The 57,444-nt window shown below is 52.8% G+C and carries 56 protein-coding genes and 1 CRISPR repeat array; of the genes, 32 read left to right on the forward strand and 24 right to left on the reverse strand.

The features are described from left to right. Positions 1-267 precede the first annotated feature (267 nt). The 6 genes from MV421_RS01665 to MV421_RS01690 all read right to left on the reverse strand — a co-directional run bounded on the left by MV421_RS01665 (position 268) and on the right by MV421_RS01690 (position 12,037). Entirely contained in the window at positions 268-429 is a 162-nt protein-coding gene (locus MV421_RS01665; protein ID WP_297517739.1) for a hypothetical protein, read from the reverse strand. A 282-nt stretch (positions 430-711) separates the two neighbouring features. Next, positions 712-2,037, reverse strand: a complete 1,326-nt coding sequence (cdr, locus tag MV421_RS01670; protein ID WP_297420930.1) for a CoA-disulfide reductase — start codon at positions 2,035-2,037, stop codon at positions 712-714. Positions 2,038-2,128: 91 nt separating this feature from the next. Next, on the reverse strand, positions 2,129-3,295 hold the full coding sequence (locus MV421_RS01675) for a 60S ribosomal export protein NMD3 (protein ID WP_297420933.1): 1,167 nt from the start codon (positions 3,293-3,295) through the stop codon (positions 2,129-2,131). A 55-nt stretch (positions 3,296-3,350) separates the two neighbouring features. After that, complete coding sequence (locus MV421_RS01680; RefSeq protein ID WP_297420935.1) at positions 3,351-3,650, reverse strand: DUF424 domain-containing protein; 300 nt, start codon at positions 3,648-3,650, stop codon at positions 3,351-3,353. Between the two features lie 74 nt (positions 3,651-3,724). Continuing rightward, positions 3,725-8,224 (reverse strand): S8 family serine peptidase, encoded by a 4,500-nt coding sequence (locus MV421_RS01685; protein ID WP_297503479.1) that lies wholly within the window; start codon positions 8,222-8,224, stop codon positions 3,725-3,727. Positions 8,225-8,482: 258 nt separating this feature from the next. Further along, positions 8,483-12,037 (reverse strand): C1 family peptidase, encoded by a 3,555-nt coding sequence (locus MV421_RS01690; protein ID WP_297517742.1) that lies wholly within the window; start codon positions 12,035-12,037, stop codon positions 8,483-8,485. Between the two features lie 292 nt (positions 12,038-12,329). Between MV421_RS01690 and MV421_RS01695 the strand changes: the two genes are divergently transcribed. From MV421_RS01695 to hpkA, 8 genes are all read left to right on the forward strand, one after another. Next, on the forward strand, positions 12,330-13,004 hold the full coding sequence (locus MV421_RS01695; protein ID WP_297421122.1) for a hypothetical protein: 675 nt from the start codon (positions 12,330-12,332) through the stop codon (positions 13,002-13,004). After that, positions 13,001-13,999 (forward strand): hypothetical protein, encoded by a 999-nt coding sequence (locus MV421_RS01700; protein WP_297421062.1) that lies wholly within the window; start codon positions 13,001-13,003, stop codon positions 13,997-13,999. Before MV421_RS01695 ends, MV421_RS01700 begins: the two co-directional genes overlap by 4 nt. Further along, the gene (locus tag MV421_RS01705; RefSeq protein WP_297421064.1) at positions 13,986-15,098 is read left to right on the forward strand and encodes a hypothetical protein; all 1,113 of its coding nucleotides are present in this window, start codon (positions 13,986-13,988) and stop codon (positions 15,096-15,098) included. The genes MV421_RS01700 and MV421_RS01705 overlap by 14 nt, the downstream gene beginning before the upstream one ends. After that, positions 15,083-16,498, forward strand: a complete 1,416-nt coding sequence (locus tag MV421_RS01710) for a glycosyltransferase family 39 protein (RefSeq protein WP_297421066.1) — start codon at positions 15,083-15,085, stop codon at positions 16,496-16,498. The genes MV421_RS01705 and MV421_RS01710 overlap by 16 nt, the downstream gene beginning before the upstream one ends. 125 nt (positions 16,499-16,623) lie before the next feature. After that, positions 16,624-19,047 carry a phosphoenolpyruvate synthase gene (ppsA, locus tag MV421_RS01715; protein ID WP_297503475.1) on the forward strand — a complete coding sequence of 808 codons (2,424 nt, stop codon included), beginning with the start codon at positions 16,624-16,626 and terminating at the stop codon, positions 19,045-19,047. A 112-nt stretch (positions 19,048-19,159) separates the two neighbouring features. After that, complete coding sequence (locus MV421_RS01720; protein WP_297421070.1) at positions 19,160-20,575, forward strand: MATE family efflux transporter; 1,416 nt, start codon at positions 19,160-19,162, stop codon at positions 20,573-20,575. Between the two features lie 39 nt (positions 20,576-20,614). After that, positions 20,615-22,036 carry an MATE family efflux transporter gene (locus MV421_RS01725; protein ID WP_297503485.1) on the forward strand — a complete coding sequence of 474 codons (1,422 nt, stop codon included), beginning with the start codon at positions 20,615-20,617 and terminating at the stop codon, positions 22,034-22,036. 275 nt (positions 22,037-22,311) lie between these two features. Continuing rightward, the gene (hpkA, locus tag MV421_RS01730) at positions 22,312-22,515 is read left to right on the forward strand and encodes an archaeal histone HpkA (RefSeq protein WP_297421072.1); all 204 of its coding nucleotides are present in this window, start codon (positions 22,312-22,314) and stop codon (positions 22,513-22,515) included. 74 nt (positions 22,516-22,589) lie between these two features. Here the strand turns inward: hpkA and MV421_RS01735 are convergent, their stop codons facing one another. The 3 genes from MV421_RS01735 to MV421_RS01745 are packed head-to-tail and all read right to left on the reverse strand — an operon-like array spanning position 22,590 to position 24,350. Then, positions 22,590-23,084, reverse strand: coding sequence for a YfcE family phosphodiesterase (locus MV421_RS01735; RefSeq protein ID WP_297421074.1), 495 nt, complete (start codon positions 23,082-23,084; stop codon positions 22,590-22,592). A gap of 9 nt (positions 23,085-23,093) precedes the next feature. Further along, on the reverse strand, positions 23,094-24,005 hold the full coding sequence (locus MV421_RS01740) for a transcription initiation factor IIB (protein WP_297421077.1): 912 nt from the start codon (positions 24,003-24,005) through the stop codon (positions 23,094-23,096). A 6-nt stretch (positions 24,006-24,011) separates the two neighbouring features. Then, a complete protein-coding gene (locus tag MV421_RS01745) occupies positions 24,012-24,350 on the reverse strand; it encodes a Gar1/Naf1 family protein (RefSeq protein WP_297421079.1) in 339 nt (112 codons plus the stop codon). 108 nt (positions 24,351-24,458) lie between these two features. Between MV421_RS01745 and MV421_RS01750 the strand changes: the two genes are divergently transcribed. The 3 genes from MV421_RS01750 (at position 24,459) to MV421_RS01760 (ending at position 26,280) form a co-directional block, all read left to right on the forward strand. Next, entirely contained in the window at positions 24,459-25,316 is an 858-nt protein-coding gene (locus tag MV421_RS01750; RefSeq protein ID WP_367184480.1) for a PfkB family carbohydrate kinase, read from the forward strand. Positions 25,317-25,397: 81 nt separating this feature from the next. Next, a complete protein-coding gene (locus tag MV421_RS01755; protein ID WP_297421083.1) occupies positions 25,398-25,919 on the forward strand; it encodes an NUDIX hydrolase in 522 nt (173 codons plus the stop codon). 4 nt (positions 25,920-25,923) lie between these two features. Continuing rightward, positions 25,924-26,280 carry an Mth938-like domain-containing protein gene (locus tag MV421_RS01760; protein ID WP_297421085.1) on the forward strand — a complete coding sequence of 119 codons (357 nt, stop codon included), beginning with the start codon at positions 25,924-25,926 and terminating at the stop codon, positions 26,278-26,280. On the opposite strand, the gene MV421_RS01765 is transcribed toward MV421_RS01760, so the two are convergent. The 3 genes from MV421_RS01765 to MV421_RS01775 form a co-directional block, all read right to left on the reverse strand. After that, positions 26,270-27,727: a hypothetical protein gene (locus MV421_RS01765; RefSeq protein WP_297421086.1), complete on the reverse strand. Its 1,458-nt coding sequence runs from the start codon at positions 27,725-27,727 to the stop codon at positions 26,270-26,272. The two genes, MV421_RS01760 and MV421_RS01765, sit on opposite strands and share 11 nt — an antisense overlap. A 12-nt stretch (positions 27,728-27,739) precedes the next feature. Further along, complete coding sequence (locus tag MV421_RS01770) at positions 27,740-28,501, reverse strand: ABC transporter ATP-binding protein (RefSeq protein ID WP_297421126.1); 762 nt, start codon at positions 28,499-28,501, stop codon at positions 27,740-27,742. 174 nt (positions 28,502-28,675) lie between these two features. Next, positions 28,676-29,353, reverse strand: a complete 678-nt coding sequence (locus MV421_RS01775) for a TIGR00289 family protein (RefSeq protein WP_297503473.1) — start codon at positions 29,351-29,353, stop codon at positions 28,676-28,678. 410 nt (positions 29,354-29,763) lie between these two features. Here MV421_RS01775 and MV421_RS01780 point away from each other — a divergent pair, with 410 nt between their 5' ends. The 15 genes from MV421_RS01780 to MV421_RS01845 all read left to right on the forward strand — a co-directional run bounded on the left by MV421_RS01780 (position 29,764) and on the right by MV421_RS01845 (position 39,902). After that, positions 29,764-30,912, forward strand: a complete 1,149-nt coding sequence (locus MV421_RS01780; protein WP_297421090.1) for an inositol-3-phosphate synthase — start codon at positions 29,764-29,766, stop codon at positions 30,910-30,912. 68 nt (positions 30,913-30,980) lie between these two features. After that, positions 30,981-31,580, forward strand: a complete 600-nt coding sequence (locus tag MV421_RS01785) for a DUF4443 domain-containing protein (protein ID WP_297421092.1) — start codon at positions 30,981-30,983, stop codon at positions 31,578-31,580. Positions 31,581-31,584: 4 nt separating this feature from the next. After that, complete coding sequence (pyrF, locus tag MV421_RS01790; RefSeq protein WP_297421094.1) at positions 31,585-32,217, forward strand: orotidine-5'-phosphate decarboxylase; 633 nt, start codon at positions 31,585-31,587, stop codon at positions 32,215-32,217. Continuing rightward, the gene (locus MV421_RS01795; RefSeq protein ID WP_297421096.1) at positions 32,217-32,735 is read left to right on the forward strand and encodes an RNA-binding protein; all 519 of its coding nucleotides are present in this window, start codon (positions 32,217-32,219) and stop codon (positions 32,733-32,735) included. Before pyrF ends, MV421_RS01795 begins: the two co-directional genes overlap by 1 nt. 1 nt (position 32,736) lies before the next feature. Then, positions 32,737-33,201, forward strand: a complete 465-nt coding sequence (locus tag MV421_RS01800; protein WP_297421098.1) for an FAD synthase — start codon at positions 32,737-32,739, stop codon at positions 33,199-33,201. 62 nt (positions 33,202-33,263) lie between these two features. Further along, positions 33,264-33,941 (forward strand): UMP kinase, encoded by a 678-nt coding sequence (gene pyrH / locus MV421_RS01805; protein WP_297421128.1) that lies wholly within the window; start codon positions 33,264-33,266, stop codon positions 33,939-33,941. 288 nt (positions 33,942-34,229) lie between these two features. Then, entirely contained in the window at positions 34,230-34,421 is a 192-nt protein-coding gene (locus tag MV421_RS10970) for a pentapeptide repeat-containing protein (protein ID WP_366938886.1), read from the forward strand. A gap of 255 nt (positions 34,422-34,676) precedes the next feature. Beyond that, positions 34,677-35,021 carry a pentapeptide repeat-containing protein gene (locus tag MV421_RS01810; RefSeq protein ID WP_297421100.1) on the forward strand — a complete coding sequence of 115 codons (345 nt, stop codon included), beginning with the start codon at positions 34,677-34,679 and terminating at the stop codon, positions 35,019-35,021. Positions 35,022-35,595: 574 nt separating this feature from the next. Beyond that, entirely contained in the window at positions 35,596-35,766 is a 171-nt protein-coding gene (locus MV421_RS01815; RefSeq protein ID WP_297421130.1) for a potassium channel family protein, read from the forward strand. A gap of 40 nt (positions 35,767-35,806) precedes the next feature. Further along, positions 35,807-36,010 carry a hypothetical protein gene (locus tag MV421_RS01820; RefSeq protein ID WP_297421102.1) on the forward strand — a complete coding sequence of 68 codons (204 nt, stop codon included), beginning with the start codon at positions 35,807-35,809 and terminating at the stop codon, positions 36,008-36,010. A gap of 95 nt (positions 36,011-36,105) precedes the next feature. Then, complete coding sequence (locus MV421_RS01825; protein WP_297421132.1) at positions 36,106-37,425, forward strand: FAD-dependent oxidoreductase; 1,320 nt, start codon at positions 36,106-36,108, stop codon at positions 37,423-37,425. A gap of 171 nt (positions 37,426-37,596) precedes the next feature. Next, a complete protein-coding gene (locus tag MV421_RS01830; RefSeq protein WP_297421104.1) occupies positions 37,597-38,454 on the forward strand; it encodes a hypothetical protein in 858 nt (285 codons plus the stop codon). A 105-nt stretch (positions 38,455-38,559) separates the two neighbouring features. Then, positions 38,560-38,907 carry an ATPase domain-containing protein gene (locus tag MV421_RS01835; protein ID WP_297421134.1) on the forward strand — a complete coding sequence of 116 codons (348 nt, stop codon included), beginning with the start codon at positions 38,560-38,562 and terminating at the stop codon, positions 38,905-38,907. A gap of 32 nt (positions 38,908-38,939) precedes the next feature. After that, a complete protein-coding gene (locus MV421_RS01840) occupies positions 38,940-39,290 on the forward strand; it encodes an ATPase domain-containing protein (protein ID WP_297421136.1) in 351 nt (116 codons plus the stop codon). A gap of 12 nt (positions 39,291-39,302) precedes the next feature. Further along, positions 39,303-39,902, forward strand: coding sequence for a hypothetical protein (locus MV421_RS01845; protein WP_297421105.1), 600 nt, complete (start codon positions 39,303-39,305; stop codon positions 39,900-39,902). A gap of 49 nt (positions 39,903-39,951) precedes the next feature. Here MV421_RS01845 and MV421_RS01850 read toward each other — a convergent pair whose 3' ends face one another. The 7 genes from MV421_RS01850 to MV421_RS01880 all read right to left on the reverse strand — a co-directional run bounded on the left by MV421_RS01850 (position 39,952) and on the right by MV421_RS01880 (position 47,571). Then, positions 39,952-41,190 (reverse strand): MFS transporter, encoded by a 1,239-nt coding sequence (locus tag MV421_RS01850; RefSeq protein ID WP_297421107.1) that lies wholly within the window; start codon positions 41,188-41,190, stop codon positions 39,952-39,954. Positions 41,191-41,321: 131 nt separating this feature from the next. Then, positions 41,322-42,665, reverse strand: a complete 1,344-nt coding sequence (locus tag MV421_RS01855; RefSeq protein ID WP_297421109.1) for an FAD-dependent oxidoreductase — start codon at positions 42,663-42,665, stop codon at positions 41,322-41,324. 47 nt (positions 42,666-42,712) lie between these two features. Further along, a complete protein-coding gene (locus tag MV421_RS01860) occupies positions 42,713-43,870 on the reverse strand; it encodes an FAD-binding oxidoreductase (RefSeq protein ID WP_297421111.1) in 1,158 nt (385 codons plus the stop codon). After that, entirely contained in the window at positions 43,860-44,159 is a 300-nt protein-coding gene (locus MV421_RS01865; RefSeq protein WP_297421137.1) for a (2Fe-2S)-binding protein, read from the reverse strand. Before MV421_RS01865 ends, MV421_RS01860 begins: the two co-directional genes overlap by 11 nt. Next, on the reverse strand, positions 44,152-44,673 hold the full coding sequence (locus tag MV421_RS01870) for a 4Fe-4S dicluster domain-containing protein (protein ID WP_297421113.1): 522 nt from the start codon (positions 44,671-44,673) through the stop codon (positions 44,152-44,154). The genes MV421_RS01865 and MV421_RS01870 overlap by 8 nt, the downstream gene beginning before the upstream one ends. Positions 44,674-44,773: 100 nt before the next feature. Then, a complete protein-coding gene (locus MV421_RS01875; RefSeq protein WP_297421140.1) occupies positions 44,774-46,237 on the reverse strand; it encodes an FAD-dependent oxidoreductase in 1,464 nt (487 codons plus the stop codon). Positions 46,238-46,404: 167 nt separating this feature from the next. Beyond that, positions 46,405-47,571: a GTP-binding protein gene (locus MV421_RS01880; RefSeq protein WP_297421115.1), complete on the reverse strand. Its 1,167-nt coding sequence runs from the start codon at positions 47,569-47,571 to the stop codon at positions 46,405-46,407. Between the two features lie 126 nt (positions 47,572-47,697). On the opposite strand from MV421_RS01880, the gene MV421_RS01885 reads away from it, so the two are divergent. The 4 genes from MV421_RS01885 to MV421_RS01900 all read left to right on the forward strand — a co-directional run bounded on the left by MV421_RS01885 (position 47,698) and on the right by MV421_RS01900 (position 50,658). Next, entirely contained in the window at positions 47,698-48,150 is a 453-nt protein-coding gene (locus MV421_RS01885; RefSeq protein WP_297421142.1) for an Lrp/AsnC family transcriptional regulator, read from the forward strand. A gap of 72 nt (positions 48,151-48,222) precedes the next feature. Beyond that, positions 48,223-48,723 carry a deglycase PfpI gene (gene pfpI / locus MV421_RS01890; RefSeq protein ID WP_297421117.1) on the forward strand — a complete coding sequence of 167 codons (501 nt, stop codon included), beginning with the start codon at positions 48,223-48,225 and terminating at the stop codon, positions 48,721-48,723. Positions 48,724-48,852: 129 nt separating this feature from the next. Continuing rightward, the gene (locus tag MV421_RS01895) at positions 48,853-49,581 is read left to right on the forward strand and encodes a hypothetical protein (RefSeq protein ID WP_297421118.1); all 729 of its coding nucleotides are present in this window, start codon (positions 48,853-48,855) and stop codon (positions 49,579-49,581) included. A 150-nt stretch (positions 49,582-49,731) separates the two neighbouring features. Then, positions 49,732-50,658 (forward strand): triphosphoribosyl-dephospho-CoA synthase, encoded by a 927-nt coding sequence (locus tag MV421_RS01900; protein ID WP_297421120.1) that lies wholly within the window; start codon positions 49,732-49,734, stop codon positions 50,656-50,658. Here the strand turns inward: MV421_RS01900 and MV421_RS01905 are convergent. From MV421_RS01905 to MV421_RS01915, 3 genes are all read right to left on the reverse strand, one after another. Next, the gene (locus MV421_RS01905) at positions 50,642-50,923 is read right to left on the reverse strand and encodes a family 4A encapsulin nanocompartment shell protein (RefSeq protein ID WP_297421144.1); all 282 of its coding nucleotides are present in this window, start codon (positions 50,921-50,923) and stop codon (positions 50,642-50,644) included. The two genes, MV421_RS01900 and MV421_RS01905, sit on opposite strands and share 17 nt — an antisense overlap. A 94-nt stretch (positions 50,924-51,017) precedes the next feature. Further along, positions 51,018-51,643: a CRISPR direct-repeat array (repeat unit 30 nt; unit sequence CTTTCAATTCTCCTAGAGTCTTATTGCAAC). A 464-nt stretch (positions 51,644-52,107) separates the two neighbouring features. Next, positions 52,108-52,749, reverse strand: coding sequence for a neutral amino acid NAAT transporter SnatA (gene snatA / locus MV421_RS01910; RefSeq protein WP_297418851.1), 642 nt, complete (start codon positions 52,747-52,749; stop codon positions 52,108-52,110). A 38-nt stretch (positions 52,750-52,787) separates the two neighbouring features. After that, positions 52,788-53,198 (reverse strand): OsmC family protein, encoded by a 411-nt coding sequence (locus tag MV421_RS01915; protein WP_297418860.1) that lies wholly within the window; start codon positions 53,196-53,198, stop codon positions 52,788-52,790. A 67-nt stretch (positions 53,199-53,265) separates the two neighbouring features. Here MV421_RS01915 and MV421_RS01920 point away from each other — a divergent pair, with 67 nt between their 5' ends. After that, positions 53,266-54,108 (forward strand): radical SAM protein, encoded by an 843-nt coding sequence (locus tag MV421_RS01920; RefSeq protein ID WP_297418849.1) that lies wholly within the window; start codon positions 53,266-53,268, stop codon positions 54,106-54,108. On the opposite strand, the gene MV421_RS01925 is transcribed toward MV421_RS01920, so the two are convergent. After that, complete coding sequence (locus MV421_RS01925; protein WP_297503467.1) at positions 54,035-54,910, reverse strand: gamma-glutamyl-gamma-aminobutyrate hydrolase family protein; 876 nt, start codon at positions 54,908-54,910, stop codon at positions 54,035-54,037. The genes MV421_RS01920 and MV421_RS01925 overlap by 74 nt on opposite strands. Positions 54,911-54,969: 59 nt before the next feature. Continuing rightward, on the reverse strand, positions 54,970-56,226 hold the full coding sequence (locus MV421_RS01930; RefSeq protein ID WP_297418857.1) for a PLP-dependent aminotransferase family protein: 1,257 nt from the start codon (positions 56,224-56,226) through the stop codon (positions 54,970-54,972). Between the two features lie 237 nt (positions 56,227-56,463). On the opposite strand from MV421_RS01930, the gene MV421_RS01935 reads away from it, so the two are divergent. Further along, entirely contained in the window at positions 56,464-57,432 is a 969-nt protein-coding gene (locus MV421_RS01935) for a ribose 1,5-bisphosphate isomerase (RefSeq protein WP_297418854.1), read from the forward strand. Positions 57,433-57,444: the final 12 nt, after the last annotated feature.

Here is a 57,444-nt window from a genome sequence, read left to right on the forward strand (position 1 = left end):
ATAAGGGATTTAAATCTAAAATCCACACCTGTAGGGCGTCAAAGGGGAGAAACCCCAAAAACGCAGTAATAAGGAATTCTCTCAGTTTAGTATTCCAAATGGCCTCTGACCTCCTTTCCGCCGTGAATGGCGAGGGTTCGAGTTAACCCCTCGCTAAGGGCGGTTCGGTTTACGGGCACTCATCCACCTACTCCCGTCACCAGTTTCGGTTCAGCCCGAAGGCACGGTCTCGTGCCCATTACCCCTACCAGCCAAAGCCGGATGGGGTTATTGCTTTAGCGGCCACTCAATGAGTTTCAAACCGCTCAAGGCGGTTTTTGAGAGGACGCCTACCGGCGTCTTCCTCCCAATGGCGGGAGGACGCGATGAAACCCCTCGTCTCATCGGGTTGTCCTTGAGTGGCCTCTCCGAGGCCTTATCACACTCCAAAGTTTAAAAGGGTTTTGACTGCTTAAAGACCGAATCCTAGATTACTACATCCCCAACCCTAAAGGACGAGGCTTTCGAGAAGAAAAAAAGGTAAGGAGCACCGTCCACATAAACATGCCAAAGAGCGCCTCAACGGACGTTATACTCGTCCGATTCCAACTGGATAATGATCGCGGAGGGCCAGACAAGGATCGGTCTCTTCTAACCCGTTCCGTACTTGCAGATGACCTCCTCCCCGTCCCAAAGGGCGAGGCTTGTCAAAAGAAAAAGGTAAAAAGAAACTCAGAACTTCAGAACCCTCATCAGAACTATAAGTGGATCCCAAACCAGGGCGAATGGTGGTGCGTACGCTAAATCAGTGAAGAAGGCATCCTTAGTGGTGAAGCCCGCTGTCAGCATTGCCGCGGCAGTGTCTATCCTCGACAGTATCTCGGCGCCGACCGCCTGAACTCCGAGCAGTCTGTTCGTCTCGTTGTCCACAACCCCCTTTAGCCATATCGACCGCGAACCGGGGTAGTAGTGCGGCCTCGTTCCTGCCTTTATGAAAGCCGTCCTGACGTCATAGCCCTCCCTCATGGCCTCTGTCTCCGTGAGACCGGTCTTTCCAATCTCGACGTCGAAGAACTTCGTGACGCTCGTTCCAAGGACACCGGGGAAGTGGATTTCCTTTCCTGCTATGTTGCTACCTGCAACGTAGCCCATCTTGTTTCCGGGTGGTGCTAGAGGTATCCAGACTCGTCTTCCGGTCAGGAGGTGCTTGGTTTCTGCAACGTCTCCCGCGGCATAAACGTTCTCAATGCTGGTCTCCATCCGCTCATTCGTCCATATCGCACCAGTCTCGCCTATCCTAACGCCTATCTCCCTTGCCAGCCCCACGTTCGGTCTTATGCCTGTTGCGACGATTACGAGGTCGGCCTTGTACTCACCGGCGTCGGTTATCACCTTCTCAACCCTTTCCTTACCCTCAATGCGGAGCGTTATCTCCTCGGTTCTCAGGTTGAGCCTCTTCCCCATCTCCTCCTCAAGAACGTCCGTTACTTCCCTGTCGAAGGCATTCTCCATGACCCTCTCGTTCCTCTCTATGAGGGTGACGTTCTTCCCCTGGGCCGCAAACGCTTCTGCCATCTCGACGCCTATGTAGCCGGCGCCTATGATGACGACGTTCTCCACGGGGCTCTTCTCAAGGTATCCTCTTATGGCAACCGCGTCCGGTGGAAGGTCTGCTGTGAAAACACCTGGAAGATCCATGCCCTCTATGGGTGGCACCCTTGGCGATGCTCCGTTCGCGAAGACCAGGTAGTCCCACTCGTAGGTCTTCTCTCCATCAGGCTCCCTGACGCGGACCTTCCCTTGCTCGACTTCGATAACCTCGGACTTCATGTGCAGGTCTATGCCGCGCTTCTTGATGAAGACCTCCGGAGGGTAGTGCATGAGCTTCTCCGTGGGCGAGATGCCCTCGACGACGTAGGGAACGCCACATGGGGCATGGCTTACCCATTCAGTAGCCTCGAAGACCTTGACGTCCCACTCTGGCTTGAGTCTTTTAATCCTAGATGCAGCGCTCATTCCTGCCGCGCCACCGCCTATGATAACCACCGTCTTCTTCATTCTCCATCACCGGAGAGCGTTCTAAGCCTCTGGTTAAAAAGGTTGATGGGCAGGAACGGTCATCGAAGTGGTTGGGAAAGGAGAAGAGAATTCATCCCTCCTTTGAGAGGAAGTACTTCCTCCCCCTGACCTCGACCATTTGATAAACCTCCCCCTCCCTGAGGGGCCTTTTTGGCTTCTCAAGCTCGTAGGTCTCGTAGGTCTTCATGTCCATCATCTGAACCTCTCCAAGGGTGATGCTCGTCACCATCGCCTCGCTCCTCTCGTGCTCAACCGTATCGAGTTCCTCCTGCTTAACCGTCTTCCAATTGAGATGCTTGCCCTCCCCCGTGCTCAGGTTCCTCAGCGAGAGGCCCCTTCCGTCCACCTTCTCGACCGCATAGACTTTGCCCTTCTTATCGGCCACTATATCGCCCCTCCGGAACTTCGGGATTCTGATGCTCACGCTCGTCCTGTAAGTTTCCCTGCTAGTCTGCCTGTCAATGCCCACCAGCTCGTAGGCCTCGCTTACCATCCCCCCAAACTTCTCCTTTATAGCCTGGGCGAGCTTTCTCGCGGAGGACGTTGACCCCATGTAAAAGTCCACCCCCTCCTCCTTTTCAATCGTGTCCTGGATGAAGCCCATCCGGTCCCTGCGCATTATCTCGTCAACCTTTTCCTCTACGAGCTTTCCAATGGCCTTCCTCTCCTCTTCCGTCAGGGGCCTTCCATCGGCGCGGACCTGGAGGACGGCCTCGAAGTAGCCCCCAAGGAACTTAGAACAGCGCGGGCAGACGGTCTGGCGGACGTAGACGGTGACGTGCTTCCGCTCGTCGTGAAGCTCGCGCTGAAGTTCGTGCGTTTTCGCCTTAACGCGGACCTCGTAGGTTACTATCGCGGGGAAGTACTCGATATGCCAGTCTATCGGCTGGAATGCAATAACGGCCCTCCCAACCGGAAGATCATCAATATTCTCCAGTTCTTCCATTGAAGCGACCTCATATTCTCTGATCTTCCCGCTCAGTGAGTCCTCAAGAGTCTCGAGAAGCGCGTTGTCAGCAACTTCAAATATCAACTCCTCAAGTTCATAGCTCTTTGGGTCAACCCATACTCCCCTCTTCTTGTAGCTCCCACAGTTCTGGCAGAGCTCGGTGTTTATCTCGTCTCCAATTAGAAGGACAGGGTTCTCCTTGCGGTAGCACACTTGGCAGAGTCCCTCGATTAGAGGACCACCTTCATCCTCGCTTATTCCACATCTGTAGCAGAACCTCTCGCCCATGTTCCCACCGGTGGTAAAAACGGGGCCGTGCTTAAAAACGTTGAAGTTATTGGAGTCAAAAGAACAGCCGGGCCATCTGAGCGTGTGGAATCCCATCCACGTAGAGCACTCGATTCCTATCAATGTAGCCAAGCTCAACGGCTTTCGAGACACAGTGCTCTCCCGTAAGGTTGGCTATGGTTGCATCTGCCAAGAGACTTTCCAATGCATCCTCCTCCACGAGTTCACCTTTGTAAAATCGTTCTTTGACCTCGAGCTTGATTTCACCCTCCCTGAATGTCTTCCCAAGCAGTTCCTCGTCGCATGCCGCCAAAAGAACCTCACCCTGAGTGCGATAGACTTTAACATATATCACAACTTCCACCTGCAGGAGAAACGCGTGGTGCCTTAAAAGCTTGTGCCTGCAAAACAAAAGGATGAAGGGAGGCATCAGCCCTCCTTCTGCATGTCCTCGATTGCCCCCTGAAGGAGCCTCACCGCCTTCAGTTCGTGGACGTAGGCCTGCCTAAGTGGCATTATAAGGCTCGGGTCGCCGAGGTGTATGATTATGTTACCGCCTGCAAGGTCTAGTGCTTTCTGGTAATACTGGGCCGCTGTCTCGTTAAGACTCTTAGCCTGCTCAAGGATAGTATCGTTGACGCCGAGCTTGAAGGCCTCACTGTAAAGCTTCTCAAACTGCTGGCTGTACATGTTGTAATAGCGGTAGCCAATGTAGTTAAGGGTGGACAGCGGGATCTGTGGGATAGCGAAGTCTACCTTTATGCTAACCGGTGAAGCGAACTTGACCGTGACAAACAGGTAAACTGCGTAGGTTTTCTTGACTGTGTACCAGGATATCAAGTGATCCCTGGGTACGACCACAACACTGTTCACCTTGGAGTCCTCTGGGAGGATAATCATCATGGTGGCGTTTGTTCCGTGGGTGCCGTTAACGGTTAAGCTCACCTGACCCCACTTGATGGAGCTGCTGACTACCTCAGCGTTGCCCTTTACAATGTTGATGCTCATCTGCTTGGTTGATGTAATTGGCTGGTGGAAAGGTTCGGCGACTTTCTTGACGAAGGTACCCTCATAGTCCTTGTAGTAGGGTGTCACGACCTTTACGTGGAACTCGACTTCACTATTGGTCGGGGTGTAGTAGAACTGAAGTTCCCCGTTCTCAGCTACGTACTGCCTGCCGTTTATGTAAACGGTTGCCTCACCGTGGATTGGCATCATTGTTGCCGCGTCGAGTATCTTAAGGGTCATGAGGCTGGCTTTTCCCATGACAAGTGAACCCATAAGGGCAACGTAGGTCTCCGGCAGTCCAGCCTGCATTATGACCGGAGAGTACGAGAGGGCTATTCCAGTATCCGCATCGTTGAGGCCCACAACTCCAAGGTAGGTTCCGTCGTCAGGGAGATTTACATTGTAGTCGATGCTCGCGGAGGAGCCTAATGGGAGGGTGAAATTAGATGTTTCAGGGGTTATCTGCCCGTTGTCGCTGAGAATCTGGTGGTAGTAAATGTAGCTCATGTTGGCAACCGGAACGTAGTATCCATGCACAACAGTCAGGTAATACCCTGGGGCCGGCATGAACTTCTCAAAGCTTTCGTAGGAAGTTGGACCAATCTGGTTAGTGTAAATGCGAGTCGCGTTCCTTCCCAATACCCCGCTGTTCAGGTCTGCCATGAGTGCATTCCAAGTGGAGTAATACAACACGTAGAGGTCAAGGTCTGCACTTTTGTTCTCCGGCGCGGTTATGCCAGTTCTGAGATAATAAACCTTCCGGCCGCTCGTTGCGTTTATGATGTCCACAATCTTCCACTGGCCCTGGTTGATTGTTTCAAGGAATCCTATAGCCCTATCAAGTCTGCCGAGACCGTAGCCGAAGGGTGTAACGTTTACACTGCTCATTGTGTTGGTATAGGTGGCGCTGACCGTGTAGTTTCCTGGTCCGTTGACATCTTTGTAAATCCGCTCCGGTGTAACAGTAACGCCCTCAAGCTGGACGTCAATGCTATAGTGGGACAGCTCATAGCCGGTTCTGGCGTAGCTGCTGACACTAGAGTAGGCGGTTACCTCCCAAGTTCCCGGCTGCGGGTTGGGGATCTCCCAAGTGTAGTTAAGGTATGGGGTTCCAGCACCGACGAAGTAGTACCCGGGGACCCCAATGTACTTGACAATACCACGCGGGGTAGCTATAACCGGCCTAACCCTGCCCATGGGGACACCGTTCTCATCAACGGGAACGCTCATGGTTATCTTGAGGAGTTTGGTTCCAGCAGGGACGTCGACGTAGTAGTGCTTGGCCTGACCCGATAACTCAGTATCGCTTAAGTGTCCGGTCGGGGCGTCGTTCTTGTTTATTGGAACGGTCACTATAACTGGAACGGCGCCGTCGATGTAACTGGTGCTCGGATCATCGATGTAGACGTAGCCAACGTAAGTTCCAGGTTTCTGAAGCTTTGAGTAGTCAATTGTAACGTAGACGAGACCCGTGGTGGTGTAAAATCCTGACTCACCCATACCGATGGCAGCATGAACGGCCTTCTTGTTGACCATGAGCCAGGGTTCACTTGTGAATATCCTGTAGGTACCACTTACGAGGTTCAAGTCACCGGAGGCCCTGTTGTAATCCATCCCGTAGATGTATATCGGGACGGCAACGGGTCTCTCGTTCCTGAGGTAAACACCCCTATAGAGGTACGGAAGGTTGTGTGCAAGTTGGAACCAGCCGTCGAAGAGTATGTTTGCAACGAGAGGAAGCTCTTTCTCGCCTAGAGCGTTCTGGTAGGGTGCAAAGGTCGTCCCTGCATAGATGTAGGTGGTCTTCTCCTTGCTGAGCTTGATAAGCTCCTGTATTGCCTTGTCAACATTGATGAGACCGTAGCCTTGGTCTATCGGGAGGGCACCGCTCATCGGATTGGCGGATAGTTCAAGTGCCCTCTTTATCATGAAGGGATCATAGGTCAGGTTGTGAGCCTTGGCATAGCTGATGAGAAGTGCCGCGGCACCGCTGACGTGCGGGGTGGCCATCGAGGTTCCGTCCCAGAAGTCCGATGCCCAAGTTCCGTAATAGCCAAGAGACCATATCGGCAGGCTTGAGAACACGAACTCACCTGGGGCCATGACGTCAGGCTTGACCATGCCGTCAAGGCGTGGCCCTCTGCTGGAGAAGCTGGCCGGACCGGTGTAGACGTCTTTAAGACCATAGAAGAAGCTCCAGCTGGTTCCGTTTCTTAGGGCACCAACGGTTATAACGAAGTCAGCATCGCCAGGTGAACCTACTGTGGTGGTGCTGGGACCTGAGTTGCCGGCGGCTACCACGAAGGTGACGCCAAACCGCTCGGTGAGCAGGTCGGCGTAGTAGTTCTCGGGGGACTCAAGGCCGTCATTGTATCCGCTCCAGAGACCGCCGAGGCTCATGCTTATGACGTTTGCCCCTTTTAGAGTGGCGTCGATCATTCCATAGATTATCCACGAGTCCTGTCCATAGCCAATACTCGAGAGTGACTTAAACTCCATAAGTTGCGCACCGGGAGCAACACCCTCAAGGCCTGCGAAGTAGGTTCCAGGCAGGCCGTAACCGGCTATAGTTCCTGAGACATGGGTGCCGTGCTGGCCGCCGTCCCATCCGAAAACAGCGGTGTTCCCATTGAGACCGCAGAAGACGACGCTGTTGTAGATGGTGCCATTGGCAAGCTCAGTGGGTGAAGCTGAGCCTTCCATGAAGGTCACATAGTACGGGTTGTTAACTGAACCCGGTCCGAGGAGGAGGTAAGCACCAGTCCTGTCAAAGGATCTAGCCTGCTTAGCTCTACTCAGATTAACATCGTAGGTATAGTTCCCTCCGTTTGGAACGGTCATCATTTTCATAAGGAGAGTGCCGTTAAGTTCAACTGGAGTCCCGTTTTGGAAAATTATCGCAACCTGCGTGTTGGCGGGGGTCAGGTTGAGCTGGAGGGGAACCGGGTAGAAGTAGGTGTCGTTGTTTGGATCAACGAGAACCAGATAAACCTCATCGTAGTTGTGGTCGAAGTTTATGTCAAAGTATCTCTCAGGAAGGAACCCGAAGCGGTAAGTTCCATTGGTGACGTTGACGTCTCCAAAATCGATAGTAACATTAACCTCATTAAGGGTCGTGTACTCACTCGGTCTCATGACTAAGGTGGCGTAGGGACCCCAGTCTATCGTGACGTTGTTGAGAACGATGTCTACGGTGCCATTGACGACTTTACTTGAGTTAAATGTATACTTAAGGTACGCGTTGCCCTCACCTGTCTCATCAAGCCAGTAGATGATCTTTCTCCTCCCGTCAGGGGTCTGCTGGAGGTAGGGCTGGGCGACGTCGGCACCGGTGTCTATGACGGCAACAACGGCACCTGCACCGGTCACGTTGTACTCTTCCCTGGCCTGTGGGGCATCGATTGAGTACATATCCCAGTCAAAGGGATTATACCCGCCCGCTCCCGTTGAGGTGAGGGTATTTATCGGCGCCTTGGGATAGGCCTCGGGCTTCATAGGCTTCGGGAGTTTTATTGTCCTGTCTTCCCAGACGTAGGCGAGGCCTTTCATGGACTTGAGAAGAGGGAGCTTATCAACGGGGAGCGTGGCTACTATGAAATCGTACTTGGGTTTGCTTATCGGGGCGATCCTAGCTCCAAGGTTCTTCAACTCTTTAATAACCAGAGCACTGTAACCCCTCTGGGGAGCCATTATTAAGCGGACTTCCTTCTTATTTGATGCCGTTAGTGTCCCGTGGAGTATACCCAAATACTTTGCAACGTTAGGATTCAGTTCCTGGAGCGTCAGAGGGCCATTGGGGGTTGATACCACGCGGGCCTGTGAGTTAGAAGTAGACGTTGCTGCGGTGTATGGCATAAACACCGGGACTACTGACAGCAACATTACAGCCGCTACAAAAAGGCTCAAAACCTTTCGATTCATTCAAACACCTCCTGTAGTAATGGGCAACACTACTGTAAATCTTGCATTAATATAAATATTTCGCTCATGTAAGGAGAATAAAAGGCCTCAATAACTATAAAACATCCTCTATGACTTATTCGTCGCATGCCGCCAAAAGAACCTCACCTTGGATGCGGTGGATTTTAACGTATATCCCCCACCGGGGAGAAAAACGCGCTGAGCCTTAAAAGCTTGCTCATTATAAAATAAAGAAAATTAGAAGAGATTTAGAGGGCATCAGCCCTCCTTCTGCATGTCCTCGATTGCCTTCTGGAGGAGCTGTACTGCATACATTTCATTGAGATATGCTTTTCTGAGAGGCACTATAAGGCTCGGGTCACTGAGGTGTATGATTATGTTACCACCGGTGAGGTCGAGTGCCTTCTGATAATACTGGGCCGCGGTCTCGTTAAGACTCTTAGCCTGCTGAAGTATCGTGTCGTTAACACCAAGCTTGACGGCCTCACTGTAAAGATTCTCAAACCGCTGGCTGTACATGTTGTAATAGCGGTAGCCAATAAAGTTAAGGGTGTTTATGGTTATCATGGGCTTAACCGGAACCTCCGTGTATCCATCCGCCTCGATTGTCGGGTCCTCCTTGAGGACAACGAAGACGATGCCGCTCTGGACGTAGTAGTAGCCAAGTGGGTTGTTCTCATCGGTTGTAAGCTGCACCTTCTGGCCGTTCTTCCAGACATAGATGTCGGTTATGTTGATGTTCCTGAGGGCAACCACTGCAACACCGTGCTCGCCGATCTTAACATCCGCCTTTATGGTAACTGAGTAGAGATCCTTACTGCCTTCGCTCTTGACCTTCCGGGTGCTAACCACGGCGTTAGTGAGGGTGGCATTCCACGATGCCGCGAGGCTTACGTTGTTGTTTCCGCTGATAACGTTCTGAACGGCGGTTGCATTAACGACAATCGAGGGCACGTTGTTGACGAGCGGAACCTGAACCTCAACGTTCCCGGTGGAGGTTGAAACGTTGGCGACTACTGTGGAGCCGTTGGCGGTAACTTTGGCAGAGCCACCTATTACTCCAACGGTAACGTTCTGGGTTTCGGTGTTAACCTCCGTGATCTTTGCTCTAGTGTGGACGACAAAGTGGACCTCTGCCATGCCCGTGTTGTTGGCAGTATCATCGGCTGTAACCGTAAGGGTATATGTACCGCTTGCAAGGCTGAGTGGGGCCTCATAGAGACCGGTTGTGTTGTTGTAATCCAAGGAGATAGTCTTTCCATCGACGGTTGCGGTAACGTTGGTTATGTTGAGAACATCTACGACTTTCACGGAGAGTTCAAGTGTGCTGGTGTTGTAGACAGTCGGCTCGGGGCTCTTTATGTAGACCATCGGCTCCTTTATGGTCACAACTCTCTGGGGCAGTGCAACTTCCTTGCCGTTTGGATAGACAACGACCACAGTGTAGTTGTAGGTTCCTGCCGGTAGCTGGAGGGCCTGGTCAATTCCCGTGCCGTAGTAGTAGAAGCCTCCCTCTTCGGGTGTCAACTGGTATTCCTTGCCACCAATGAGCACATAAGCGCCCTCAAGTGGCACTATGCTGGCAACGTCGACTTTGAAACTTCCAAAGTTAACGGACGAATTGCTTGGGAGCGAAAGCGGACCGTAGTTGGCTATCGGAACGGTGGCGGTAACAACAGTTTGACCCCCATCGGGGATGGTGACCTTGCTGGTGTTGGCCGCTATCGGGTACTTGCCCCAAGGTGTCTGAAGGAGTATGGTGAAGTTGTACACATAGCCGGTTATATTGTCCTTGAGAAGGTCATGTGGGGCAACAAAGAACGTGGCGTAGTATGGAGTTACGTTGGGATGGGTGGATATGTAGTAAGTTACGTTCCAAATGGCGTTGCTTATATCAAAGGCCATTGGGCTGTTCGGGAACGGGTGGTCCTGCGGAAGGTCTGCGGCGGTTGTCTTGTTGGTTATGTCGCTCCACAGGTAGTCGCTCCAGAAGTCGAGGAAGTTGTGCTCCCATGTGTCATTGCTTACCATTACTCCAACTGGGATACCGGCTGGGATGAACTGAGTGTTACCATACACCCCATCGACAACCTCTCCCCTAACCGGGTGTTTTATGCCAACTACTGCCATAAGGTCCGGTGTGTAGTTGGCTGCCTTTGGCACGTAGACAAAGGCTGAGCTTCCACCCCAAGATACCGGCCACTCTATCTGGTACTGAACCGGGAAGATTCCATCGACTGTGGTGTTGAAGTACTCACCGGCACTGCGAACGGCTTGGTACGAGAAGTACCAGTATCCGTTGTATCCCCAGTCCGTACCCCACGAGTTCACCATGAGGAGGGCTCCCTGTCCGTCTGGGGTCTGGGCAGTGTCATCGTACCCAACTATTGTGACGGCGTGTCCGCCCTGCCAGTTTTGGTAGTAGTTGTTAAAGTTCAGGTAAGGTGCCCTTCCTTGGAGGTATTCACCGATGGGCACGTAGTGTATCATCCACTCAAAGTTTGCAAGGGTGAACAGTGCATCAAAGCCGTTGTTGAGGAACCATCTCTCACCGTTCACTGAATAGGTCGAGAGGTAGAACGTGGCGTTGGTTATCCAGCTCTGGTTGCTGATAAAGCTGGCGTTGACGGCAGCCTCAAGCTGTCCGGCCGCTACATACACCGGCTCGTTGAGATTAATTCCAAGCTTGTTCTGGAGGACGTCTTTCATTAAGTCAACCGACATGTTGCCCTCTTCGATCATCCTCAAAAGCGCTGCAGTATTGCCGGTTGTGGCAGATGCCCAGACGTTATAGTTCCTTTGAGCGTAGTCAAGGAGGTCTTCTACGGTCCACGAGGCGTATGAACCGTTGGTCCAATACTCCTGCCCGAACTTGTTAGCATAATGCGCGTAGAACTCAAGGTACCCAAGGAACTGTCCGGGCTGGCCAAGGAATTGGAAGCTTGGCAGGACGTTTATTGTTGTCTGGAGAACGTATCCTTTCGCGAGGAGTGCCTTGGTGTAGTTCCACTGGGTAGCGTTGGTGAAATTCAGGTAGTACCACTGACCCGGTATCTGGTACAGCTCGGGGGTACCTGGTTCGTAATACTGCCACGCATACATGGCGCTTGTGCCGCTGTTGTGTGCGGCTTCTTCCCACTGGGTGAGGTTGGGCCAGACCCAAGCGTAGTTAGAGGGATCTCCATACGGGCCGAGAACATAAAGCGGGAAGTCATTAAGGGGAACCGCACCAATGGTGGATATGAGGTTCATCGCGTCCCAGGGGTTACTCCCCTCATCAGCACCACCATTGATGAGGTTGTAGGTAAATGTTGGGTTCATGATATCGCTGGCAGTACTCGGGTGAGGGTTGTTCCTCCACCAGTTCAGCATGTAGGTCCATACATAATAGGTTGAACTCCAAGCGTTGCACGAGCCAACGTAGCCCTGGTTCCCAATGGGTGGGAGGTAAAGACTGTTGTTCATTTCTGCCGGCAGGGTTGTGGGAACACTTGAAGTCCCGTTCGGGAGAAGGATGCTGGCGCTTATTGGATTAAAGGGTGCATTTTTGACTGCGGTCTCAAAAGCATTCTGAGTCAGGGGGTTAAAGTGGAATCCAACTACCTGCTCGTACTGGTCTAAGGGTGCCTTTAGAGCACCCGTCCTGTGAGCCATCAATGGCATCATGTCGTTTGTGAACCTCTGCGGGAGGGTGACTTTGGTGGTAGCTCTAACCTCAGGGAATACAGTAGCGGAGGCAAGTGTAGCGCCCATTGAAATTACTGCCGCCAACATCACTACCGCGACTAAAAGGCTCAAAGCCTTCCGATTCATTCGAACACCTCCGATCATAATGGTCAACACTACTGTGAATTCAGCATGGATATAAATATTTCGTTCACAGTGGGGGATAAAAGGCCTCAATGACCATAAAACATCCCTCCACGGCCCATATCTACCGGTAACGCTCGATAGATTCGTAAGATATCCAAAGAAGTGTGTACCCCCTTGAGAGAGTGAGCATGAGCTAAATGTCCCATTTGTGAGGACATCAAGTATTCTCCAGGAACCTACCAAAAGGCATAAAACGGGCGAAAGCAGAGAAGAACGGCGGATGGTGAGACCAATGAAAAGAAGAGATCTCGTTCTAACTATCACCCTGATTCTGCTTATAGCAGCCGCTGGTGTGGTCCTCAATTACAGCACGGAGCACTACAAAGGCGGTGAGATTTACGAGGCCGCAAACCATGCCTACGGTCTTCTTGTCAAGGGATTCAACGTCACGATAACTGTAAAAACTGTGAACGGGAGCATTATCAGCGGCACCCTCTTCAGTGTCCAGGGTTCGACTATATACATAATAAAGGATGGAAAAGTGCTGAGCATTGGGGGGCCAAGCTCAACAATGGAGGAGATAAAGGCTGAGGAGATACACATCTCCTATAAAGGAAAGGTCTACGTCTATGATCTCCCACCCCAACTGGGAAAGCTCGGTGATATAATAGATAACCTCAAGGTTCCGGCTTACTCGGAGAGGTTCGGCGGGACTATCTACATCGAGGGCAACATAAGCCCGATAACCCTCGGTATGCTGAAGTACAAGGCGGACTACAAGTCCTACGGCTCCCTAACTATAAACCAGATGAGTTCAAACGGTGCCATAATCACCGCTAACAGGGTTCCGCTGAGCTTTTTAAAGGAATACCTAAGTGGGTACAGGGTTTACATGTATGGCATCCTCTACGTGAACTCGAACGAGAGGAACCTGAACCTCAAGCTCCTTGAGGTGAGGACTGGATGAAGGGACTGCCCCTACTGATTCCAGTGGCTTTCATAACGTTCATAGCGATAGGACTTGCCGAACCCAAGACGATAGCCGTTGGGACTGCCTTTGCCATAGCGATGGTCCTTGGAATATACTGGGGTGATGGAATTGAATGGGAAGATCAAGGCCTGAGGTTCAGGGATGAGTATGCGGTCTGGGCCTTTTGGGGGTCAATAGGAATAATCGCCCTTCAAATCCTCCTGCTCGGAAAGGTGCCTCTCCTCGACCCGGCTATAAGGACCCACCTCCTGCCTGAACTGACAGCCCTCACCTACTTCCTCGGAGTCCCGTCGAGCGTATACCTCTTCCTCAAGGGAAAGCGCTACTCCCTCCTCTACCCTTTCATCGTTGCCCTCTACGCCTACAGGACCCCGGTTCTAGTTGACCTGCTGGCTATAGGCTCGGCCTACTACGAGAGACTGCGCTCCGAGGGAAAGCTTAAGCCAGTCCACGTAGTGGCTATACTCATGGGCGTCCTCATTATGGGGGCTGTGATGACGGAAATGCGGGGACAGGGCATTTCAAGCCTCTGGACGAGGGTGCAAAGTTCTACCTCGGTCCTCGACGTGATAGTCTGGCGCGGGGACTGGGCAGGTACTTACCATGGGGAACTCCAATGGCTCGGAGTCAGCTCATACTTTGAGGGGGGTTACTCCCCAAGGGGGCTTGTGGCGAAGTTCCTCTACGTCCACACCGGTGTGACGATAACCCCTACTCTACTCGGGGGGATGTACCTTGACTTTGGGGTGTTTGCAATCTTAGAGGGCCTCCTCTTGGGGCTTTACTATGGTATGATACAGAACGCCCGGAACCCGGTCACGCTGTCCCTCTACTACGCGACCCTAGCGTATGGGCTGGTGGGGGTTGAGACCGGGATACTCGACCTCCCAGTTTATCTGCTGTTTCTGATCGGAGCCTACATCTTGGTGAAGGGATGGCAGAGAAGGAGGGCGACGCGTGAGGCCGTCTGATGCGGCGTTTGCAGTGGTATGGGCATATCTCGGAGCGGCCCTTACTGGGAAGCTCATCTACTCGGACATACTCGGAAAACCCCTTGTTGCCCCTGCAGTTTATGCCGTCGTATTCCTCCTCACGGTCATGGCATCGTACGTGCTCTGGGGCAAGAGCAATTCCATGATTCGCTGGAGAGAAGCCCTCTACCTTGGTCTTACCCTCCTGTTCCTCATTCCCCTAGGGCCAGTTTATTTTCTCGCGGGCATCCCCGCCATGGGGCTGGCCATTTGGCTCCTAAGAAAGGCGGTATTCCTGGGGAGGGCCAGGAGGATAGGAATTATTGGGGGGGTTATAGCCGTAGCACTCTTCTCCATTGGCATAGTCGCCTTTGGCGTCCCGCTGATGAAGCCCTGGCTGAGGTACACGGTAGCGAGCGTTCCCTTTCTGGCCGCGGGGGATGTTTTGATAATCGCCATCGGGGCGTACCCCTCCCCCTGGCTCATGCTCCTCGGACTCGTGATAGCCATCGTAGGAGCTTCTAGGACGGTCGGAATAGGGGTTCTGACGGCTTACATACTCGCCGAAGCCTACGGGGGCATCTCCCTTAGGGCGTTCGTGAAGAAGAAAAGCCTGCTGATCCTGACGATTTTTCTCTTCGCTGCGATGCTCCTAGCGCGATACTGGGTAACAAGGCACCTCTACCCCGACTGGAGTCTCGGACTCATTGGAACGCTTTTTTACAGGGTTGGCTCAACCTACACCGTCTACGAGCACCTTTTTGAGTGGGGAATGCCCTTCGGAAATCACATCCTCCTCTTCCAGAGTGACCCCACTGGCTACGTTGGCCACCTCTTCGGCAGGGATGTCGGCTACACTTATTCACTCTTCGGCCAGCCGGCCTACGATTTTGGGATAATCGGGATTGTAGAGGCGGTTTTTCTCGGGGTGCTCCTAAGGGAGGCGGACCGCTCGGCAGTAACCGGGACCTTCGCCTTCACCCTCCTCGTCCTCATGACGGAGATAGGTATAGAGGGTGCCTTCCTATCGGCCTTATCCTACGCGGCGTTCCTCGGGATAAAGTTTGATATGGGTGATGCAGGATGGAGAAAAAGGTGACGGTTATCCTAATCTTCGCCTCCGCACTGTTGCTCCAGCTGTTCTCGCTTCCCCCCAATGACACGCTGACCTACGACGGGGCACTCTACATTGATATAGCCAGGAGCCTCACGCACGGCATCTCTAACTTCACCTATCAAGGGATATACATGATGTACCGCCCCCCTCTCTACCCGTACACACTTTCGCTCTTCTACCACTTCATCCACGAACCGCTGAGCCAGCTGACCGTTGCTAGGCTCGTTTCGGCGGTCTCTTTTGCCCTCACCGCCGTCGTTACGTACCTGCTCGCCCAAGGGATGTTCCGGAGCGAGGTTAAAGCCCTCGCCGCCGTGGGGTTCTTCATCTTCAATCCACTGGCCTTCACTATGGGGACCAGGGAGCTTGTCCACAGTGAGTTCACGTTCTTCTACACGCTCGCGGTTTATCTCTTTTATACCGGGAAAAAGAGCGGGAGAGGGATGAGAATCTACGGGGCGTTCATTTCAGCGGGTCTGGCAATACTCACAAGGTACACTGGGCTTTCGATAATAGCGGTCTTCTTAGCATACTTATGGTTCACTGAGGACTGGAGATGGATTAAGAGAAGAGAGTACTGGATAGGGTTTGGGATTCTCCTCATGACACTGCTCCCCTGGTTCTACCTTGGGCACGTTCACTATGGAGGGGTTTTCAGACCCTTCAGTATTGCCTCAAGGGTTGTAACCTTGGACAGACCGGTTTCGGTGTCGAACTACTTCCACCTCCTTCTGAAGGACATGGGGCGCGTCCTGCCCGCCATAGCAGCCATAGGCTTCCTCAGGTTGAAGAAGGATGACGAAGGTTGGTTGCTGACAAGCTGGCTCTTCATAGGTTTGATGGGGATACTAACGGTAACCCACAAGGAGACGCGTTTCATCACGTTCCTAGCACCTGCAATTGCATTGATGGCGGTGGAGGGAGTTGAGCTTGCCGTGGATGCCATCTCAGAGGCACTCAGGCGGTTGGGAAAAGAGTCGGGGGTCAGGAAGAGAACCGTCCTTGTCGCTGGAATAGCATTGCTGGTGCTGATCCCCGTGGCATCGAGCGCCCACAGTCTGCACGAGCGGTGGAACATGGAGGGGGCGGCCGAAGCGACGGTTCTATCGAGGATTTCAGCAGAGCATCCAGCGGAGAGTCTTCTAGTCTCGCCGGGTCTTTACACGATGGCCGGGTTCTACTATCCCCATGCGAGGGTTGACATGGCTCTAGATAGAAAAACGGTGCTCCAGAGGGTCAGTGAGGGTTACTATGGAGTCATAATCCTCAAGGAACCCTCAAATCACCTTAACATCGAGGAGAGCGGACGGTACGTCCTAACCGAGGAGTTCTACAATGGAAAGTTCAGAATCTACCTCTTGAAAAAGAACAAGGAGCGCTAAAGGCGTGAATGGACACTTCAAGCCTCTCTTTCATTTCTGTACGCTGAAGAACACTTCTGTATAGTTAATTTTAAAAGTGAACTCCCGATATATCACCCGCAGTAACAGTTTGTGGAGGGATTCAGATGAGTGAATACAAGTTTGTAAAGTGGTTTGAGGAGCTTGGGAAGGAGGATGTTCCCCTCGTTGGTGGAAAAGGCGCCAACCTTGGCGAGCTTACCAACGCGGGAATACCCGTCCCTCCCGGGTTCTGCGTTACGGCTGAGGCCTACAAGTACTTCGTCAACAATGTTAAGGTCAGCAAGAACGACATCGAGAGGATAATGAGTGAAAAGGCCAAGAGCGGCGTTCTCGCCGATGTTCTTGCGGCCGCCCCGGAGGAGGCCAGACCCCTCCAAGACTGGATTATGGACATTGTGAGCAGGACCAACGTCGATGACAGCAGGGAGCTTCTCGACAATACCGCCCTCATAAGGGAGCTTATAGACAGCATGCCCATGCCCAAGGAGATAGCCGACGAGGTTCTTGACGCATATCACAAGCTCAGCCAAAGGTTTGGTAAGGATGCAGTTTACGTCGCCGTTCGCTCCTCTGCAACCGCTGAGGACCTTCCGGAGGCGAGCTTCGCCGGTCAGCAGGAGACCTACCTGGATGTCTATGGCGATGAAGACCTCCTTGAGAACGTCAGAATGTGCTGGGCATCACTCTGGACCGCCCGCGCTACGTTCTACAGGGCAAAGCAGGGCTTCGACCACAGGAGGGTTTACCTCTCAGCGGTCGTCCAGAAGATGGTCAACAGCGAGACCAGCGGCGTCATGTTCACCGCCAACCCGGTCACCAACGACAGGAACGAGATAATGATCAACGGTGCTTGGGGGCTCGGTGAGGCCGTCGTCAGCGGTGCCGTTTCACCCGACGAGTACATAGTCGAGAAGGGCACTTGGAAGATAAAGGAGAAGTACATCGCCGAGAAGGAGGTCATGTACGTCCGCAACCCCGAGACCGGTAAGGGAACCGTTCTCGTCAAGGTCGTCGACTTCCTCGGCCCGGAGTACGTCAAAAAGCAGGTTCTCACCGAGGAACAGATTATTGAGGTCGCCCAGATGGGCGCCAAGATAGAGGCACACTACCAGTACCCGCAGGACATCGAGTGGGCCTACGACAAGGACGACGGCAAGCTCTACATCGTCCAGTCCAGGCCGATAACCACCCTCAAGGAGGTCAAGACAGAGGAAGCTGAAGAGGTCACCGAGGAGATGGAGGTCGTCCTCAAGGGTCTCGGAGCTTCCCCGGGTGTCGGTGCCGGTAAGGTCGTCATAATCCTCGACGTCAACGACATTGACAAGGTCAAGGAGGGCGACGTCCTCGTCACCACCATGACCAACCCGGACATGGTTCCAGCCATGAAGAGAGCCTCCGCTATCGTTACCGACGAGGGCGGAAGGACCTGCCACGCGGCCATAGTCGGAAGAGAGCTCGGCATCCCAACCGTCGTTGGTACCAAGGAAGCCACCAAGAAGCTTAAGGATGGCATGCTCATCACCGTTGACGGAACCAGGGGTGTCGTCTACAAGGGCGTAGTTAAGAGCCTCGTTAAGGAGGAAAAGGAGAAGGCAGAGAGCAGGGTCGTCGTTGCCGGCGCGCCACTCATCACCGCCACCGAGGTCAAGGTTAACGTCTCAATGCCTGAGGTTGCCGAGAGGGTTGCAGCCACCGGTGCCGACGGCGTTGGACTCCTGAGAGCGGAGCACATGATACTCGGCATAGGCGCCCACCCGGTCAAGTTCATCAAGGAGGGTAGGGAGGAGGAACTCGTCAACAAGCTCGTCGAGGGTATCAGGAAGGTCGTCGAGGCCTTCTACCCGAGGCGCGTCTGGTACAGGACGCTTGATGCCCCGACCAACGAGTTCCGCGAGCTCCCGGGCGGAGAGGACGAGCCGATCGAGAGGAACCCGATGCTCGGATGGCGCGGGATAAGGAGAGGCCTCGACCAGCCGGAGATTCTCAAGGCCGAGTTCAAGGCCATCAAGAGGCTCGTCGACGAGGGCTACGACAACATAGGCGTCATGCTCCCGCTCGTCAGCCACCCGGAGCAGATAAGGACCGCCAAGGAGATTGCCCTCTCAGTCGGCCTCGTCCCGCACAAGGACGTTGAGTGGGGCGTCATGGTCGAGACCCCAGCAAGTGCCCTCATCATTGAAGACCTCATCAAAGAGGGCCTTGACTTCATCAGCTTCGGAACCAACGACCTCACCCAGTACACCCTCGCCATAGACAGGGACAACGAGCGCGTCTTCAAGCTCTACGACGAGAAGCACCCGGCAGTGCTCAAGCTCATCGAGAACGTCATCAAGACCTGCAAGAAGTACGGCGTCGAGACCAGCATCTGCGGCCAGGCCGGAAGCGACCCGAAGATGGTCAGGAAGCTCGTCAGGATGGGCATCGACAGCGTTTCGGCGAACCCAGATGCCGTCGAGCTTATCAGGAAGACCGTCGCCAGGGAAGAGGCCAGGGTCAGGCTCGAAGCTGCAAGGAAAGCCCTTGAGTGAGGGTTTTCCCTCTTTTCTACTTCGTTTCCTTCGTTTAGGAGATACTACTTTTCAGAGCTGGCCCTTTTATCCACCCTAAAGTTTTTATACCAACGTTTCGATTGCTATCGTAATGAACGGTGAGAAAGTTGAGGCGATGCGCGAGCAGATAGTGAGCGGCCCCATTGTTAAAACGCTCATCCTGTTAGCCTACCCTCTAATCATCAACAGGCTCGTTCAGGTTCTATACAATCTCACCGACACATTCTGGCTGGGCAAGCTCGGCATGGAACAGCTGGCCGCACCGGGGACCGCCTGGCCCCTCGTCTGGTTCTTCATGAGCATAGGTATGGGGTTTGCCATGGCGGGCTTCGCCTTCGTGAGCCAGTACATCGGGGCAAGGAAATATGAGAGAGCCAACCGTGCGGCAGGGGCGCTCTACTCGCTCATGATGCTCTTTGCGATAGGCGTCGGGCTTTTCGGGGTCATCTCGGCGCCTTATCTCTTGGCCTTCATGAACGTGAGCAACACCGTTTATCCCTACGCCCTCAGCTACACGAGGGTTATCTTTGCCGGGATTCCTTTCTCATTCACGCTCTTCGCCTTTAACTTCCTCCTTAGGGCCATAGGGGACACAAAAACTCCTGTTAAGATAAACGTCGGTACGGTTCTCCTCAATCTTGTTCTAGACCCCCTTTTCATCTTCGGTTTGGGCCCCTTTCCGAGGCTCGGGGTTACTGGAGCGGCCGTTGCAACGATGCTCTCGAACAGCATCGGCTCGATTATCGGTGGCTATCTCCTGTTTAAAGGCAGGGTAGGGATCCATCTAGACCTCGAGACCCTAAAACCGGACAGGCACTTCTACGGCAAGATTTTCAGGGTTGGAATCCCGTCGAGCGTTGGCTCTTCAACCACGGCCCTTGGTTTCATTATTCTAGCGAGGATAATCTTCACACTAGGCGGGGAGTTCGGGAACGCGGCCGTTGCCTTCGCGACGTACAGCATAACCAACAGGCTCACCAACTTCATGTTCGCCTTCTCCGATGGCATAAGCATGGCAATGGGAACCATGGTCGGCCAGACAATCGGCGCGAAGCTCTATGAGAGGGCCAAGGTCATAGCGGAGAGAACTATGGCAATAAACTTCGCGATACTCGGTGCCGGAACGCTCATATTCATCCTCTTCCGCGTTCCTATCTTCAGGTTCTTTATCAACAATCAGGCGATAATAGCCGAGAGCTCCAAGGTTGTCAAGTACTTCGCGGCTTCGCTGCCCTTCTTCGGAATCTTTGATGCCGTAAACAGCACCTTCCAGAGCGCAGGCCACACCAAGAAGAGCATGACCCTCGGGATAATCCGCCTGTGGGGAATAAGGCTACCCCTGAGCTACGGGCTGGGGGTTTTCATGAGGGACACCGCAGGAATATGGCTTGGTATGGGACTGAGCAATTTCCTCGGGGCAGTGATAGCGCTCGCATGGTTCCTCCGCGGGAGCTGGATGAAAAGGATCATCGAGGAAAGGAGGAGCGATGAAGGAACCAGCACATAAATCTTTTATAACAGCGTTTAGATTGGGGTCTGATTGAAAATGGGCGGTGAGAAAATCAGGAGAATGCGCGAGGAGATACTCAACGGCCCCATAGAGAGAACCCTCTTAACCCTCGCAGGCCCGCTAATCGTCAACAACCTTGTTCAGGTGGTATACAACATAACCGACACTTTCTGGTTGGGTAAACTCGGAAGGGAAGCGTTGTCGGCTCCGGGAACGGTGTGGCCGATAATAGGCACACTCATGGCCCTTGGTATGGGATTCGTAACAGCGGGCTTCGCCTTCGTCGGCCAGTACATAGGAGCAGAGCGCTATGAAAAGGCAAACCGCTCCGCTGGGGCGCTCTACTCGCTCATGATGCTCTTTGCGGTGGCTACCACCGTCGTGGCCCTTCTCATCCTGCCATACGCACTCCACTTCATGCGCATCAGCACCAACGTCTACCCCTACTCCTACACCTACGCCACGGTGGTGTTCTTTGGTCTCCCGTTTTCCTTCGCGTTCATGGCCTTCTCCGCGTTAATGAGGGCAACGGGGGATACCAAGACCCCCGTTAAGATAACCCTAATCACGGTTATGGTTAACATAATCCTCGATCCTCTTCTCATCTTCGGCTGGTTGGGCTTTCCAAGGATGGGCGTCGCTGGGGCGGCCCTCGCCACCGTTATCTCGAATGTTATAGGGGCCACCATAGGCTTCTACCTGATGTTCAGTGGGAAGGTTGGAATCCACTTGACGCGGGAGACTCTAAAACCTGACTGGGAGTTCTACGGTAGAATCTTCCGTGTTGGCCTTCCATCAAGCGTTGGCCAGTCCGCCAACAGCTTCGGCTTCATCATCCTCACGAGGATTATCTTCGGCTTTGGAGACGTCACCTACGCCGCTTATATCATCACCACGCGCCTCGTGAACTTTTTGACGAGCATCTCGCGCGGTATAAGCATGGCGATGGGAACGATGATAGCCCAGAACGTCGGGGCCGAGAACTATGAGAGGGCCGGAAGGATAGCACGGCGTACGATGCTCATAAACTTCACGATAGCAAGCCTCGCCGTTCTGATCATAGCGATTCTCCGCGTGCCCATCTTCAGGGTCTTCTTAGACGACCCGAGGGTCATAGCGGAGAGTAAAATCGTCCTTGATTATTTCCTCGTCTCGGTGCCCTTCTTCAACGGCATCTTCATCGTCGTGAACAGAACCTTCAGCTCTGCGGGACACACGAAGAAGCGCATGATCCTAGGCATAATCCGCCTCTGGGGGCTGAGGATACCTCTGAGCTACGCTTTCGGCTATGTTGGGGCTGTAACCCTCTTGGGCGTTACGATACCACTAGCTAGCCTCTTCGACTTCACCAGTAAGGGGGTCTTCTTCGGTATGGGGCTGAGCAATTTCCTTGGGGCAGTGATAGCGCTCGCATGGTTCCTCCATGGGAACTGGAGGAAACGCATCATAGACGAGTGATTCCTCTAACGGGCCCTGTTCCTGCGTTCTTCACGCCCCATCCTCTCTGTGCTTTTCTTTGGAACATACCCGGGAAAGACTTTCTACAAGACTGAACAGTTTTGGGGAACCGTTGATGGTCGTACAATCATTCCAAAGCACCCCTCTGGGGCACTCATATATTCTGCAAGGTGAAAAAGACAGTAGGGGGAAGGAAACGCCTTAATTTACCGAAAGGTTTATATATCTTTGTTTCCTAAAAGGAAACCGAAGAACCCTTTGAGGAGGTGTTATGAATGGCTGAGTTGCCGATTGCCCCGATTGACAGGCTTATAAGGAAGGCTGGTGCCGAGAGAGTCAGCGAGGACGCCGCCAAGGTTCTCGCCGAGCACCTGGAGGAGTATGCCATCGAGCTTGCCCGGAAGTCCAACGAGTTCGCCAGGCACGCTGGCAGGAAGACCGTCAAGGCCGAGGACATAAAACTCGCCATCAAGGCCTGAGGGTCTTCTTGGCTGCTTTCTCCTTCATTTCCACAATTTTCCACTGACCTGTCGGGATGATGGATCGCTTTTGGTTACCAGAAGGTTATCCTCTCAACCCTGATGTTCTCATTATCAACATGGAGGAATGCAAAGCCGGGGGAGTCCATCCTCGGGAAGGTGGGAGAACCGGGGTTTAGAAGGAAAACACGGTCTCCATGGAGGGAGTATGTATCGTGATAAAAGCGGTGAGTATGACCAAAGATTAGGACGTCAACGCCCATGTCGAGGGCCTTGAGCGTTAGAAACTGGGCGTTGAGTGAGAGGAACTGGTGCCCGTGGAGCAGGCCAATCCTAACGTCCTCAACGTCTAGAATCCTCTCCTTAGGGAGATGCAGGTGGTCAGCGTTGCCCCTAACGGCAATTGTAGGGGCTATCGAATCAAGCCGCTCAAGAAGCTCAGCCGAGGTAACGTCCCCCACGTGGAGTATCAAGCAGGGCTTTCGTTTCTCAAGCTCTTTCAAAAGGAGTGAAGGGAGGTTGCCAGTCCTATCGCCGTGATGGGTGTCGCTTGTCACCGCTACCAGCAAGGGGATCCCTCATATCGGGACATTTATGCCGAGCTTCTCAACGAGCTCTTTGTACCTGTTCCTGACCGTCACCTCGGTGACGTGCGCAACCTCCGCAACCTCTCGTTGGGTCTTCTTCTCACCCTCAAGTAGTGATGCAACGTAGAGAGCGGCCGCGGCGAGACCAGTTGGCCCCTTCCCACTCGTTATCCCCTTCTCTATGGCCTCCCTAAGTATCTCCTTCGCCTTCTTCTTGGTCCTGGCACTGACGTTAAGTGCATCGCCAAAGCGGTCAACGTACTCAATCGGACTTGTCGGGCGAAGGTTGAGGCTCAGCCCCCGAGCCATAAAGCGGTAGCTCCTCCCTATTTCCTTTTTGGAGACCTTGGAAACAGCGGCAATCTCATCAAGAGTCCTTGGGATTCCCTCCATCCTACAAGCGGCGTAGAGGGCCGCAGACACCATACCCTCAATCGACCTGCCACGGATGAGCTTTTTCATGACCGCCTTCCTGTAGAGTGAAGCGGCCGCCTCTTTAACCCTACGCGGGAGGCGCATTTGGGCCGCCATCCTATCAAGTTCACTCAACGCAAAGGCAAGGTTACGCTCGGCGGCGTCGTTTATGCGCATTCTGCGCTGCCACATCCTTAAACGTCTGATCTTGCTCCGGTACATCCCACTGATCTGGTTACCGTGGATGTCTTTATCGCGCCAGTCTATATCAGTGGAGAGGCCTTTATCGTGGATCATCAGTGTCATGGGCGCACCGGTTCTGGCGCGCTTGGCCCTCTGGTCTGGGTCGAAGGCACGCCACTCAGGGCCTTCATCAACAACATTCTCCTCAAGAACGTAGCCACACTTGGCACAGACGATTTCGCCCCTCCTCGGATCGTAGATAAACTCGGTAGAGCCGCAAATCGGACATACCCTCTTGCCAGTCAAAAACTTTCACCCCCTTTTTCTGGGGGCAGGGCGTTCCGCCTTCCCGCCCTTAAAGCGCTTCTCCCCGGACATGTCGGGCCGTTTAGACCTGGCCTTCTTAGATCTTGAATTCTTCTTCCGTGAGGAGTCTACATAGAGCAGTGCACCAATGTAGCCTTCAGGATTTCTGACCCTTGGTTTAACCGCCACGTACGGCTTATTCACTGGTCCAAAAACGTCCTTAACAGTTCCCACGAGGGTAAGCCCCTTATCTACCACGGGCGAATTGAGTGAAGGAACCCAGTCGGACCTAAGGATAAGGAAACCCTGCTTCGCGTAGTGAGAAACTTTGCCAAGGCGCCTCATAGCCCCACCCCAAAAGGACATATCCTTTTAAGCTTTTCGCTTTGGCCTTTATAAAGTTTTCGGAGATTTTCCAAAAGCTTTTTATTGAGAGGCGTATAATAGGTCAAGTTGGGGAAACTGATGAAGTGCCTCGTTATAGGACATCTCACTCGGGACATAATCATCCGAGGCTCCCTCATTGAGACAAGAATCGGTGGGGGTGCCTACTATTCTGCCGCCGCCCTCTCAGATTTCTGTAACGTTGATGTCTTGACAAGCTACGGCGAAGATTTTCCGAGAGAGTGGATTAAAAACCTATGGGAAAATGGAATCAGGGTGATAGCAGTCCCCGCGGAGGGGAGCACCATCTACAGGTTAGAATACCTCGATGCAAACAGACGCGAACTGGCCCTCCTCTCAAAGGCCGAGCCAATAAAAGAGCTTCCAGGTGGGGGATATGATATAATCATTTTAAATCCTGTGGCAGGAGAAATAGGGATAGAAACGGTTAAAGCCGCAAGGGAAAGTGGAACGCTGGTCGCGGCCGATGTTCAGGGCTTCATCAGACAACACACCCTTGGAAAGGTGAGAGTAAAAGGAGTCCCATTTGAGGTATTCAAGGGCATCCACGTCCTCCACGCCGACGTCTCCGAGATCAAACACGTCAACGATCTCGACCCGGCTGGGGTGGGGGTGCTCCTCATCTCCAATGGTGAAGAAAGGGGAACAGTGTACAGAAAGGGAAGGGAGTACAGGTACAGACCCGCAACCGTTCAGGTGGGAGAGACCACTGGAGCAGGGGATGTTTTTCTCGCGACCTTCACTTACTTTCACCATGAATACCCCTTCGTCCAGGCTCTTAAGAGGGCCGGAGCACTTACGGCGCTGTTCCTGAAGTACAGACACTTCGATTTTTCAGGGGAAGAGATAAACAAGATGGCAATGAGAGTGTACGTAGAACCTGCCGGGGAGAGGAAAGCACTATAAGGGTGCCGGTGTAACAGAAACACCGATGATGAAACGTCAGCACGCTGAGCCGTGATGAGGAAAAAGAACTGAGGTGATAGCATGGACCGCTACATCCTTCTTCTGAAGACCCCAAAGGACTATGACATTACACCAGTGAGAGGGGAACTGAAAGAGTTCATAACGGAGAAGCATCCCGAGCTGAAGGCGGAGCTCCACAGATGCATCGGTCTGACCGCGGACGTTGTCATACTCTACCGCGGCGGGGTTGTCCTGATAAAGAGAAAGCACGAGCCTTTCAAGGATCACTACGCACTCCCCGGAGGCTTCGTTGAGTATGGAGAGAGTGTTGAGAAGGCCGCAGTAAGAGAAGCAAAGGAAGAAACCGGTTTAAACGTCAAGCTCCTAAGGCTCGTTGGTGTTTACTCCGACCCTAACAGGGACCCAAGGGGGCACACCGTGACGACAGCATTTCTCGCGGCAGGATCCGGGGAGCTGAAAGCAGGGGACGATGCAAAGGAAGTCACCGTTGTCCCGCTCGACGAGGTAGAAAAAGTGAAGCTAGCCTTCGACCACGACAGGATCATTCGCAACGCCCTGAACCCCAAAGACTGCTGGGGGTGAGGGCGTGAAACTGACCTACTCGAACTTCGGAAGGATAACCGTGGACGGAAAAGTCTACGATCACGACATCATCGTCTATCCAAGCGGGAAAGTTGAAAAGAGGAGGAAATGGCTCAGCAAGGAGAAGCACGGGACGAGTCACAAACTTGACCCCGATGAGCTTAGGGAGTACTTAAGAGAGGAGTTTGACGTTCTCCTCGTTGGGACCGGCTTTTACGGAAGACTCTCCCTCCTGCCGGAGAGCAGGGGACTTGTGGGGAAAAAGGAAGTTATTGAACTCCCCACAGACAATGCCGCCGAGAGATTCAACGAAATTCATCGGGAGAAACGGGTTCTCGCGATATTCCACGTCACCTGCTGAGGAACCAGAGCACTATGGCAAGAGCAGTAACCATCAGAACGAGGGTCGGAAGGTACCCTTCAAGGTACCATACGAGGGCGAGCGTTCCTATGGCAAACCCGTTGAGCATCATCAGAAGGAGGACCTCCGCGGAGTCCGTGTCCGGGATTGAAAGCCCCCTCTCGCCGTGGTAGAAAAAGGATAGGGAAACCGAGGAAGTGAGCATGGGAAGAACCAACGCGGCGGGAATGAAGCGGAGGAAGCCGGGACTGCGAAAGGCGGCCAGCAGAACGACTCCAACTGACGTCAGCACTGGAACGAGGCACATGACGAGGAGCTTCGCCCAGAGGAACTCCTCGAGCACAACTGGAAGCGCAAGGAGGGCAGAGAAGTCCCCTCCATCTGTTTTTAGAACCGCGTCGACCCCAATGGAGGCCACCCAGGCCACCATCACAAGGGTAAATTCAACCTTTCTAGGGGTTATACCCCCGGAGAGGGTGCTCAGGGCCGTCGGTAGGACAAGGAATAGAGGGAACAGAAGGCCAACGAGGAGTGCGCTCTTCCTAGCTATTATTTTGAGATCCTTGAGGAAGAGGGCCACAACAGGATGGTGAACCCGCGCCCTGAAGGCAACCCTCCACGAGGATGAGGTGGGAGGGCCTGTCGCTATGAGTTCCCAAACCCTCCCAAGGAGGATGAGGTATAAAGGAACGAGGAGGGCTGTATAAGCGACTATAAGGGCGACGGAGCTGAATGGTTCAACAATTGAAGCGACCGAGAAAGGGTAGGCCAGTGAGTAGCGAGAGAAGAAGGGCAGAAGCTGCTCGTAGTGTTCAATTACATACTTCTGCACGTAGTTCAGGGCATAGAAAATGCTGATGAAAAGGAGAACGCCTAGAACCCTCACCAGCGTCCGGAGCTTAGAGAACCTGCCGCCGACGCTGGTCGAGCCGAAGAGTGTGAAGAGGACTAGGCCGAGGACGTGACCAAGGAACGCTCCGATGAAAACCCAGAAAAGGCCCAAGACTACGGCCAGGAGTGAGTAGCTGGCCATGGCAGAGACCGGCGGGAGCATGGCGACTATTGCAGGAACGTTGTCTAGGGATAGAAGGACGCTGAGATACTTGGCGCCTGTTCTGAGCGGGAGGGGCTTGAGAGGCTCGAATATTCCCATGGAAACCGCGTAGGAGGCGTTGACGGCTGTGGTGTAGAGGGCCATGAAGAAGGGAAGGAGTGAATAGGTGGCAAGGAGAACCGCAGCCTTCCCCTCATTCCCAGCACCCCAAACGGCAACACCCATCATAAGCCCGAAGAGGAGGAAAATCACCGACTGAAAGGCAATTCCACGCTTTACATCGCCCGTCTTTCGCAACTGCTCCTTGAACTTCCCCGGGTCGGCCGCTATCTGCGGGTTGTTCTTGAGTCTACGGTAATGAAGCTCCCGGTAGAGAACCCTCACTACATCCATCGCACTATCCCCTCAAAGGGCCTCCTTCAGTGCCCGCACTATGCCCAAAACCTCGTCGCGGCTCTCGGTGAGCTTGAGAAAGACGTCCTCAAGGCTCTCCTCGTGCGCAAGCCCCTTGAGCTGTTCGACGGTGCCCTTGGCTATCAGTCTGCCGTTGTAGATGACCCCAACGCGGTCGCAGATCATCTCCGCTAATGCCAAAACGTGGGTTGAGAAGACTATGCTCTTCCCTTCCTCCTTGAAGCCTAGGAGAAGCTCCCTCAGAATCCTCGCGCTCTTGGGATCGAGACCGTTCATCGACTCGTCGAGGATGAGAACAATCGGATCGTGGAGTATCGCGCTTATGAGGGAGATCTTCTGTCTGGTTCCGAAGCTGAGAGAACCTATCATCTCTCCCAGATACCCCTCGATGCCAAAGGCCCTCACAAGGGCATCAACCCTCTCCTGGAGCTTCTCCTCAGGGACCCCCCTAACACTGCCCACGAAGTTGAAGAACTCAACCGGGGTGAGGCTCTCGTACAGTGCTGGAGTTTCCGGGACGTAACCGGTTATTTCCTTAATGCGAAGGGGGTCAGCAGAAACGTCGATTCCCCCAACAAGAACCTTTCCGGAGGAGGGAGGCAGAATCCCGGCGAAGATTCTCATCGTGGTGCTCTTCCCGCTCCCGTTAGGCCCGAGAAGGCCGTAAATCTCGCCGTCATCAACGTGAAAGCTGATTCCATCGACGGCCACGGTGGAACCGAACCTCCTGACGAGGTTTTCGACCTCGATCATCATACCACCGGCTATAATAATCCCCCGCGTTAATAAACTTTCGCCCGCGTCAACTGGAGAAGAACCCATCCAAGAAGCCCTTGAATAGACCAAAGCCCTAATAAGGCCAGTCCAAACCTCTACGAGCACGTTCCAAGGTCTGGCTCGGGTTAGATGTGAGGAAGGACTGATCCTTCAGCCCTTCTTTTCTAAGTGCGCCCTCTTTACCTCAAGCACGCCCGAGTAGCTACATTCATCCCATCTCTTCTCGACCTCATCGAAGACTATCCTCGCTTTGAAGAACGGTGCATCGCGAACGAAGGTCTCGAACTCGCCACCTTCCCCAGCCACGTGAATCTTGTACTTCCCGTTGAGCTTAACCAGCTCTTCAAGTGCTTTTTCATCAATCTCCCGCCCGAGCCAGCGCTCGTCAAGGCCATAAGCGGCAGTCCCCACAACCACGATGTCGAAGATGTCTATAAGTTCGCGCATGTAATCAACTGGGTCACGATGCCATGCAGGGGCAAAGCTCTCCAAGCCAAGCTCTTTGGCCATCCTATCGACCCTCCGCTTCTGATATTCGCTTGCCAAGGCGCCTGAGACAATTCCATCAATACTAAGCCCCCCAAGGACGATCTTCATATCCTCAACTTCCTTCTCCTTTTCGCCGGAGGTAAAGCCTTTGACGAGGGAAATCCCTATAGCCCTGGCCTGAAGCTCTGTCAGGTGGATGTTCGGAACGTGGTACATGTAGCTCTCGTCACTCTCGCTCACCATCGAGACGAGGTATTTGACCTCAAACCCCTGCTCTAGCGCCCAGTAGAGGGCATAGTTCGAATCCTTCCCGCCGGAATACAGCACCGCAACGCGCATCTCCTTCACCTAAAAAGTTAGTCAATTTAAATCAAATCCTGGATGAATTGAGAAAGCCCTAAGGAACCTTAAAAAGGTGATGTCGATGCAAAAACGACAATGATTCTAACGGGGACTACCGAAAGGAAGACTTACACCGCGCGATAGCCCTTCCCGGGAAGAACAAAATTCAATCTCAAGGAAAAGGGCAACAAGAACTCCCCACCGTATAGAGAAGTTCCGGAGGAGTGGGTATCAGCTATGAAGGCCGCTTTACGGCGGAACCTCCATAAAGGGCCTGTTCATCCTCAAGATGATTTCACCCATCTTCGCACTGGACCGGCACCTTATTTCATATCCCCAAAAGTTTCGCAAGCGAAAACTATTTAACTATTATAAAATATCTTACACCAACAAAGGAGGTGGAGGAAATGGTTAGGGTTGTCATACTAGGACAAGGCTACGTTGCCAGCATCTTTGCAAGCGGACTTGAGAAGATAAAATCCGGAAAAATGGAGCTTTACGGCGTTCCCCTTGCCGACGAGCTTCCGATCAAGATAAAGGACATTGAGATAGTCGGATCCTACGACGTCGATGCGGGCAAGATCGGTAAGAGCCTCTACGAGGTCGTCAAAGCCTATGATCCGAACGCTCCGGAGAGCCTAAAGGGAGTAACTGTAGGGAAGGGCATTCACCTGAGGAGCCTCAGGAACCTTCCGATCCAAGCGACCGGTCTCGACGACGAGATGTCCCTTAAGGAGGCTGTTGACCATCTCGTGAACGAGTGGAAGGAGCTTAAGCCCGACGTCTTTGTCAACGTGTGCACCACCGAAGCGTTCATTCCCTTCGAGAGCAAGGAGGAGATAGAGAGGGCCATCGAGGAAGACAACCGTGACAGACTCACCGCAACTCAGGTCTACGTCTACGCTGCCGCCAAGTACGCAAAGGAAGTTGGAGGAGCGGCCTTCGTTAATGCCATCCCCACCCTCATAGCCAACAGCCCCGCCTTCGTCGAGCTGGCAAGGGAGAACAACCTAGTCGTCTTTGGCGACGATGGAGCGACCGGGGCAACTCCACTCACCGCGGATGTCCTCAGCCACCTCGCCCAGAGGAACCGCTATGTCTTAGACATCGCCCAGTTCAACATAGGTGGCAACAACGACTTCCTTGCTTTAACAGACAAAGAGAGGAACAAGAGCAAGGAGTTCACCAAGAGTTCGATAGTCAAGGACCTCCTCGGCTACGACGCCCCACACTATATAAAACCGACCGGCTTCCTCGAGCCTCTCAGCGACAAGAAATTCATAGCGATGCACATCGAGTACATCAGCTTCAACGGTGCCCATGACGAGCTTGTTATAACAGGAAGGATCAACGACAGTCCAGCTTTGGCAGGTCTCCTAGTCGACCTCATCAGGCTCGGAAAGATAGCTGTCGAGAAGAAAGAGTTCGGTACAGTATACGAGGTCAACGCCTTCTACATGAAGAATCCGGGACCGAAGGAGAGGAGTAATATACCGCGCATCATAGCCCACGAAAAGATGAGGATGTGGGCGGGCCTCAAACCCAAGTGGCTCTGAGTTTTCTTCTCCAGTTTTCCAACAACCTTTTAATCCCCACCTTCTAATTTTCTTTTGGAGGGAAGTGGATGAGCTGGAAGAGGGGAGCCTATCCCGAGTTCACACTGGAGGACGTTGTGGCTGTTCTCTTCATGCTCCGCGAGCCGGTCGGGAGAAAGACAATCTCAGAGGTTCTTGAGCTTGGTGAGGGCAGCGTCAGGACGCTTTTGAAGAAACTCTCCCACAGGGGGGCCATAAAATCAACGCAGAAGGGTCACTCCCTGAGTGCCGGTGGTGAAAAACTCCTGGATGGTATTGAGAGAAACTTTTCGGGGACAGCCCAGGTCGGGACTGTTGAGGGACTTCCTGCCTTCGCCTTGAGGGTAAAGGAACCGGGGGACTTCAAAAGCATCGAACTCCGAGACGAGGCAATAAGGTTTCATGCGAAGGGCGCGATGATACTCGTGGTAGAGAACGGGAGAATCGTCTTCCCAGAGGATGGAAGACCGCTGAGCGAGACGATGCAGGAGCTCACGGAGCGGCTCGACCGCCTGATGCCAGAGGAAGGAGACATGGTGGTCGTAACCTGGGCAGAAAGCCCGGCTAAGGCAATGAAGAGCGCCTACCACGTGGCCCTGTTCGTAAAGGGGGATGAGACTCCCGAGGAAATAAAGTCCCTCGTGAGGTGAAATGATGAGCAGGCTCATTTTAGCCCTCGACGTCTATGAGCGCGGAAAGGCCCTTGAGATAGCCGAGTGTACCGCGGACTACCTCTGGGCAGTGAAGGTGAACTGGCCGCTGATAATCGGCTCGGGCCTTGGAATCCTCACCGAGCTGAAGCAGGTTACAGGTCTTCCCATCATAGCCGACCTAAAGCTCGCGGACATACCGAACACTAACAGGCTGATAGCGAGGAAGGTTTTTGAAGCCGGGGCAGACTACATCATAGCCCACGGATTCACCGGAGAAGACAGTGTTAAGGCAGTCATGGAGCTTGGGAAGACGATAATCGTCGTCGAGATGAGCCATCCCGGTGCAAAGGAGTTCATCCAGCCTGCAACCGATAAGCTCATCAAGATGGTCAACGAGCTGGAGCCATTCGGGATCATAGCCCCAGCGACGAGACCGGAGCGCGTTGGCTACATCCGCTCGAAGCTGAAGCCAGGGATTAAGGTGATAACGCCAGGTGTCGGTGCCCAAGGCGGAAAAGCTAAAGACGTTTTAAAGGCTGGGGCCGATTACGTCATCGTGGGGAGAACCATCTACCAGAGTGAGAACCCGAGGGAGAGTGCGAGGAGCATCTTCGAGGAGCTGGAGGTGGTATGATGGAGCTGAAGGTCAAGCATCCACTCAGCAAGAAGGAAGTCAAAGAGATAATCCGCGAGATGGGTGAGATTTTCGGCGAGGAGATAGCCGGGAAGATGCTGAGCAAGAAGGACAGGGTTGAGCTGGCGGAGTTCGACAGGACGACTGACATAATCCTCGTCAACGGGAAACCCTTCTTTATAAAGAGGAAAGAGCTGGTCTTTCCGCTGGTTATAGCACTCTACGGGCTGTCCAACGAAGAAGATTTAAGAAAGTGGCCAAGGCGCGTTGTTGTCGATGCCGGCGCCATCCCCTTCATCCTCAAGGGTGCCGACGTGATGGCCGCTGGTATAACGGACGCCGACGAGAACATCAGAGAGGGAGACTTCGTCTTCGTGGTTGAGGAAGACTACGGGCGGCCGCTTGCCATAGGAGTAGCCTTGATGGACGGGGAGACAATGAAGGAGAAGCCGAAGGGCAAGGCGGTGAAAAACATCCATCACGCCAAGGATAGGATATGGAACTTAACGGTGGGCTGAGATGAGCGAAAAGCCACCCGAGAAGGAAAACAGGAAGATCCGGGTTCTCGTTGGGGGAGTCTTTGACATCCTCCACGTCGGTCACATTCACTTCTTGAGCCAGGCAAAGGAACTCGGCGACGAGCTTATCGTGATAGTGGCAAACGACGAGACTGTGAGGTTGCAGAAGCGGAGGGAACCCATAAACAGCGCCGAGGAAAGGGCAGAGCTTTTAAGGGCACTGAAGATGGTAGATGAGGTGTACATAGGAGCACCCGGGACGATAGACTACGACCTTGTGAAGCGCATCGATCCGGACGTGATAGCTATAGGTCCGGACCAGACCTTCAACTGCGAGAGGATGAAGGAGGAGCTGAGGAGACACGGGATAAAGGCAGAGGTTATACGCATCCCCTATCTCTACAAAAGCGACCGCGCTAAGACGAGCAAGATAATCCAACGTATAATAGAGACGTACTGCGAGTAATTGCCGTATTTACGGCAAGAAAAGGTTATAAATGCCCTCCAATTAGCATCGTGAGGGTCATCATGAGAATAGTCTTTGATGTAGGCGGTTCGGTTCTGGTCCCGGACGACCCGGACATCGATTTTATCAAGGCAATAGCGTACGAACTCGTCAAGATAAGCGAGGACCACGAGGTCGCGGTGGTAGTCGGCGGCGGCAGGGTGTCCAGGAAGTACATCCAAGCCGCGAGGACATTCACACCCAACGAGACCTTCAAAGATTATATAGGGATACACATTACCAGAGCCAACGGAATGCTCCTCATAGCAGCGCTCGGCGAAAAGGCTTATCCCTTCGTCATCCAAGACTTCCGTAAGGCTTGGGAGGTCATCCAGCTCAAAAAGATACCGATAATGGGCGGAACGCACCCAGGCCACACGACCGACGCCGTTGCTACGCTCCTCGCCGAGTACCTCCAGGCAGACCTTTTGGTTGTGATCACCAACGTTGACGGCGTCTACGACTCCGACCCGAGGAAGAACCCAAACGCGAGGAAGCTCAACAGGATGACGCCTGATCAACTCGTTGAGATAGCGATGGAGGCCGAGAGCAAGGCGGGCGGAAGCGGTGTTGTCGATGCTTTAGCTGCGAAGTTCATCCAGCGCGGAAGGATAAAGACCTACATCGTCGGCAAGGAGGACGCATACCACCTCTTCGACGTTGTCAAAGGAAAGCACAACGGGACCGTTGTGGAGCCTTGAAGTTTCTATTCTTTTGTTTGCTTTTGACAAAGGTTCTTATAATCCTGGAACATAAGGTGCATTCATGGCAGGAAATGGGCATATGAATGAGTCGATTTTTTTTACAAGAAGAACAAAACTCTAGAGGAGGAGAGGCAGTTCTGGAAAGCTTTTTTCAGAAAATTCAAGCCAAGGATAAAAGAACATGAAGTTGATGGATGAGTCCAGAGAGTCCCCGTTTTTGATAAACCTATTGACGCCAGCGGCTTTATTTTTCCAGATATCTCACATGAGCCCGTCAAGGTTTTTATAGATGGAGTTGAGAGGGAATTCTGCAATAGGGACGACTGCGTTAACTTTCGGGGAGTTGTTTTTAAAGAAGACGTGAACTTTGAACATGCCATTTTTGGATACGTATCATTTTATGGTGCAGTCTTTGAGAAAGAGGCATATATTTTAACAACTCAAAAATATACAGCACAGATCGATTCGTTTTTATAAAGACCTCTCTTAAGGGAGAGCTTACTTCAAGGATGTAACATTAAAGAACGTGTGGTTTCAGTTAGCCATGTTCTCAGGAAGGGTGAAGTTTAGTGGAGCAACCCTAATTGCTGTGTCTTTTGATTCGGCTCGATTTAAAAAAACTAGCCGAATTTGAGGGGGACGACTTTTGAGGGGGCCGCAAGGTTTTCTGATGCAATTTTTGAGTCAATGGCTAATTTCTGGAGTTCTAAAGAAACCTTTTTTAATGGGCCGGTGTTCTTCGAGAGGGTGCATTTTGCGGATAAAGTTCAATTTGAAGGGGTTGTGTTCAGGGATACTGTGAATTTCCATAGAACTCAATTTAAAAAAACTTCAAGCTTTTATGGAGCAAAGTTTCTTGGAAATGTTAATACCCTCTCTATAGTAACATTTGAAGGAGATACACAATTTAGTGAGGTTGTTTTTGAACATAGTGTCAGTTTTCAAGGCTCAACTTTTAGGGGAGTTGCACAATTTATAGCCACAGTGTTTTGTGGGAATGCTGACTTCATAGGAGCAACCTTTTATGAATATGATTACTTTTGCATATGCTTATTTTGGAAAGGGAGCTATATTTAATGAGGCAGTATTTAGGAGAACTGCAACGTTTTCTGGATTGGTATCTTAATATCCTAAAACTCAGCAGTTGATAAATGAGCTATCTCAACTGGGTTGTGAGATATGTCCCAAACACAAATTCAACGATAAACTTAGTTTTTCTAATTCTGAATTTCACACAGTTAAATTTGTTGAAATCAATGAGGACAGTTATTTTGATAATGAATGCTTTTGCCAAATTTTTGTCAGGATTTACTTCACTGTTTAGACTTCCACAGGCACTTATTGAAGCCGCCCGAGTTCGGCGTTTGAGCTTTGAACATGAAGGCAAGCGCGACGAAGCCGATAGAATGTTCGTCCTTGAAATGTGCGCCAAAAGAAGGGCATACATAAAGAACGCACGGACTAAGTTGGAAAAACTTAAAGTTCACACTCACAACTTTATTGAATGGCTCTTAGCGGATCTGCCTCGGAATACGGTACGAACTGGGTTCAACTCTTTCTGCTTTCCCTGCTCGTTATTATCGGCAACTCAGTTCCATACGCCCTCTAGAGCGCCTATATTAAAGGCTTCCCTCAAGCCCCAAATTACTTTATCCGCTTTGCCAACGCCCTCTACTACTCCCTCGTCACCTTCACCACCCTCGGCTACGGCGACATGCACCCGACCGGCTGGCTCAAAGCCCTGAGCGCCCTTGAAGCATTGACCGGAGCGGTCTTCATGGCGCTTATTGTGGCTCTCATAGCGAGGAAGTGGATGCGGTGAGCGGAAAGGTAATTAACCTTCGTTCCAAACGGTGAGAGTGATGGAAGCTGATCCGATAAACGTCCTCCTCTACGATATACGCGAGATGAAGAAGCGCCTAGATGAGATGGAGAAAGAACCCCTGAAACTCAAGGCAAAGCTTGTAGAAGAGGAAGCAGGGGAAAGCCCGGAGGAAATCAAAGCCCTTGAGGAGGAGGCTCTTAAAAACGGAAAAGACTGCGAGAAGCTCAAAATCAGTTCCTAGAGTGGTCGTCATTCTCAAGGTCGAGCCACGCGAGAAAGCGTACCGCTAAGCTAACCCTTTTATACCCCCTTTCCCTTCTCTCCCTGGTGGTGTCCATGAAAGTCGTCGTCATCGGTTCTGGCACAGCCGGGAGCAACTTCGCCCTCTTTCTCAGGAAGGCCGATATGAAGGCCGAGATAACCGTCATTGGGAAGGAGCCAACGATGCAGTACTCCCCCTGCGCCCTGCCGCACGTGATAAGCGGCACGATTGAGAAGCCCGAGGACGTGATCGTCTTCCCGAACGAGTTCTACGAGAAGCAGAAGATTAAACTCATGCTCGGCACCGAAGTCGATGGGATAAACCGCGAGAGGAAGGTTGTAGTCACCGATAAGGGAGAAGTTCCCTACGACAAGCTCGTTTTGGCGGTCGGCTCCAAGGCCTTCGTCCCGCCGGTAAAGGGCATCGAGAACGAGGGAGTCTTCACGCTCAAAAGCCTCGAAGATGTGAGGAGGATAAAGGCATACATAGCCGAGAGGAAGCCAAAGAAAGCGATTGTCATCGGAGCCGGTTTGATAGGCCTGGAAGGGGCAGAAGCCTTTGCCAAGCTCGGCATGGAGGTTCTGGTTGTAGAGATGATGGATCGCCTAATGCCAACGATGCTCGACAAAGACACGGCAAAACTCGTCCAAGCAGAGATGGAGGGGCACGGTGTCTCCTTCCGCTTCAACGAGGGAGCCAACGAGATAATCGGAAGTCCAGTCAAAGCCGTTAAAATTGGAGACGAGGAAGTCCCGGCAGATCTCGTTTTAGTTGCCACGGGAGTTAGGGCGAACGTCGACCTGGCGAAAAAGGCCGGCCTCGAAGTCAACAGGGGAATAGTGGTGAACGAGCACCTTCAGACGAGCGACCCTAATATCTACGCGATAGGGGACTGCGCTGAGGTCATCGATGCGGTAACGGGGAAGAGAACGCTCAGCCAGCTCGGAACGAGCGCGGTGAGAATGGCGAAGGTTACAGCGGAGCACATAGCAGGCAAAGACGTCGTCTTTAGGCCCGTCTTCAACACAGCCATCACGGAGCTCTTCGGCCTCGAGATAGGCACCTTTGGAATCATCGAGGAGAGGGCAAAGAGGGAAGGCATCGAAGTAGCGGTCGGCAAGTTCAAGGGCTCGACCAAGCCCGAGTACTACCCCGGCGGAAAGCCAATAACGGTCAAGCTAATCTTCAGAAAATCCGATAGAAAGCTCATCGGTGGACAGGTGGTTGGTGGAGAACGCGTCTGGGGCAGGATAATGACGCTCTCTGCCTTAGCGCAGAAGGGCGCAACCGCTGAAGACGTGATCTACCTTGAGACGGCCTACGCCCCGCCGATAAGCCCAACGATAGACCCGATAAGCGTTGCCGCGGAGATGGCACTGAGGAGGCTCCGTTGAGAACCTGCCTAAAGGGTCCGATTTTTTGATTTTTGCTCAACCGACCGAGGATAGCCCTCGTCGGATAGGTCTTCAAAGTGGACATAACCTACTACAAGACCAAAATCTTTTTAACCCCAAAATTTATTCTCCTCCAACTACAGGTAATTAAACACCTTGAGGGGTCAAAAGATGAAGAAGGCGGGGATGATTTTAGCTGTAATCCTGCTGACCAGCTTGATGGCGGGATGCATAGGTGGAAAAACGGAGGTCTCCCACTCACCTGCGGGTGAAATCTCCAGTGGCACCCCATCGGTGTCTTCTACGGCTTCCTCAAAGTTCCAGCAGTACCCGCGGGAGGAGCTGCTAAAGAACATTAAAAGGATACACCAGTTCAGTTTTCTCGAAAACACGAGCGTTGAACTCAACATAGTTGCGGAGCGGGGAAACTTCACCCAGAATAGCAACGCCACTGCGATCTACCACCGGAGGGGTTACATCGACCTTGAAGGAAAAAGGGCAGATATCAACACGACCACAATAACCTTCCCAGGGGGCACCTCAGTGTTCACAAGGACCATTATCGTTGGAGGAGATTTCTACGTATTCTTCGGTGGAAGATGGATAAAACTCACCAACAACTCCCACGCCTTCCTCAATAACATTCTCAACATGACGTGGAAGTACAACATCATTAACCTTACGGGGCGGTACCTCCTGGGAAAACCCTTCAGGGAGGCTTTTAAGAACGGGACTCAGCTCCTCTATTACAACATCACTAATGAGGACTTGAGAACTATCGCGGAGGCGTTCCTCAGGGGCGATGCCAACCCGACATTCAACGTGACTAACGGTGTTCTCGAGCTTCGTTTTAGAAACGGCGTTCTGATCGGGGGCAGAATGGGGTACCATATGAACGTTCACATTCAGGGGGAGTACTTTGGGGAACAGGTTAACGTTTACGAGGCTGGGAACGTCTACGACGAGTTTGTTGTGTTTGACATTAACATCAAGAAGCGTGTCAATCCCCCCGAACTGGAACGCGCCTGAGGAAAGCCCTTTTATTTACCCCAAGCCCGTATCCAAGCGAACATAATTGTTTTAAGCTCTACACAAAGCTATTTAACCCACAAAGAGAAAAGACATACGGTGAGAATGATGGACATCAAAGGGAGGATATCCACCGGAGTTTCCGGTCTCGATCGGATGCTGAACGGTGGGTTTGTGCCAGGTAGGGTGTACCTTGTGAGGGGTGATCCAGGTCTTGGAAAGACCACGCTCTCGATCCAGTTCCTAGTGGATGGCATGAGAAGGGGAGAGAACGTCCTGTACATAACTCTGGAAGAGCCATTTGATATGGTGCGCGAGGATATGAAGGGGTTTGGCCTCGACCTGACAGGCCCCCATTTTATGGGGATAGACGCGACTCCCGTTAGAAGGAAGACCCACATCTTCGAGGACGTCCGCTATGCTGAGTTTGCCGAAAGTCTTGAGAATTTATAACCGCCATTGAGCAGAGGCTGAAAGAAAGCAGAATATCGAGGGTTGCAGTTGATCCTATAACCATGTTGCGCCTCACGGTGAACGACGAGCTTGCCTATCGGCGTCTCTTTATAGACCTCGTCAAGATTTTTACCAAGTACAACACTACGGTGATTATCACCTCTGATATAGGGGAGCCTGGACGTTTCGGAATTGAGGACTATCTCACCAGCGGGGTTATAGAGCTGAGGAGATATGAAGTCGAGGGCAAGACCCTTAAAGGCATTAAAGTGACAAAGTTCAGAGGAAGTCCGTTTGATGAAGATGTAAGACCCTACGCTTTCACCGATGCTGGCATTGAGGTCTATGAGACCGAAAGACTGTACGAGAGATCAACACCATGAGGGGGGAGGCCTATGGAAGTTGCTCCCTCACTCCTTGATAAATTCTGTGATTCCCTCAAAAAGGGGGACGTGTTACTTATTGAGTCCGAAGGTGGGGTACCCCCCAACCTCCTTTTTAACTTCTTAAGAAGGAGAGGTGCAATCCCCCTGCTTGCCGTGATACCAAAGGGTCTACCGGAGGTGAAGGATTGGAACTCAACAGATGGCAAACTACTCATCCTTGGGCAGGATGTTGACCCTGACAAGCTCTACGAGCTCATCCGCATTATCCGACAGCAACCAGAAGGAACCTATATTTTGGTTATACACCTAGACTTACTCCTTTTAAAGCGCGACGAGAAGACAGTCTTCATGTTTCTTGAGGACCTGACAAACGCTGTTCAGAAGGGAAGCACGCATCTTATAATAACCGTTGACAAAAGGATCCTCTCCCCAAGACAGATGGCTGCGTTCGAAAGCTTCTCCTCCTACATTATTGAGATCACTGAGGAAATAACCGGCACTCAAGTAACCTACCACCTACGAGTTAAGAGAGCTCCCAAAGGGGGTACCGACTTTTATATCTTTGACCAGAAGAACGGGGAAATCATCTTAAAGAGGCCTTCCCTCTGAATTTCTAAAGCCTCGTGCCACCCCGTTGAGGGTGTTCCGCCAGGGTGCATCACTCCGGAAGCCTGAGCGCCAGCAGGAGGGCTAACCCGAGCGGCACGAGCGTGCCCATGAAGTCCAGCTCAAAGCTTATTCCCGAGAGGTAGCCGCCGATGAGAGGCCCAACCACCCAACCAAGGCTCATCATCGTGTTGAGCAGACCCATCCCCTGCGCCCTCTCGCTCAATTTCACTTTCCCGGCCACATACGCCGAGGTGGAGTTGATTGTAAGAACCCACTTGACGCCCGAGAGGAAGGCAACGCCGAAAATCAACCAGACGTTTTTAACGATGGCGTAGAGGAAGAACGCCGCTATGTAGCCCGCTATCGCCAGGAGGTAGAACTTCCTGGGGCCGTAACTGTCGATGAGTCTGCCTAGGTAGTAACCCGTTAATGCCGCGGCCAGGCTCTCAACGCCGAAGATAGCGCCAACACTCCAGCCGCCGAAGGTTCTCTCAAAGTAAACGGGCGAGACAGAGTAGAACTGCCCGCTCGCGACCATAACCAGCAGGACCGTGAGGTAGAAAAGGCCAAGCTCTCCGCGGAGGAGCCTCCTAAATGCAGAACCTCCCACCGTTGCGCGCCAGCCCTCCCTGCCCTCCTGGACGAGTATCATGCCAAGGAGAGAGCGCCTCCCTGTGGGTTTCTCGCGTATCATGAGCACAATGAACACGGAGAGAAACAGCAAAACCCCAGACAGGAGGAAGATGCTCCTAACGCCAAGGTAGCCCGAAACGGCCGAGCCAATGAAGTTGCCGACCATATAACCGGCGTTCTCAACCGAGTTGAAGAGGCCGAATATCGAGCCTGCCCTGGTTGAGAGTTCAGAGATCAAAGCGGAGTGCGCGGGCGTCAGTGACGAGCCGAAAACACCCTGAAGGGTCCTAAGGATGAGAACCTGGGTCGGTGACGCCGCGAAGGCCATCATGGCGTAGAAGAGGCCCATCGAACCGATGCCAAAGGCTATGAACCCCTTCCTGTTGCCACTCGAGTCGGAGAGCCAGCCAAAGGGATACTGAAAGATGGTTGAGGTCAGGTTGAAGGCGACGCTCAAAAGACCGACCATAACCATGCTCGCCCCGAGGTAGCGCGTGTAGACCCCGAGGTAGGGGAAGGCCATACCGAAGGACATGTTGGCTATGAACATTCCAAGGGCGAGGAAAAAGACGTTCCTCCGCCTAACCCGGAGCTTTTTAAGTTTAAGAGTCCTCTCGCGCTTTCCTTGGATAACAACCTGCTCACGCTTCGGCATCAGCCAAAAAAGGAGAGATTGGTTTTATAAAATTTCCGTCGAAATGATAAGAAAGAGGTTGAAGTTAGTCCATTCGAAGATGTTCTACCGCGTAGCTCGCCAAGGAAAGAATTAATATAAATATAGCGGAATCAGTGGTATATCTGCCTCAGGGCATCCTCCACCGCTTTTATCGTCGCGGGAGCAGTCGGTGCGGGTGTTAATAGGGGGTGGGTGCCTATCTGAAGTCCTATGTACTGGGAGGCAGTGTAGCCGCTTTCAATGGCAAAGCCGATGAGGTTTATCATCTCGCCGATGGTCTTTCCCCCCGCAAGCTGTCCTCCGATGAAGAACCCCCCCTGCTTTGTGAAGATCAACTTTGCAGATACCTCACTCGCCTCTGGGAGCGATGCGGGATGTTTGTCAGATACGTTGCTCCTGCCAACTACGTATTCGAATCCCTCTGCCTTTGCACTCCTCTCTATCAGCCCCGCAGCCCCCAGGGACAGATTCCCGACCTTGGTGGCGAATATCCCGAGCGTTCCACGGAACTGCTTGAAGGCCTTTATCCTGTAAAGGTTTGCCCCGGCTATCCTGGCCTCGGCGGTGGCTACTGAAGCAAGGAGCGTAAGCTTGGGTTTCCTTGTGAAGAAGTCCCTCTTTTCCGCACAGTCCCCAACGGCAAAGATATCCGGATGGGAGGTTCTCATGTACTCGTCAACTTCTATCCCGTACTTGCTGACTTTTAATCCCATCCTCTCCGCCAGCTCCGTGTTGGGCCTAACCCCCGCGGCCACTATGACGAGGTCAGCGTTCAGATTTTTGCCGTTGGACAGCGCAACACCCTCAGCGGATCGTTTACCCGTTATCTCCTTGACCCTAGTGTTTGTGTAAACACCAACCCCCATCCCTCCGAGTTCCGCTTCGGCCATCTCACAGAACTCATCGTCAAAGGAGTTGTAGAGAACGTGGGGGAGCATCTCAACTATCGAAACGTCTTTTCCGAGCTTTCTCAGTTCATCGGCAAACTCCACACCTATGAAACCGCCGCCGATTATCACGATATCTTGACTCTCCTTGATTCGCTCCTTCATCGTTGACAGATACCTAAAATCTTTCTTTACCTGAAACACGTTTTCTTTGTCCGCTCCATTTATCGGGGGCATTAGGGGTTTGGAGCCCGTGGCCAGAATGAGCTTTTCAAAGGTGATTCTTTCACCGTTGCGGGTCTCTGCGGCTTTCTCTTTTAGATCAACTGAGGTTATCTTATCAATCACCAAATTTATCCCGCTCTTTTTGAGGATGTCGTCGGAAATAACGTCCTTCTCAACGCTTCCCAGCGTTCCAAATATGTAGGGTATCCCGCAGGGAACGAGGGTTTTCTCCTCCTTCCGCACCATGGTGACGTCTTTATCCGGATAACTGCCCTTTGCGGTTAATGCGGCCACTATCCCCGCCGCACCGCCCCCTACGATTAGAACGTCCGTCCTCATCATCTTTGGTTGCCTCCCAAAACGCAAATGGGTATAAAAACGGAAAGGGATCACCCCATTTGGATGGCCTTTCCACGGAGTTCGCCACGCTCAAAGCGGTAGGGATCGTAAAAATCAAGGGGTTTGTCCGTTTTTCCGTTAACTACCAGCTCTGCCATTGCCTCCCCCACGACCGGTGCGAGCATGAAGCCGTGGCCGCTGAAGCCCGCCGCGATGTAGAACTCGTCTATCTCGTTTATCCTACCAATTGTTGCGTTTCCGTCCGGTGTTTCGGCATAGTAGCCACCCCAGATCCTGATCACGTTAATGTACTTGAGTGCCGGGATGATCTGGGAGAAGCGGTAGCTAACCCCGCGGAGGAACTCGTGGGTCGGGGTTATATCGTAGGTTGGACCGTACTTGAGGCCGTAGCCACCTATGACACCTCCTTGGTTCGCCTCCTGCGTAAGGTAAACACCGCCATGCTTGAAGGAGACCACCATCGGCTCTATCTGGCCTGGCTTTATAGGCTCGGTCTTAACGCCCTGATGCTTGTAGGGGTGGATGGGGATATCCACTGGAACACCCGCCATTTCGTTTATCTTCGGTGCCCAAGCGTTGGCCGCGTTTATCACCCGCCCTGTTTTTATCTCACCCCTGTTCGTCACAACGGCCTTTATCTTCCTATTTTCAACTTTGATGCCCTTTGCCTCAGTGTACTCGTAGATTTCAACACCCAGCCTCTTCGCCGCGTCTGCGTAGGCGAAGACGACCTTGAAAGGGTTGGCCTTCCCGTCCGTGTGGTTCCAAGCGGCCCCTATTACCCCGTCCGTGTTCAGGGGAGGGACTATCTCCCTGGCCTCCCCGGGGGTTATTATCCTCGATGGAACGCCGAACCTGTTCTGAAGGCGGACGTTCTTTTTAAACGACTCAAGCTCTTCCTCGTCGTAAAGCAGGAAGAGGTAACCGCCCTGCTTAAACTCAACGTTATGACCGAGTTCCTCACTCAACCCACTCCAGAGTTCCACGGAGCGCTTCATCATCCTGATGTTGACCTCGTCGCCGAACTGTTGCCTTATCCCGGTTCCGCAGCGGAAGGTCGAGCCATTGCCGAGGTAGCCCTTTTCGAGAACCACCACGTCACTTTCGCCGAGCTTGGCGAGGTTGTATGCTACGGAGAGGCCTATGATGCCGCCGCCTATGATAACAGTTTTAGCCTCACTTTTCATCGTCCATCTCCCCCGCGAGCACTCCCATCATGACGGGTCTGACCGGGACGCGCGTGGCCGGAACGGGGATTTCATCGGGCTTCTTTCCGGTTTTCCTCGCGATTATGCTGATCACTAGGGGTATGCAAGTTCTCCCCTGGCAGGGACCCATTCCGATGCGCGTCAGCCTCTTGATCTCCTCGATGTCCGTGATTCCTTGGTCTATCAGGTCCTCTATCTCCTTCTGCGTGACGTCGTTGCACCGGCATATTATTATCTTTTCCCTTGGGTCTCCTGTGTTCTCAGTCATCTCCACCATCTCCCGGCACCTTAATCGACCTGACATCCCATGCCAGTTCCATAGGCACCTCCACAGTCACAACGGCAGTATCTCCCATGCTCTTCTCGCGCGGAATAACGAGGGTAACCTTCCCCCTTCCAACGGGTTCACCAACACGGTTGAGGAGTATCACCTCGTCGCCCCTCTTCGGAACGGGCAGGAGTTCATAGGGCATCGTTATCCTCGCTCTATCTCCAACGTACTGGACCATGAAAAAGGCCAGGCCCGGGCATACCTGAACGCAAAGGGAGCAGCCGATGCACTTATCGTAATTAACAACGGGCCTGTCGTTGGGTGTTGGCATACTTATCGCGTTGACAGGGCAGACTTCCTTGCACGGGGTGCACGGTATCTCCTGAGGGCACTCCGGGATTGCCACCGGCCTCGCCCTCAGCCTCTTCTCACTCGGCTTGGGGGTCATCTCAAAGAGTTCGTCAACGGTAAGGTATCCCTCTCTGAGGAAGTGCGGTATTTCGTTACTCATTCTCTCACCCCCGCAGCCCTTTCTGACGAAAGCGCTGGCGGAAAAGTATGAATTCCAGAACCGACCTCAATCGCGGCCAAAGGAAGCTCCACCGTGGCCTTCATTCTCTCACCTCCGAGGACGTCTTGGCCTCAAAGCCTGCCATTGCCTTCTTTATGCCCTCCAGGATGTGCTTTCCAAACGGCCCGGAGCGGAACTCGTCGAGGTCGCGCTGAGCTTTCCTTATCTCGTTGAGCCACTCCGGCGAGGCCACACCAGCTTTCAGCGCGGCCGCTATACCCGCTATCTTCCCCTCGAGCATCGCCGTCGTTGCCTCCTCGATTCCTGCGGAATCCCCTGCAACGAAGATTCCCTGGACGGTCGTCTCCATCCTGTCGTCCCTCACCGCGACGTGACCGCTAAGCTCGCGGACGTACCTTATCTGGCAGCCGGCCTGGTGGAGGAGTTCAATGCTTGGTCTCAAGCCAACGGCGAGGGCTATGATATCAACGTCAAAGGTCTTTTCAGTCCCGGGAATCGGCCTCCATTTATCGTCGAGCTGGGCAACGATAGCTCTCTCGACCTTCTCCTTTCCTTCCGCGCGCAGAATCGTGTGCCTCGTTAATATGGGCACCCCGAGGCGCCTCACTTTGGCAGCGTGGACGAAGTAGCCGCCGACCTTCGGCATCGCTTCGACTATCGCCTCCACCTCAACGCCGGCCTGTATGAGCTGGTATGCCAGGATGAGTCCCACGTTCCCGGCCCCGACGATTAGAACCCTATTGCCCGGCTTGACGCCGTAGGTGTTCATGAGGGTCTGTATCGCCCCGGCACCGTAGATCCCGGGCAGGTCGTTGTTCTCAAAGGGAATCATCTTCTCCATCGCGCCGGTGGCAACGACAAGGCTCTTTCCAGTAAACTCCAAAAGCTCGGTGTTCTTCCTCACCGCAGTTACGAGCTTTTCATCTCCCTCCTGGAAGATGCCAACGGCAGAGGTCTCAAGGAATACCTTGATGTTCTCCCTCTTTTTAACCTCTTCCTCAAGGATTTTGGCTATTTCAACACCCCTGACCCCAGCGAACTGCTCTCTCTTTCCGAAGAACTTGTGGGTCTGCTTGACGAGCTGGCCGCCGAGCATGGGCTGTTCGTCAATCAAAATGACCCTCGCGCCGGCGTCCGCCGCGTTTATCGCCGCCATGAGTCCGGCGGGTCCGCCGCCTATCACAACGACGTCCGCGGTATAGTGCGGTGCATCCTTCCAGGCCGGGGGTTTTGCCGTTTTTGGAAGCTCCTCCTTGCCCCTCTGCATCTCCACCCTCATGCCGTCCTCGACGAGGGTTATGCAGGAACGGACGTTTGGAATCCCGTTCACCTTCACCAGGCAGGAGGAACACTTTCCAATGGCACAGAAAAGCCCCCTGGGTCTGTGTTTCTCGCCACTGTAGCTCAACACCCTGATTCCCGCGGCGTGAAGTGCCATGGCTATGGTTTCGCCCTCGTAGGCCTCTATTGGCTGGCCTTCGAAGTATATCGTGATCTTCCTGCCGCGTTTAAACTTTAGAACAGGATGCTCATTGAGACGCATAGAACCCCCTTCACTCGGGTCGAGCGATTGCATATTCTCACCCCACTCAAGTACACTCGGATATGGATGAACACCAGCGCTTATAAATTCTGGGGTGCAGGATATAGAACATAGATGTGCTTGGAGGATACCACAAGGGGGAAGAGAAGAACAGTCCCGGTTAAGAACTACCTCGCGTGAATCTCCACTATGTCCCCGTCCTCAAGCACGTGATCGGCCCCAACCCTCTGACCCGGAAACTTGACGCTCTTTCCCCAGACACGGGCGTAGCGGAAGTTCCTGGCGAAGTCCTTGTGGATTTTCTCCGCCAGATCCATGACCGTTGAGCCCCTCTTGAGCGGCACGGGGGGATAAGCTGGATCTTCGCCGGGGCTCTTTGTGAAGACGCGGATTATTCCAGCTAACTCATAGAGCTCATCCTTCAGCTTCTCCAGCTGTATCTTCCGCTTCGCCGAGACGGGAAGTACCTTGAAGCGGTCGCCGTATGTCTCAAGCAACCTCTCGTAGTTCTCTTTACTGCCGGGGGCGTCGCCCTTGTTGGCAATGATTATCGCCCTCTTCCAGACGAGACTTTCATCCAGGGCATCGGCTATTTCCTCAAGTGTTACAGGCTCCTTGACAGTAACTTCGGCAGAGTGAATCCTCTCATCCCGGAGTATCTTCACAACCTCGCTCACGTCACCCTTTATGTTCTCGACGCCGTTGATCACTATGCCGCCCATGGCGGTTCTCTTAATTTCAACCCTTGGACGGCGCTTGTTGACCTTTATTCCGGCCCTCTCAAACTCGCGCAGGAGTGCCTTCATCTGCTTCACCGGGTCCCCAGAGAGGTCCACAACGATGGCCACCGCGTCCGCATTCCTAACGACGCTCAAAAGCTGTGGCCCCATGCCCTTTCCAAGGGCAGCACCCTCAACGAGGCCCGGGACCTCCACCAGCTGAATCTGGACGTCCCTATGGTGCATCATGCCTGGAACGGGCTGAACTGTGGTGAAGGCGTAGTCGGCCACGTCCGTCTCCACATTTGTGAGTGTCCTGAGGAGGGAGCTTTTACCAACGTTTGGAAGTCCGACGAGGGCTATCTGGGCGGCGCCTTCCTTTCTAACGGCTATTGAGGGACCACCGCCCCCCTTCTTCATCTGCCTCTGCTTCTCAAGCTCCCTCCTGAGTTCGGAGAGCTTCCTCTTTATTTGAAGTCTGAGCTTTTCGGTTCCTTTGTGCTTTGGGACGGTGGCATACATCTTCTCGAGGGCGCGTATCTTCTCGGGAATAGTCTTGGCCCTGTGGTACTCCTCCTCTGCCGCAAGGTACTCCGCTGTTACGTTCGTTGGCATTGCTGACCCCCCAGAAGCACTTGGACATTCCTGATTTAAGGAGGGCGGCGTTTTATAAAAGTATGGTTCCTCAAAATCGGCAGATTTATATATGTCCTCGAAAATTTTTTACCAGCGGTGGTGCTCATGCGAACGGGTTTGGACGAGGTAGATAAGAAGATACTTACCATACTCCAGAAGAACAGTAGAACACCCCTAAGGGAGATATCAAAGGAGGTTGGTTTAGCGGAATCGACGGTTTACGAGAGGATAAAGAAGCTGAAGGAGCGCGGAATCATTCAGAAGTTCACCGTAATGCTCGACCCCGAGTCCCTCGGATTCAACATAATGGCATTTATACTCATAAAGTCCAAGGCCGGGATGTACACCAGCGTAGCAGACGAACTTTCTAGATATCCCCAAATAGTTGAGATATACGAGACCACCGGCGACTACGACATGCTCGTGAAGATAAGGACGAACGGGAGCGACGAGCTTAACGAGTTCCTCGACAGGATAGGAAACGTTGATGGAGTCGTTGCGACACACACAATGGTGGTTCTCAAGGTCCACAAGGAGACAACCGAGCTCCCTCTCTGACCATTTCTACCCAGAAAGGGTTATAAACGACCCTTTCCATTTTTCCTAAACATTAATACGGAGGGTGTTTTCATGAAGGTGCTGTCTCTGAGTGCAGACGAGTTTGAGGATCTGGAGCTCATATATCCCCTCCACAGACTCAAGGAGGAAGGCCACGAAGTTTACGTGGCAAGCTTCCAGAGGGGGAAGATAACGGGCAAGCACGGCTATTCCGCAGAGGTCCAGCTAACCTTTGATGAGGTCGATGCTGACGAGTTCGACGCGCTGGTTCTGCCTGGAGGGAAGGCCCCTGAAAGGGTGAGGCTCAGTGAGAAGGCGGTTTCAATCGCAGGGAAGATGTTTGAGGACGGGAAGCCGGTCGCGAGCATATGCCACGGGCCGCAGATACTTATCTCAGCCGGCGTCCTGAAGGGCAGGCGAGGGACGAGCACGATAACAATCCGCGACGACGTGAAAAACGCCGGAGCGGAGTGGATTGATGCCGAGGTTGTCGTGGATGGCAACTGGGTCAGCTCGAGGCACCCCGGCGACCTCTACGCCTGGATGCGCGAGTTCGTGAAGCTCCTAGGGTGAGTCTCTGCTTCCTCTTACCCTTTTCTGTTTAATTATTGTGTCCATGCGGGACAGTCCACCAACGTCGTTATAACTCTCCATGGGCGTAAACTTTATACGGTAAGACAATTATATTGGAATGATGAAAACATGCTCAGGCATGGTGGGGTTCTACCAGTCATAGTTGGAACGGTCCTAGCGGTTATTCTCATAGCGATTATTATTACAGGTGCTGTAGCGGCTGTGGTGATAGTGCACGATCATCAAACACACAAGATAGAAGCCGGGCCGCTGAAGGAGCTGGGCACCTTTGATGCCAGTGGGATTATCCTCAGGGAAATCGTTGGGGACGTCCGGATCGTCCGAGTGAATGTGAGTGGGGTGGTTCTGAAGAGCAACCTCCCGATAAAAGCCTACTACTCCAGGGGCCTCCTGACGGTGTACTGTCCGAGAGAGCGGGAGAAGGGCCTCCTCGGGTCCAGCGAGCGCAACGCCCGCAACGAGTACAAGGGAGGAAAGGTAGTCATCGAGGTTGGAAAAAGGCTCTCCGAGATGCAGGTCCGTGAGATCGTCGGCAACATCAATGTTAATGTAAACACCACCAGGACAATCCTGATGGACGTGGTGGGCGACATATCGGCCGTTACCCCGGCTGAATACGTAATCGACAACATCATGGGTGATATCCCGCTTCACGCGCGCAGGGACGTGAATATAAGCGACGTTGTGGGAGACGTGGAAATATTCGTTCCCGAGAACCTTTCAATCCAGCTCACCGTAAATGACATTATGGGCAAACTTGAAAACACGCACTCCGGCAGTGGGACGCCTGTCCTGGTGAGGGTCTCGGATGTCATGGGCAACGTCAGGATCGGGTAATGATTTTTAAGCCCGTTCTCTTTTCCCTATGCAGGTGAGAAAAATGGCGAAGAAGCTGGTGAGGCCCAAATGGGGTAAAATTTTACAGGAGTTCTCGGTGGACTGGCGGTGTTTCTAGTGGGGAAGGGTAACGCTGTCAAGGTGGTGTAAATGAAGAGGTTCAAACTGCTGAGGGCCTTCATCCTAGGCCCGCTCTTAGAGGCGGCGGTTCCAAAGCCCGGGAACGTCAACCGCTATCGCGATTTCAACGACCTAACGTTCTACAACTTCCTTTTTGCGTATACTGCCGTCTTCGGCGTCTACTACGAGGCTATCAAAACGGCCGAACTCCTCAGAAAAGGGGTCTTAGGGTTCAACGAGGCAGGAATAGGCGAACTGATAAAGCGCGCCACTCAGGCGTCGCACGAGGCCCAGGACGCAAACCCGAACTTTGGAATTATAACCCTCTCGATCCCGCTCAGCATGGGGATGGTTCTGGGCAGGAACATGCTCGACGCCAGGGAGAAGGCGCGACTCCTGCTTGAGGAATCAACCGTGAGGGACACGATGGAGTTCTACCGCGCGATAAGGACTGTGAACCCCAAGGGCATTCCAAGTGGGGTGAAGTACGACGTTTACAGCGACAACTCCTTCAGAGAGCTTTTCCAGGCCGGGATAAACCTCACTCGTTTGGCCGAGATGAGCTGTGACAGGGAGCTTATCTTCTGCGAGTGGCTGAATGGATACGAGTTGAGCTACAAGACCTTTAGCAGGCTCTACGAGCTGATAAAAGAGGTCCCATTTGAGGACGCGGTGGTGAGAGCTTTCATCGAGCTTGTGGCAGAGAAAGAGGACACGCTAATAGCAAGGAAAGCGGGAAAGGAGGAGGCAGGGCTCGTCAGGGAGAAAGCCAGAGAGGTTCTTGAGGGAAGGCTATCGGTTGAAGAGTTCGACTCATTCCTGCGCGATAAAGGTGACCTGAGGAACCCAGGCAGTTTGGCGGACATAATGGCAATCTCCTTAAGCCTGCTCGTTCTCCGGGGGTTAAGAATTGAAATCAGAAATGGGAAGGTCTGGGGAGTTATAGGACGACCCTAAACCTCTTCGCCCCACCGGAACCGAAGCCAAGAGCCTTGCTGTCCACAACCACTGCGTCTCCCCCGAGTTCCTCAAGGAGTTTCACCCTGAGACCGGAAAGCTCGAGAACGTCTTCATCCCCACCGAACTCCTCGCGCACCTGCTCCTTGAGGAAATCGTAGGCCTCTTTTCCCATGAGAACAAGGTCCGCCTCAAAACCGTCCAGCTTGAGCTCGTTCGCCTTCTCCTCAACCGAACTGAGAACCCGTATAAGATCGCCGCGCATTTTGAACACCAGAGAAGGATTGGGAAGGAGCCTTTAAGGGTTTTTCTGGGGGGAGGTTTTATCCTCCACACCCCTTGAATCCATTCCATCAGGAATTATACGTCTCCTAGAGTCGTATTGCAACTCGCCCCCAGAGTGTGAGCGTCTGAGAAGTCCACGTGCTTTCAATTCTCCTAGAGTCTTATTGCAACGCGGATGTACTGCGAAACGCGCTTGAGAAGGGGGAGCTTTCAATTCTCCTAGAGTCTTATTGCAACAGACGCATAGGGACATCCTGCCCCTCGACCCGGAAGCTTTCAATTCTCCTAGAGTCTTATTGCAACCATCGTCACATCGCCCCCTTTCCTACCATCTTCCACCTTTCAATTCTCCTAGAGTCTTATTGCAACTTTGTGGGCCTGTTGGAGGATGGGATGTTGTTCTCCACTTTCAATTCTCCTAGAGTCTTATTGCAACAGGAAAAAGTACCTTGACAAGGAAGAATTCGATGTACTTTCAATTCTCCTAGAGTCTTATTGCAACTGGCGATGTTTGCCTTTGTGTACCACCTGCGGGCGTCTTTCAATTCTCCTAGAGTCTTATTGCAACCAATTTCGCCCCACGAAAGGCTCGGAACTAAGAAAGCTTTCAATTCTCCTAGAGTCTTATTGCAACCGGTATAAAGGTACTTGTACTTGACGACCTTCCAAGCTTTCAATTCTCCTAGAGTCTTATTGCAACAGGGCAGCTTTTTCCTTAATTCATCCTATAGAACAACAAAAACCTTCAAATCATATAAGCCTTTCGTTGAAGGGGTCTTCAAAAAGGTCGCTGAGGGCGTTTTTAACCGGCACTAGCAGGCCTATTCCGTGGAATAAACATCATCCTAGCCGTCTTTTCGTTAGTGAACACCAATGTCCATAATACCTCCCGGGGGATAAGGGAGTTTCAAAAAATAAAAACAGGATTTAACAGATCTAAACGCTAGAAAAAACGTCTCTAAATGAGGAGATAGTATTTCTAGGGGCTTCCCATAGCCTGTCCTACCTCTCGAAAAAATTTTGTTATAAAACAAACTAAAATCACGACGTTTCGTTTGATAATAACAAAAGGTTATTAAAGAGTTCCAGAACTCCCCCAACGGTGGAATTAAAGGGATGAGAGCGAAGCCAGGACAAAATTCAAAAAAGAGAACTTTAATGGATCTAAAGCCCAAACGCACCCCGAATACCATTGATCATCATCTGTATCGCCATGGCCGTCAGGATGAGACCCATCATCCTCGTCATGACCTTGATCCCAACGCGGCCGAGGGCGTCCTGTATCCTGTTGGATGAATGCAGAACCAGCCAAACGGTTGCCCCGATGGCCAGGATACTCGCCAAGACAGTGAGCTTATCCGCAAAGCCCGTGCTCTTCGTCATGTAGAGGATAACCGTCGTTATAGCCCCGGGTCCAGATATAAGCGGAATGGCGAGGGGGATTATCGCGACCTCCTCGAGCGTGACAACCTCGTCGCTGAACTCCTCGGTTTCCTCCCTACTTATCTTGACCGTTGAGAGCTTTCCGGAGAGCATATCCATTGCCATCTTGAAGAGCAGTATGCCGCCGGCTATCGCGAACGCATCAACGCTGAAGCCGAAGAAACGGAATATCCACTCGCCAATGAGCGCGAAGACTACCAGTGTTATAATGACTGAGAGGGCCGTTTTGGTGGCTATCTCCCACCGCTCATTCCTAGAGAGGTCGTGGGTAACGCCGAGGAACACGGGGACAGCTCCAATCGGGTTCGTTATAGCAAACAGACCGCCGTAGAGGAGAACGAAGTACTTGAGGTACTCGATCACGGGACCACCAGAGGGGGAAGGAAAAGGGGGTTAAAAACCTACTCCCCGGGAATTATCTCGTAGGAGTAGGTAAGCTCGGCCCCGCTGAGCTTTATGTGCGCGCTGGCCGAGCAGTACTTGTCCTGGCTCAGCTCTATCGCCCTCTTCGCTTTCTCCTCTCTAACATTGCCCCTGATGACGTAGTGGAGGTGAACCCTGCTGTAAATTTTCGGGTGCTCCTCGCGCCTCTCGCCGCTTATCTTGACTTCAAGGCCATCGACCGGCTCGCGCATCTTCTTGAGTATCATCACCACATCGTAGGCGGTGCACCCGGCAACGCTCAGAAGGAGGAGCTTCATGGGGCTTATGCCTCCCTCACCGAGGATAACGGAGCAGCTGTCGCTTTCAACCCGTCCGATGAACTGGTAATCCTTAAACCACTCGACCTTTCCCTTGATCTCTTCGCTCAAGGCAACCACCGGTGGAAATCGGGGAAACGATTTAAATGGGTTTTCCAAAGGGAGGACGGTTGGGAAGATGTACATACGACCCTTCGACCCTTGGAAGTCGAAGCTCTGCACCTGCCCCTTCAAGTACACTCTGAACGTCTACACGGGTTGCGACCACGCGTGCGTCTACTGCTATATAACGAGCTACATTCCGAACGCCTTCCGCGTGAGGACTAAGGAAGGCTTTCTCCCCAAGCTTGAGAGGGAGTTGAGAAGGTTTGACAAACGCTATATCATAGCCCTCTCCTATTCCTCCGATCCGTACCCAACGATCGAGAGGGAGCTTGGGATAACGAGGAAAGTGCTGGAGCTATTCAGGAGGTACGGCGTCAGGTGCATGCTCCTCACGAAGTCAGATATCTTCAAGAGGGACCTAGATGTCCTGAGCGAGCTAAAGTGCGCCGTCGGTATAACGGTAACAACCGTCAATGAAAGGAAGGCAAAGCTTCTCGAACCAAATGCACCGTCACCGGGGGCAAGAATCCGGGCGCTGAGGAAGGCGAAGGAAAAAGAAATTCCAGTTTATGCTCGCATAGACCCAATAATCCCGCTTTACACCTGGGAGGATTTTGATAAAACGCTCAAAGCGCTGAGCTTCGTGAGCCACATAACGGTCTCCACGCTAAAGCTTAAGCCAGATTCAAAGAAGAGGATGTCCGCCAAGTTTCCCGAGCTAATGGAGAGGCTGTGGCCGCTCTACGAGAAGGGAGAGAGAATAAGCGGCTACTACTACCTCCCGCGGGAGCTCAGGTTCAAGATCCTTAGGGAGGCAGAGGAGAAGGTACTAAGGAATGGAATCACATTCGGCTCGTGTCGTGAGGGTTATCGCTCGTTTCCAATGTGTGACGGTTCTCACCTGGTTCCTTCGTAGGGAGTTGCTCTGAACTTTCCCTTTTCTCAAGAGCCTCGCGAACCTGGGCCTCCACCTCGATGCGCAGAAACTCCTCCTTTTCCATGTGGTACTCTGCCGCGGCCTTCACAAGGACCTCATAGAGCCGCCACATCTCGGGGAGGTACTCTGGCTGCCACTGAACACCGATTACGAAGCCTTCCGCCCATTCAATGGCTTCTATAAAGCCATCAACAGAGTACGCGCTGGGTCGCAATCTGTCTCCAACCTTCTTAATCGCCTGGTGGTGGAAGCTGTTAACGCGGATGTGAACTTCGTTCGTGCCGTTTATATCGAGGCCCTCCTTGAGAACCTCGTAGAGCTTTGAATCCATCTTAATCCTTACCCCGTGAACCCTCTGGGCCGGCCCAATGAGCTCAAGCTCCCAGTCGTGCTTTATCGCCTTGGGGATCTCATTGATGTCCTGGTAGAGGGTTCCACCGAGGGCGACGTTTATCACATGCATCCCCCTCGCCACGCCGAGAAGTGGGATGCCCCTCTCAACGGCACCCCTCGCAAGGGCCATCTCGAACTCGTCACGTCTTACATCCACAGACTTGATGGCGCTTGAAGGATCCTCTCCGTAAAAGGAAGGGTGAATGTCGGGACCTTCTATAAGGAGAAGCCCGTCAACGTGCTCAATGACGTCCTCGGGGGAGTCATCAACTGTAAAAACTGCCGGTATGCCTCCAGCAGACGCAACGCGCTCTACATGGGTCCTGTCGAGGAATATCCTATTATTAAGATAATCAACCTGACCGATTATACCGATTAGGGGTCTCATCAACACACCACCAAAAGTGCTTGGAGAAGAAACGTAAAAAGATTTTGGAGAGCAAAAACTCAGTCCCCGAGAGACTTCATTTCAGCCTCAATGACTTCAGCGAGCCTCTTAACACCCTCACGTATCTTCTCCTCTGGGACGTAAGTGAAGTTAAGCCTCATGGTGTTCTTGACGTCGCGGTGGGCGAAGAACGCCTCTCCAGGAACGTAGGCAACGCCCTTGGCAACGGCTTTCTCGAGCATCATCTTAGTATCTATGCCCTCAGGAAGGGTGACCCAGATGAACATTCCGCCGTCCGGTTTGGTCCACCCCACACCCTCAGGCATAAAATCCTCAAGGGCCTTTAACATGGCATCACGTCTCGGCTTGTAAAACTCGACTATCTCCGGTATGTGCTCGTCTAAGTAGCCGTCCTCAACGTATTTCCAGGCTATAAGCTGGGCAAGGGTGTTGGCGCAGAGGTCTATGCTCTGCTTTGCTATCTCCATCTTCCTTATGAACTGGGGCTGGGCCGCTATCCAGCCGAGGCGGAAGCCGGGGGCGAGTATCTTCGAGAAGGTTCCGAGGTAGATGACCCTACCAGTGTCATCAAAGTGTTTAACGGGCGGAACCGGTTCACCGGAATAGCGGAGCTCCGTGTAGGGGCTGTCCTCGATGATAAGGAAGTCGTACTCGTCGGCGAGTTCAACGAGGCGTTTTCTCCTGTCAACGCTCATGGTTACTCCCATCGGATTCTGGAAGGTCGAGACAGTGTAAACGAACTTCACCTTCTTCCCCTGAGCCTTGAGTTTCTTCAGTTTCTCCTCTAGGAGGTCGATGCGCATTCCTTTGTGGTCCATTGGGATGCTGAGGAACTCGGGGTCGTAGTACTTGAAAGCCTGAAGGGCAGCAAGGTAAGTCGGCCCCTCAACGACGACGATGTCCCCCCTGTTGATGAAGACCCTGCCGGCGAGGTCAAGAGCCTGCTGGCTTCCGGCAACCATCATTATCTCGACCTTGCTGGTGGGAATGCCATAGCGCTTCTCCATCCACCTAGCAAGGGCGAGGCGGAGCGGCGTAAAGCCCTTCGTTGTTCCGTACTGAAGGGCCTTGTCGGCGTGTTCCTCGAGGACTTCCTTTGTTATCTCCTTGATCTGCTCTACCGGGAAGGTCTCCGACGCGGGAAGGCCGCCGGCAAGTGATATGACGTTCGAGCTTTCAACGAGCTTAAGCAGTTCCCTAATTTCCGAGGCTTTCATTCCAAGGGCCTTTTTGGAAAAGTACCTCTCAAACTCCAGTGAGCCTGAGCCAAGCTTGCGCATGAGCCTTTCCTCCATCGTGGTTCCCCCCATGAATGAACACCTTTGGACACGTAACCAACTCTATACATGAAGTGTTAGCGGCAATCGGTTATAAACCTTTCCACAATGGTCGTTAGATAGGTTTACAATTGTAAAAGCCACTTTCAACGTCCCTTTCTTAACAGAAAAGAACCAAAACATCCATCAGTGAACACAAAAAGCCCTATAAACCCTCTCCTCGTAATCCCAGTTTACCCAAGAGAGGTGGTGGACATGCCAGTGGTAAGGGAAGTGCTCGGAATAGCACAGGAGATTAAGGACATGAGGATACGCGGTGCCGGAAAGATAGCCCGTTATGTGGCTTACGCCCTCCAGCTCCAGGCCGAGAAGAGCACCGCGAAAAGCGCTGAAGAGTTCTGGGAGGAGATGAAGAAAGCTGCAAAGATACTCTTCGAGACGAGGCCAACCGCCGTTTCTCTGCCTAATGCGCTCCGCTACGTCATGCACCGTGGAAAGGTGGCTTACTCAAGCGGTGCCGACCTCGAACAGCTCCGCTACGTCATCATAACCGCCGCCAAGGAGTTCATCCACAACTCGGAGAAAGCCGTCGAGAGAATCGGCGACTTCGGGGCGAAGAGGATAGAGAACGGGGACATCATAATGACCCACTGCCATAGCAAAGCAGCCACCAGCGTCATGAAAAAGGCCTGGGACATAGGCAAGGACATAAAGGTCATCGTAACGGAAACAAGGCCCAGGTGGCAGGGGAAGATTACGGCTAAGGAGCTTGCCGACCACGGCATCCCCGTCATCTACGTCGTTGACTCCGCTGCCAGACACTACATGAAGATGACCGACAAGGTCGTCATGGGTGCCGACAGCATCACCGTCAATGGGGCCGTGATAAACAAGATTGGAACGGCTTTGATAGCCCTCACCGCAAAGGAACACAGGGTTTGGACGATGATTGCAGCGGAGACATACAAGTTTCACCCGGATACAATGCTCGGCCAGCTCGTCGAGATAGAGATGCGAGATCCAACCGAAGTCATTCCAAAGGAGGAGCTTGAGACGTGGCCGGAGAACATCAAAGTCTGGAACCCGGCATTCGACGTAACACCGCCGGAGTACGTTGACGTCATCATAACCGAGCGCGGGATAATCCCACCGAGTGCCGCCATCGATATCCTGAAGGAAGAGTTTGGCTGGGCACTCAAGTACCGCGAGCCATGGGAGGACTGAACTTTTCCCTTT

The organism is Thermococcus sp., from assembly GCF_027023865.1.
In the GTDB taxonomy this organism is placed as follows: domain Archaea; phylum Methanobacteriota_B; class Thermococci; order Thermococcales; family Thermococcaceae; genus Thermococcus.

Coding starts and splice junctions, on each gene's coding strand:
- MV421_RS01845 (WP_297421105.1), top strand. CDS start 39,303: ATGGAAGTTGCTCCCTCACTCCTTGATAAATTCTGTGATTCCCTCAAA.
- MV421_RS01860 (WP_297421111.1), bottom strand. CDS start 43,870: ATGAAAAGTGAGGCTAAAACTGTTATCATAGGCGGCGGCATCATAGGC.
- MV421_RS01855 (WP_297421109.1), bottom strand. CDS start 42,665: ATGATGAGGACGGACGTTCTAATCGTAGGGGGCGGTGCGGCGGGGATA.
- MV421_RS01870 (WP_297421113.1), bottom strand. CDS start 44,673: ATGAGTAACGAAATACCGCACTTCCTCAGAGAGGGATACCTTACCGTT.
- MV421_RS01880 (WP_297421115.1), bottom strand. CDS start 47,571: ATGCCAACGAACGTAACAGCGGAGTACCTTGCGGCAGAGGAGGAGTAC.
- MV421_RS01920 (WP_297418849.1), top strand. CDS start 53,266: ATGTACATACGACCCTTCGACCCTTGGAAGTCGAAGCTCTGCACCTGC.
- ppsA (WP_297503475.1), top strand. CDS start 16,624: ATGAGTGAATACAAGTTTGTAAAGTGGTTTGAGGAGCTTGGGAAGGAG.
- MV421_RS01775 (WP_297503473.1), bottom strand. CDS start 29,353: ATGCGCGTTGCGGTGCTGTATTCCGGCGGGAAGGATTCGAACTATGCC.
- MV421_RS01690 (WP_297517742.1), bottom strand. CDS start 12,037: ATGAATCGGAAGGCTTTGAGCCTTTTAGTCGCGGTAGTGATGTTGGCG.
- MV421_RS01675 (WP_297420933.1), bottom strand. CDS start 3,295: ATGGGCGAGAGGTTCTGCTACAGATGTGGAATAAGCGAGGATGAAGGT.
- pyrH (WP_297421128.1), top strand. CDS start 33,264: ATGAGAATAGTCTTTGATGTAGGCGGTTCGGTTCTGGTCCCGGACGAC.
- MV421_RS01695 (WP_297421122.1), top strand. CDS start 12,330: ATGAAAAGAAGAGATCTCGTTCTAACTATCACCCTGATTCTGCTTATA.
- MV421_RS01780 (WP_297421090.1), top strand. CDS start 29,764: ATGGTTAGGGTTGTCATACTAGGACAAGGCTACGTTGCCAGCATCTTT.
- MV421_RS01935 (WP_297418854.1), top strand. CDS start 56,464: ATGCCAGTGGTAAGGGAAGTGCTCGGAATAGCACAGGAGATTAAGGAC.
- MV421_RS01865 (WP_297421137.1), bottom strand. CDS start 44,159: ATGACTGAGAACACAGGAGACCCAAGGGAAAAGATAATAATATGCCGG.
- MV421_RS01720 (WP_297421070.1), top strand. CDS start 19,160: ATGAACGGTGAGAAAGTTGAGGCGATGCGCGAGCAGATAGTGAGCGGC.
- MV421_RS01835 (WP_297421134.1), top strand. CDS start 38,560: ATGATGGACATCAAAGGGAGGATATCCACCGGAGTTTCCGGTCTCGAT.
- MV421_RS01800 (WP_297421098.1), top strand. CDS start 32,737: ATGAGCGAAAAGCCACCCGAGAAGGAAAACAGGAAGATCCGGGTTCTC.
- MV421_RS01885 (WP_297421142.1), top strand. CDS start 47,698: ATGCGAACGGGTTTGGACGAGGTAGATAAGAAGATACTTACCATACTC.
- MV421_RS01850 (WP_297421107.1), bottom strand. CDS start 41,190: ATGCCGAAGCGTGAGCAGGTTGTTATCCAAGGAAAGCGCGAGAGGACT.
- pfpI (WP_297421117.1), top strand. CDS start 48,223: ATGAAGGTGCTGTCTCTGAGTGCAGACGAGTTTGAGGATCTGGAGCTC.
- pyrF (WP_297421094.1), top strand. CDS start 31,585: ATGAGCAGGCTCATTTTAGCCCTCGACGTCTATGAGCGCGGAAAGGCC.
- MV421_RS01770 (WP_297421126.1), bottom strand. CDS start 28,501: ATGATCGAGGTCGAAAACCTCGTCAGGAGGTTCGGTTCCACCGTGGCC.
- MV421_RS01825 (WP_297421132.1), top strand. CDS start 36,106: ATGAAAGTCGTCGTCATCGGTTCTGGCACAGCCGGGAGCAACTTCGCC.
- MV421_RS01745 (WP_297421079.1), bottom strand. CDS start 24,350: ATGAGGCGCCTTGGCAAAGTTTCTCACTACGCGAAGCAGGGTTTCCTT.
- cdr (WP_297420930.1), bottom strand. CDS start 2,037: ATGAAGAAGACGGTGGTTATCATAGGCGGTGGCGCGGCAGGAATGAGC.
- MV421_RS01685 (WP_297503479.1), bottom strand. CDS start 8,224: ATGAATCGAAAGGTTTTGAGCCTTTTTGTAGCGGCTGTAATGTTGCTG.
- MV421_RS01820 (WP_297421102.1), top strand. CDS start 35,807: ATGGAAGCTGATCCGATAAACGTCCTCCTCTACGATATACGCGAGATG.
- MV421_RS01925 (WP_297503467.1), bottom strand. CDS start 54,910: ATGAGACCCCTAATCGGTATAATCGGTCAGGTTGATTATCTTAATAAT.
- hpkA (WP_297421072.1), top strand. CDS start 22,312: ATGGCTGAGTTGCCGATTGCCCCGATTGACAGGCTTATAAGGAAGGCT.
- MV421_RS01900 (WP_297421120.1), top strand. CDS start 49,732: ATGAAGAGGTTCAAACTGCTGAGGGCCTTCATCCTAGGCCCGCTCTTA.
- MV421_RS01755 (WP_297421083.1), top strand. CDS start 25,398: ATGGACCGCTACATCCTTCTTCTGAAGACCCCAAAGGACTATGACATT.
- MV421_RS01875 (WP_297421140.1), bottom strand. CDS start 46,237: ATGCGTCTCAATGAGCATCCTGTTCTAAAGTTTAAACGCGGCAGGAAG.
- MV421_RS01765 (WP_297421086.1), bottom strand. CDS start 27,727: ATGGATGTAGTGAGGGTTCTCTACCGGGAGCTTCATTACCGTAGACTC.
- MV421_RS01895 (WP_297421118.1), top strand. CDS start 48,853: ATGCTCAGGCATGGTGGGGTTCTACCAGTCATAGTTGGAACGGTCCTA.
- MV421_RS01905 (WP_297421144.1), bottom strand. CDS start 50,923: ATGCGCGGCGATCTTATACGGGTTCTCAGTTCGGTTGAGGAGAAGGCG.
- MV421_RS01725 (WP_297503485.1), top strand. CDS start 20,615: ATGGGCGGTGAGAAAATCAGGAGAATGCGCGAGGAGATACTCAACGGC.
- MV421_RS01795 (WP_297421096.1), top strand. CDS start 32,217: ATGGAGCTGAAGGTCAAGCATCCACTCAGCAAGAAGGAAGTCAAAGAG.
- MV421_RS01785 (WP_297421092.1), top strand. CDS start 30,981: ATGAGCTGGAAGAGGGGAGCCTATCCCGAGTTCACACTGGAGGACGTT.
- MV421_RS01710 (WP_297421066.1), top strand. CDS start 15,083: ATGGAGAAAAAGGTGACGGTTATCCTAATCTTCGCCTCCGCACTGTTG.
- MV421_RS01930 (WP_297418857.1), bottom strand. CDS start 56,226: ATGGAGGAAAGGCTCATGCGCAAGCTTGGCTCAGGCTCACTGGAGTTT.
- MV421_RS01830 (WP_297421104.1), top strand. CDS start 37,597: ATGAAGAAGGCGGGGATGATTTTAGCTGTAATCCTGCTGACCAGCTTG.
- MV421_RS01700 (WP_297421062.1), top strand. CDS start 13,001: ATGAAGGGACTGCCCCTACTGATTCCAGTGGCTTTCATAACGTTCATA.